47 protein-coding genes, 1 other RNA gene, 8 pseudogenes and 1 riboswitch (1 of these 57 running past the window's edge) are annotated in these 56,325 nt (G+C 70.3%); of the genes and pseudogenes, 33 read left to right on the plus strand and 23 right to left on the minus strand.

Annotation, left to right across the window (positions count from 1 at the left end; translation table 11 throughout):
- Positions 1-439 precede the first annotated feature (439 nt).
- From GAK38_RS04620 to GAK38_RS04635, 4 genes are all read left to right on the plus strand, one after another.
- The gene (locus tag GAK38_RS04620) at positions 440-2,440 is read left to right on the plus strand and encodes a TonB-dependent receptor (RefSeq protein ID WP_325341832.1); all 2,001 of its coding nucleotides are present in this window, start codon (positions 440-442) and stop codon (positions 2,438-2,440) included.
- Between the two features lie 50 nt (positions 2,441-2,490).
- Positions 2,491-2,958, plus strand: a complete 468-nt coding sequence (locus GAK38_RS04625; protein ID WP_325341834.1) for a TonB-dependent receptor domain-containing protein — start codon at positions 2,491-2,493, stop codon at positions 2,956-2,958.
- Positions 2,959-3,284: 326 nt separating this feature from the next.
- Entirely contained in the window at positions 3,285-4,259 is a 975-nt protein-coding gene (locus GAK38_RS04630) for an ABC transporter substrate-binding protein (RefSeq protein WP_325341835.1), read from the plus strand.
- Positions 4,256-4,765 carry an AAA family ATPase gene (locus GAK38_RS04635; protein WP_325341837.1) on the plus strand — a complete coding sequence of 170 codons (510 nt, stop codon included), beginning with the start codon at positions 4,256-4,258 and terminating at the stop codon, positions 4,763-4,765. The genes GAK38_RS04630 and GAK38_RS04635 overlap by 4 nt, the downstream gene beginning before the upstream one ends.
- Here GAK38_RS04635 and GAK38_RS04640 read toward each other — a convergent pair.
- From GAK38_RS04640 to GAK38_RS04655, 4 genes and pseudogenes are all read right to left on the minus strand, one after another.
- Complete coding sequence (locus GAK38_RS04640; protein WP_325341839.1) at positions 4,762-5,853, minus strand: sigma-54 interaction domain-containing protein; 1,092 nt, start codon at positions 5,851-5,853, stop codon at positions 4,762-4,764. The two genes, GAK38_RS04635 and GAK38_RS04640, sit on opposite strands and share 4 nt — an antisense overlap.
- Before the next feature lie 263 nt (positions 5,854-6,116).
- Positions 6,117-6,663, minus strand: a pseudogene (locus GAK38_RS04645) (c-type cytochrome).
- On the minus strand, positions 6,650-7,900 hold the full coding sequence (soxC, locus tag GAK38_RS04650) for a sulfite dehydrogenase (RefSeq protein WP_325341841.1): 1,251 nt from the start codon (positions 7,898-7,900) through the stop codon (positions 6,650-6,652). The pseudogene GAK38_RS04645 and the gene soxC overlap by 14 nt, the downstream one beginning before the upstream one ends.
- Positions 7,897-9,156, minus strand: a complete 1,260-nt coding sequence (locus tag GAK38_RS04655) for a sigma-54 interaction domain-containing protein (RefSeq protein WP_325341843.1) — start codon at positions 9,154-9,156, stop codon at positions 7,897-7,899. The genes soxC and GAK38_RS04655 overlap by 4 nt, the downstream gene beginning before the upstream one ends.
- Positions 9,157-9,534: 378 nt before the next feature.
- On the opposite strand from GAK38_RS04655, the gene GAK38_RS04660 reads away from it, so the two are divergent.
- From GAK38_RS04660 to GAK38_RS04680, 5 genes and pseudogenes are all read left to right on the plus strand, one after another.
- Positions 9,535-10,596 (plus strand): ABC transporter substrate-binding protein, encoded by a 1,062-nt coding sequence (locus GAK38_RS04660; protein WP_325341845.1) that lies wholly within the window; start codon positions 9,535-9,537, stop codon positions 10,594-10,596.
- Positions 10,597-10,604: 8 nt separating this feature from the next.
- Positions 10,605-11,435: an ABC transporter ATP-binding protein gene (locus GAK38_RS04665; protein WP_325341847.1), complete on the plus strand. Its 831-nt coding sequence runs from the start codon at positions 10,605-10,607 to the stop codon at positions 11,433-11,435.
- A gap of 10 nt (positions 11,436-11,445) precedes the next feature.
- Positions 11,446-12,306 carry an ABC transporter permease gene (locus tag GAK38_RS04670; RefSeq protein ID WP_325341849.1) on the plus strand — a complete coding sequence of 287 codons (861 nt, stop codon included), beginning with the start codon at positions 11,446-11,448 and terminating at the stop codon, positions 12,304-12,306.
- Positions 12,306-13,878: pseudogene (locus GAK38_RS04675) on the plus strand (FAD-dependent oxidoreductase). Before GAK38_RS04670 ends, GAK38_RS04675 begins: the two are co-directional and overlap by 1 nt.
- Entirely contained in the window at positions 13,875-14,198 is a 324-nt protein-coding gene (locus tag GAK38_RS04680) for a 4Fe-4S dicluster domain-containing protein (protein WP_325341851.1), read from the plus strand. The pseudogene GAK38_RS04675 and the gene GAK38_RS04680 overlap by 4 nt, the downstream one beginning before the upstream one ends.
- Positions 14,199-14,469: 271 nt before the next feature.
- Here GAK38_RS04680 and GAK38_RS04685 read toward each other — a convergent pair whose 3' ends face one another.
- From GAK38_RS04685 to GAK38_RS04720, 8 genes and pseudogenes are all read right to left on the minus strand, one after another.
- Complete coding sequence (locus GAK38_RS04685; RefSeq protein ID WP_325341853.1) at positions 14,470-15,549, minus strand: LLM class flavin-dependent oxidoreductase; 1,080 nt, start codon at positions 15,547-15,549, stop codon at positions 14,470-14,472.
- A complete protein-coding gene (locus tag GAK38_RS04690; protein WP_325341855.1) occupies positions 15,546-16,559 on the minus strand; it encodes an LLM class flavin-dependent oxidoreductase in 1,014 nt (337 codons plus the stop codon). The genes GAK38_RS04685 and GAK38_RS04690 overlap by 4 nt, the downstream gene beginning before the upstream one ends.
- A gap of 215 nt (positions 16,560-16,774) precedes the next feature.
- Positions 16,775-18,166: pseudogene (locus tag GAK38_RS04695) on the minus strand (LLM class flavin-dependent oxidoreductase).
- A gap of 110 nt (positions 18,167-18,276) precedes the next feature.
- Positions 18,277-21,096, minus strand: a complete 2,820-nt coding sequence (locus GAK38_RS04700) for a TonB-dependent receptor (RefSeq protein ID WP_325341857.1) — start codon at positions 21,094-21,096, stop codon at positions 18,277-18,279.
- Positions 21,097-21,164: 68 nt separating this feature from the next.
- The gene (locus GAK38_RS04705) at positions 21,165-22,160 is read right to left on the minus strand and encodes a TauD/TfdA dioxygenase family protein (RefSeq protein WP_325341858.1); all 996 of its coding nucleotides are present in this window, start codon (positions 22,158-22,160) and stop codon (positions 21,165-21,167) included.
- Positions 22,161-22,277: 117 nt separating this feature from the next.
- Positions 22,278-23,042, minus strand: a complete 765-nt coding sequence (locus GAK38_RS04710) for an ABC transporter ATP-binding protein (RefSeq protein WP_325341860.1) — start codon at positions 23,040-23,042, stop codon at positions 22,278-22,280.
- Between the two features lie 11 nt (positions 23,043-23,053).
- Complete coding sequence (locus GAK38_RS04715; protein ID WP_325341862.1) at positions 23,054-23,884, minus strand: ABC transporter permease; 831 nt, start codon at positions 23,882-23,884, stop codon at positions 23,054-23,056.
- 62 nt (positions 23,885-23,946) lie between these two features.
- On the minus strand, positions 23,947-25,077 hold the full coding sequence (locus tag GAK38_RS04720) for an ABC transporter substrate-binding protein (protein ID WP_325341864.1): 1,131 nt from the start codon (positions 25,075-25,077) through the stop codon (positions 23,947-23,949).
- Between the two features lie 586 nt (positions 25,078-25,663).
- Here GAK38_RS04720 and GAK38_RS04725 point away from each other — a divergent pair.
- From GAK38_RS04725 to GAK38_RS04745, 5 genes are all read left to right on the plus strand, one after another.
- Positions 25,664-26,641, plus strand: coding sequence for an aldo/keto reductase (locus GAK38_RS04725; protein ID WP_325341866.1), 978 nt, complete (start codon positions 25,664-25,666; stop codon positions 26,639-26,641).
- Positions 26,642-26,650: 9 nt separating this feature from the next.
- Complete coding sequence (locus GAK38_RS04730) at positions 26,651-27,226, plus strand: AAA family ATPase (RefSeq protein ID WP_325341868.1); 576 nt, start codon at positions 26,651-26,653, stop codon at positions 27,224-27,226.
- Positions 27,227-27,472: 246 nt separating this feature from the next.
- The gene (locus GAK38_RS04735; RefSeq protein ID WP_325341869.1) at positions 27,473-28,993 is read left to right on the plus strand and encodes an amidohydrolase family protein; all 1,521 of its coding nucleotides are present in this window, start codon (positions 27,473-27,475) and stop codon (positions 28,991-28,993) included.
- Positions 28,994-29,129: 136 nt separating this feature from the next.
- Positions 29,130-29,348: a BrnT family toxin gene (locus GAK38_RS04740; protein ID WP_325341871.1), complete on the plus strand. Its 219-nt coding sequence runs from the start codon at positions 29,130-29,132 to the stop codon at positions 29,346-29,348.
- 33 nt (positions 29,349-29,381) lie between these two features.
- A complete protein-coding gene (locus GAK38_RS04745) occupies positions 29,382-29,702 on the plus strand; it encodes a BrnA antitoxin family protein (RefSeq protein WP_325341872.1) in 321 nt (106 codons plus the stop codon).
- Between the two features lie 70 nt (positions 29,703-29,772).
- Here the strand turns inward: GAK38_RS04745 and GAK38_RS04750 are convergent, their stop codons facing one another.
- Positions 29,773-30,396, minus strand: a complete 624-nt coding sequence (locus GAK38_RS04750) for a hypothetical protein (protein WP_325341874.1) — start codon at positions 30,394-30,396, stop codon at positions 29,773-29,775.
- Positions 30,397-30,420: 24 nt separating this feature from the next.
- Positions 30,421-31,047 carry a dienelactone hydrolase family protein gene (locus GAK38_RS04755; RefSeq protein ID WP_325341876.1) on the minus strand — a complete coding sequence of 209 codons (627 nt, stop codon included), beginning with the start codon at positions 31,045-31,047 and terminating at the stop codon, positions 30,421-30,423.
- A 231-nt stretch (positions 31,048-31,278) separates the two neighbouring features.
- Between GAK38_RS04755 and GAK38_RS04760 the strand changes: the two genes are divergently transcribed.
- A complete protein-coding gene (locus tag GAK38_RS04760; protein ID WP_325341878.1) occupies positions 31,279-32,316 on the plus strand; it encodes a D-2-hydroxyacid dehydrogenase in 1,038 nt (345 codons plus the stop codon).
- Between the two features lie 15 nt (positions 32,317-32,331).
- Here GAK38_RS04760 and GAK38_RS04765 read toward each other — a convergent pair whose 3' ends face one another.
- From GAK38_RS04765 to GAK38_RS04785, 5 genes are all read right to left on the minus strand, one after another.
- Complete coding sequence (locus tag GAK38_RS04765) at positions 32,332-33,531, minus strand: MFS transporter (protein ID WP_325341879.1); 1,200 nt, start codon at positions 33,529-33,531, stop codon at positions 32,332-32,334.
- A 111-nt stretch (positions 33,532-33,642) separates the two neighbouring features.
- On the minus strand, positions 33,643-34,644 hold the full coding sequence (locus tag GAK38_RS04770) for a GNAT family N-acetyltransferase (RefSeq protein ID WP_325341880.1): 1,002 nt from the start codon (positions 34,642-34,644) through the stop codon (positions 33,643-33,645).
- Entirely contained in the window at positions 34,641-35,585 is a 945-nt protein-coding gene (locus tag GAK38_RS04775; protein ID WP_325341881.1) for a TauD/TfdA dioxygenase family protein, read from the minus strand. Before GAK38_RS04775 ends, GAK38_RS04770 begins: the two co-directional genes overlap by 4 nt.
- A gap of 139 nt (positions 35,586-35,724) precedes the next feature.
- Positions 35,725-35,952, minus strand: coding sequence for a hypothetical protein (locus tag GAK38_RS04780; protein ID WP_325341882.1), 228 nt, complete (start codon positions 35,950-35,952; stop codon positions 35,725-35,727).
- A gap of 203 nt (positions 35,953-36,155) precedes the next feature.
- On the minus strand, positions 36,156-36,605 hold the full coding sequence (locus tag GAK38_RS04785) for a universal stress protein (protein ID WP_325341884.1): 450 nt from the start codon (positions 36,603-36,605) through the stop codon (positions 36,156-36,158).
- 107 nt (positions 36,606-36,712) lie between these two features.
- Here GAK38_RS04785 and GAK38_RS04790 point away from each other — a divergent pair, with 107 nt between their 5' ends.
- The 9 genes and pseudogenes from GAK38_RS04790 to GAK38_RS04830 all read left to right on the plus strand — a co-directional run bounded on the left by GAK38_RS04790 (position 36,713) and on the right by GAK38_RS04830 (position 44,694).
- Positions 36,713-39,109, plus strand: a complete 2,397-nt coding sequence (locus GAK38_RS04790; protein WP_325341885.1) for a heavy metal translocating P-type ATPase — start codon at positions 36,713-36,715, stop codon at positions 39,107-39,109.
- Positions 39,110-39,123: 14 nt separating this feature from the next.
- Positions 39,124-39,264, plus strand: a complete 141-nt coding sequence (gene ccoS / locus GAK38_RS04795) for a cbb3-type cytochrome oxidase assembly protein CcoS (protein WP_325341887.1) — start codon at positions 39,124-39,126, stop codon at positions 39,262-39,264.
- 63 nt (positions 39,265-39,327) lie between these two features.
- Entirely contained in the window at positions 39,328-40,767 is a 1,440-nt protein-coding gene (gene ccoN, locus GAK38_RS04800; RefSeq protein ID WP_325341888.1) for a cytochrome-c oxidase, cbb3-type subunit I, read from the plus strand.
- Between the two features lie 22 nt (positions 40,768-40,789).
- Positions 40,790-41,428: a cytochrome-c oxidase, cbb3-type subunit II gene (gene ccoO / locus GAK38_RS04805; protein ID WP_325341890.1), complete on the plus strand. Its 639-nt coding sequence runs from the start codon at positions 40,790-40,792 to the stop codon at positions 41,426-41,428.
- A gap of 15 nt (positions 41,429-41,443) precedes the next feature.
- Complete coding sequence (locus GAK38_RS04810; RefSeq protein ID WP_325341892.1) at positions 41,444-41,584, plus strand: cbb3-type cytochrome oxidase subunit 3; 141 nt, start codon at positions 41,444-41,446, stop codon at positions 41,582-41,584.
- Positions 41,585-41,624: 40 nt separating this feature from the next.
- Positions 41,625-42,542 (plus strand): cytochrome-c oxidase, cbb3-type subunit III, encoded by a 918-nt coding sequence (gene ccoP / locus GAK38_RS04815; protein WP_325341894.1) that lies wholly within the window; start codon positions 41,625-41,627, stop codon positions 42,540-42,542.
- Between the two features lie 48 nt (positions 42,543-42,590).
- Positions 42,591-44,030 (plus strand): annotated as a pseudogene (gene ccoG / locus GAK38_RS04820) (cytochrome c oxidase accessory protein CcoG).
- A 93-nt stretch (positions 44,031-44,123) separates the two neighbouring features.
- Positions 44,124-44,339, plus strand: coding sequence for a FixH family protein (locus GAK38_RS04825; RefSeq protein WP_325341968.1), 216 nt, complete (start codon positions 44,124-44,126; stop codon positions 44,337-44,339).
- Positions 44,340-44,385: 46 nt separating this feature from the next.
- Complete coding sequence (locus GAK38_RS04830) at positions 44,386-44,694, plus strand: hypothetical protein (RefSeq protein WP_325341896.1); 309 nt, start codon at positions 44,386-44,388, stop codon at positions 44,692-44,694.
- Positions 44,695-44,764: 70 nt separating this feature from the next.
- Here GAK38_RS04830 and fnr read toward each other — a convergent pair.
- Positions 44,765-45,541, minus strand: a pseudogene (gene fnr, locus GAK38_RS04835) (fumarate/nitrate reduction transcriptional regulator Fnr); the annotation flags it as partial.
- Between the two features lie 132 nt (positions 45,542-45,673).
- On the opposite strand from fnr, the gene hemN reads away from it, so the two are divergent.
- The 6 genes and pseudogenes from hemN to GAK38_RS04865 all read left to right on the plus strand — a co-directional run.
- The gene (gene hemN / locus GAK38_RS04840) at positions 45,674-47,056 is read left to right on the plus strand and encodes an oxygen-independent coproporphyrinogen III oxidase (RefSeq protein ID WP_325341969.1); all 1,383 of its coding nucleotides are present in this window, start codon (positions 45,674-45,676) and stop codon (positions 47,054-47,056) included.
- Positions 47,057-47,066: 10 nt separating this feature from the next.
- Complete coding sequence (locus tag GAK38_RS04845) at positions 47,067-47,789, plus strand: sulfite exporter TauE/SafE family protein (RefSeq protein WP_325341898.1); 723 nt, start codon at positions 47,067-47,069, stop codon at positions 47,787-47,789.
- 256 nt (positions 47,790-48,045) lie between these two features.
- A pseudogene (locus GAK38_RS04850) lies at positions 48,046-48,327 on the plus strand (DUF3391 domain-containing protein); the annotation flags it as partial.
- 177 nt (positions 48,328-48,504) lie between these two features.
- Positions 48,505-48,882, plus strand: a pseudogene (locus GAK38_RS04855) (HD-GYP domain-containing protein); the annotation flags it as partial.
- A gap of 190 nt (positions 48,883-49,072) precedes the next feature.
- Positions 49,073-49,267 carry a hypothetical protein gene (locus GAK38_RS04860; protein ID WP_325341899.1) on the plus strand — a complete coding sequence of 65 codons (195 nt, stop codon included), beginning with the start codon at positions 49,073-49,075 and terminating at the stop codon, positions 49,265-49,267.
- Between the two features lie 65 nt (positions 49,268-49,332).
- Positions 49,333-51,738 (plus strand): annotated as a pseudogene (locus tag GAK38_RS04865) (EAL domain-containing protein); the annotation flags it as partial.
- Between the two features lie 42 nt (positions 51,739-51,780).
- Here GAK38_RS04865 and ssrS read toward each other — a convergent pair.
- The 3 genes from ssrS to GAK38_RS04880 form a co-directional block, all read right to left on the minus strand.
- Positions 51,781-51,959: non-coding RNA, 6S RNA (gene ssrS / locus GAK38_RS04870), on the minus strand.
- 62 nt (positions 51,960-52,021) lie between these two features.
- The gene (locus GAK38_RS04875) at positions 52,022-52,366 is read right to left on the minus strand and encodes a cell division protein ZapA (protein WP_325341901.1); all 345 of its coding nucleotides are present in this window, start codon (positions 52,364-52,366) and stop codon (positions 52,022-52,024) included.
- Entirely contained in the window at positions 52,363-52,611 is a 249-nt protein-coding gene (locus tag GAK38_RS04880) for a DUF904 domain-containing protein (protein ID WP_325341903.1), read from the minus strand. The genes GAK38_RS04875 and GAK38_RS04880 overlap by 4 nt, the downstream gene beginning before the upstream one ends.
- 72 nt (positions 52,612-52,683) lie before the next feature.
- Positions 52,684-52,925: riboswitch (cobalamin riboswitch) on the plus strand.
- Positions 52,926-53,013: 88 nt separating this feature from the next.
- On the opposite strand from GAK38_RS04880, the gene GAK38_RS04885 reads away from it, so the two are divergent.
- The 3 genes in view from GAK38_RS04885 to GAK38_RS04895 are tightly spaced (at most 13 nt apart) and all read left to right on the plus strand, a layout consistent with a single transcriptional unit that may run on beyond the window.
- Positions 53,014-54,894 carry a TonB-dependent receptor domain-containing protein gene (locus tag GAK38_RS04885; protein WP_325341905.1) on the plus strand — a complete coding sequence of 627 codons (1,881 nt, stop codon included), beginning with the start codon at positions 53,014-53,016 and terminating at the stop codon, positions 54,892-54,894.
- A gap of 13 nt (positions 54,895-54,907) precedes the next feature.
- Positions 54,908-56,215 carry a cobyrinate a,c-diamide synthase gene (locus GAK38_RS04890; protein WP_443089153.1) on the plus strand — a complete coding sequence of 436 codons (1,308 nt, stop codon included), beginning with the start codon at positions 54,908-54,910 and terminating at the stop codon, positions 56,213-56,215.
- Positions 56,212-56,325, plus strand: the 5' end (the start) of a protein-coding gene (locus GAK38_RS04895; RefSeq protein WP_325341909.1) for a bifunctional adenosylcobinamide kinase/adenosylcobinamide-phosphate guanylyltransferase. It continues 450 nt past the right edge of the window; 114 of the gene's 564 nt are visible here — the first part of the coding sequence; the start codon lies at positions 56,212-56,214; its stop codon lies beyond the right edge, outside the window. The genes GAK38_RS04890 and GAK38_RS04895 overlap by 4 nt, the downstream gene beginning before the upstream one ends.

Consider the following 56,325-nt stretch of genomic DNA (forward strand, 5'->3'; position numbering starts at 1 on the left):
GCTTGGAAGCAAGTCCGCAGGATTCATGCCAGAAAGAAGGACGGGCGTGGCACCGCCAAGCCTAGGACAAATGAATGCTTGCGGAAAAAACGTTGCCTGTTTGCCAGCAAGGCAGCTATGGTGTCTTGTTGTCCAGCCAGCAGTCATTGGCTGCGACAAGGCAACGCGTCATTGTGCAAAACCTGTCGAGCAGCGACGGATGAAAAGCCATACGCCCGTTGCCCGCGCACATTTGCCGTGACGGCCCGGGCGATGTCGCACGGCGTTTTACCGACGGCCATTATCGGCATGCTATTTGCTCCAGGTCAAAGCCATCTTTTAAAATCCTGGGAGCGACAGTCAAATGCATGCGAATCGTTCAGACGTCCTGTACGCCCTTCCACAATCTGCGCGCCGCCGCGGCCCACAGGCGCGTATGCTGCCTTCGGCCGCGGCTGCCATGTCGCTTCTTCTCTATGGCAGCGCCGTGTCCGCGCAGCAGCCGGAGAGCCCGGAAAAAGTCATTTCCGATCTGCGTGAGGAAAACCGTCGTCTGCGTGAGGAACTGAAGCGCAGCCATGCGGGCGCCACGCAAGAGCCAAGTCAGCCCGTGGCAACTGCGCAGTCGGCCGTTCCTGTCGCGCAGCAGGAATCGACCCCTCAAACCCTCGATACGGTGGTCATCCGCTCAAAGCCGCTGCTTGCCGAGACCAAGGATGTGCCGCAATCCATTTCTGTCGTTTCAGGCGCGGAACTGGACCAGCTTCAAGCCAACGACGTCACGACAATCGTGAAGCGTGTGGGCAACCTCTCCTGGAATCAAGGCAACCAGCAAACCAGCAGCCTTTCGATCCGTGGCCTTGCAAAGCAATCAAGCCAGGTAGGGGCGCAGGACCCAAGCGTTGGCTCGGTCGTCGACGGCGTGCCCTATGCGTTGAACAGCCTGATCAACAGTTATTACTTCGCCGATATTGCCTCGGTTGAGGTCGCGCGTGGGCCACAAGGAACAAAGGGCGGCAAGAATGCAGTCCTTGGCACGTTGAGCATCAATACAAACCGTCCTTCCTTCACACCGACCGCCGATTACTCACTGGTTCTGGGCCAGAGGGACCGGATTACCGGAACGGCGGTGCTGGGGGGCTCGGTGATCGATGATCTTCTTGCTTGGCGGGGCAGCTTTGTCGTTGACCACGGGGCCGGCTACTTTCACACGCCCTACTCCGACGTGACCTACTCGGATATCAATCGTATTGCGGGCAGGGCACAGTTTCTTTTGACGCCCACGGCCGATTTTGACGCCCGGCTATCTTTGAATTTCACTCCCAAGCTGGAGGAGCACACAAACTGGAGCGTTTACACCCCCACGCCGACGGTGTACTCCAACGGCACCGCCAATACGCTCGGCACCGACGCATCCACGCGTCTGGCTCGGCGCTGGTTCAAGCAAAACACGAGCTTTACTTACCAAGATGACTATCTCTATGGCGGGCGCGACGGGCATACTGTTTCTGCCGACCCCGCTCGCGGTTTGACCACGGAAACCAAGGGGGCTTCAGCCGAGTTGAACTGGAGGCGAGATGGGTACACGCTGACATCCATCACGGCTTGGCAAAACTACTATTTCAATGCGATCAATGACGAATATACGCCGTTCGACATCAACCCCAATTCTGGCGGTTCCTATGCGAGATACCACCAACTCAGCGAAGAAATTCGCCTGAGCGCAAAGTCGGGGTCTGTGGATTGGCAAACAGGTCTCTACCTGCTGAATGTGCGCAACGACTATCATCAGAGCCGGAAGACCTATGGCAGCGATGCCGGCGCATGGTATGCAAGTACCGCGCAGTATAACCGGCTTGACGCCACGGCCGAGGGGCAATCATTGATGCGAGCTTCCCTTGACGGATTGTCGGTGAGCAACAACAGGACGCTCATCAAGCACCATAGTTATGCTGTCTATGGTCAGGCCGACTGGCGTGCCACCGAGCAACTGACGGTGACTGCGGGGGCACGGCTGACATGGGAGAAGAGGACTGCTACCGGTAATACGTCGTATATTTCAAACAACGGCAGTGCCGGGGAACTTAACGCTGCTGCCGTTGGTGGATTTGATTCCGACTCGGCAGGCTTGCTGACAACGGCGAATACGCTTGCACAATTGCAGATCGCAGACTCTGTTGCCTCCCGGTTCTTCAACGTCTCGCCGACCAGCGTAGCCGGGCAGGCCTACAGTTCTCTTACCGCCGCACAGAAACAACAGGTCGCGGATGCAAAAACGATCCGTGCGTCGCAACTTGGGGTACTGTACTCCAACGTTGATGCCGAGCCATTCAAAAAGATTCAGCCTGGTTTTGTCCTGAGTCCGTCCTTCAAGGTCAATGATGATCTGACCACCTATGTTTCGTGGCAGTATGGTGAAAAGCAGGTATTTCAAAAGTCGTCAATGGTGTCTCAGACCTGACTAAGGCGGAAAAAACAAATGCGTTTGAACTGGGGCTGAAGTCTTCGTTGTTGGATAACACTCTCCTTTTCAATGCCGATATTTATCTTGTGAATATAAATAATTATATTCAGGCGGTGCAGGTGCACGATGCCTATACGACGAATTTGAATAACAATGGACAACTGTACTATACCTCCACCTATGGCAACGTCCCCAAGGTTCAATCCAAGGGGTTGGAAATCGATGGAATTTACCGTGGTCTTCCACGCACCACACTGAGGTTTGCTGGCGCCTACACGGACGCTAGGTACAAGTCTTTCCCCAATTCGGCGCAGCCGGCTGAAAATGGTTACACAGGTGCGTCGCCATACCGCGATCTGTCGGGAAGGACTTTGCCGGGCGCGTCCAAGTTCACGTTCAATATCGGCGGCGACTGGTTTACTCCCGTATGGGGTGATAAGGTATTTCACGTGAGCTTCAATACAGCTTACAACAGCAAATACAATTCGGATAATACACTCTCCGAGTATGGCTGAATCAAGGGCTCGAGCACCACCGACCTCTCGTTCGGCTTGGGCCGCGCGGACAAGAAATATGACGTGAGCCTGCTCATCAAAAACCTGTTCAACGATAAGACACCGCTGTCAAAGACCTGGAACAGTTACCTGCCCCCGGCTCCGCGCTGGGTCGGCATTCTGCTCACGGGCAAGCTGTGAGGGAGGCGGGCATGGCAACAACGAGCATTCAGCGCAGGAGTGTCGTGCTGGCCGGCTTGGATGCGGGGTTCGGTGTGCTGTCCGCGAGTCGGGCGCACGCGGCCCCCACGGAGGCTCCACCCCAGGCCATCCGGTTCGCGATCTCCTTGGCGGGCGTCGGCAACCCTCCGCGCGTCGGCTCGGGCACGCTCGACGTCGTGCAGGCGCATCGCTACATCGAGAAGGAGTTCGAGGCGCAAGGCACGAAGGTCGAATGGGTCTTCAGCAAGGGGGCCGGTCCGGCGACCAACGAGGCGCTGACGACCGGCCAGGTCGACTTCGGCACCCAGGGCGCGCTGCCAGCGTTGCTGGGCCGCGCGGGCGGGCTGGATACGCGCGCGCTCATCGTGTCGGAGGCGCGCACCAACAGCTACGTGGGCGTGCGGCCCGACTCGCCGATCCGGTCGGTGGCGGACCTGCGCGGCAGGCGCATCGCCGTGCACAAGGGTACGGCCGGCCACCTCTCTGGCCTGCGCATCCTGCGGGAATACGGCATCGGCGAGAAGGACGTCAGGCTGCTCAATCTCGACACCGGCTCGGCCGTGGCGGCCTTCCTCTCGGGCGACCTCGACGCGATCTTCGGCGGCGTCAACCTCCTGCGCCTGCGCAACAAGAAGCTGCTGCGGATCATTTTCGACACACGCAAAACGCCGGTAGCGACCGCGCCCGGCATCGTGCTCGTGCGCTCCGCCTTCGCCGCGCAGTACCCGCAAACGACGCGGCGGGTCGTGAAGGCTTACGTCAAGGCTGCCCGCTGGGCCAGCGACGATGCGAACCGCGAAGCCGTCTTCCGGCTCTGGGCCGAGTTCGGCAGCACGACGGTCGAGGACTACCGCGAGGAGTACGAGGGCGTGCCGCTGCGCGACCAGCTGAGCCCGGTAGCGGACCCGTTCGTGCTGGCCCGCCTGCGCGACTCGGCCGAAGACAGCTACCGGCTGCGGCTGGTCCGCCGCAAGGTGGACACCGACTCCTGGCCCGACAGGGAACTGCTGGCCTCAGTGCTCCAGGAACTGAAGCTGGCCGACTACTGGCCGACCTTCGACGCCGCCGGCAAGCTGCTGACCCCGGGGCGGGAGGCATGAGTGGCGGTGAGGTCATCGTTCTCAACGGCCCGGCCGGCGTGGGTACGACGACGGTCGCAAGCCGCATCGCCGTGCGCCGCCCGGGCACGGTGAACATCGCGGGGGACCTGCTCCGGGGCTTCCTGCCCGGGGATGCGCGGGGCCACCTCGGTGCCGGCCCCACCTACCGCGCGGGCGCGGCACTGGCGCAGGCGTACCTGGACATGGGCGCGCCGAGGGTGCTGTTCGACTACGTGTTCAACGATGCGGGCGCGATCGGCGTATTTCGCCGCGGGCTGCGGCCCGGCACGCCGGTGCACGTCTGTACCCTCTGGGCGCCGCTGGAGGTCGTGCAGCGGCGCGAGCGCACCCGCGAAGGCCGTGAGCCGCTCGGCGAGCGCGTGACGCACACCTGGGCGGCGCTGGACCGCAACCGCCACGCGCTGGGCACCGTCATTCACAACACCGGGGCGCCGGACGATGCTGCGGCCGAGATACTCCGCAGCATCGCAGCCGGCGGCCCCTAATCCGTCGGCACGATCAGCGGCTGCCCCAGCAGCCCGAAGTGCTTGAGCTGGGTGCGCAGCATGTTGCGCGAGATGCCGAGTTCGCGCGCCGTGCGCAGTTGGTTGCCGCCGCAGTAGGCGAAGGCGGTGCCGAAGATGACCTGCTCGATGGTCTCATAGAGTTCCGGCCGTCCTTCCTGCATCAGATCGGCGACGATTTGCCGCAGCAGTTCCAGGTTGTCCTGCTGGGGCGGCAGCGTCTCTTCCAGCGAATGCGGCAGCCGCAGGTCCTCGCGCTTGATGCGCTCGCCTTGCCGCACGATCAGCGCGTAGTGGATGATGGTCTCCAGCTCGCGGATGTTGCCGGGCCATTCGTAGGCCAGCAGCGCGCGCTCGGCCGAGGTGCTGAGCGCCGGCGCCGGTTGCGAGCGGCGTGCGCAGTAGCTCTGCACGAAGTGGCGCGCCAGCGGCAGGATGTCGCCCGGCCGCTCGCGCAGCGGCGGCAGGTGCAGCACGGCCACGTGCAGGCGGTAGAACAGGTCGGCGCGGAAGCGGCCGGCCTGCACCGCCTTGGTCAGGTCGACGTTGGTGGCGGCGATCAGCCGCACGTCCACGGGAATCGGCTGGCGCGCGCCCAGGCGCACCACCTGGCGCTCCTGCAGCACGCGCAGCAGCTTGACCTGCAGCGCCAGCGGCATGTCGCCGATCTCGTCGAGGAACAGCGTGCCGCCGTGGGCCGTCTCGAACCAGCCGGCGCGCGCATGGCTCGCGCCGGTGAAGGCGCCGCTCTCGTGGCCGAACAGCTCGGCGTCGATCAGGCTCTCGCTGAACGCGCCGCAGTTGACCGCGACGAACGGGCCGGTGCGCCCGCTGACCGCGTGGATGTGGCGTGCCACCAACTCCTTGCCGGTGCCGGTCTCGCCGATCAGCAGCGCCGTCGCGTCGCTCGCAGCGATGTGTTCTACATGTTCGAGCAGCCGCTCGGACTGGGGATCGTGGAAGACCAGCGCCTTCGCGCGGATCGAGGTGGCCAGGCCTTCGGGGTTGGGAAAGGTCAGCAGCCGCCCGGGCACGGCGGGCGGCGTGGTGGAAACGGGGTGATCGGTCATGCGGGATGCAGCGTGCCGTGTCGCAGAGCGGAGAAGATTCTGAGTATGTTGGTGAACGAACAAAAAGCAGTGTTCACGCCAGATTGTCGGTCTGGAAACACTTTGTCGCCCACCTCTGCCAACATGCCGCGTTCAGGCCGCATTCATACGGATCGGAGGGCCCGCTGCAGCGGTGCACGGTCTGCTGCGGTGTCGCGCAACGCACAGTCTGCCGTCCGCGGTGCTGGCTTCGGCACCGCGCATTGCTGGCTGCGCCACAGCGGTCAGTGCGCCGGTACGTCGGGCCGCGGGTCGCCGACGAAGCCGCCGCGGTTGGGCATGCGCAGCTCGCGCAGCACGGCCGCATCGACCGTGGCCGTCTCCGGCAGCAGACCGTTGAGATGGAGCACGTAGCCGCTGACGGCATAGATCTCGTCGGCCGAGAGCGACTGGGGCGCCGTCAGCGGCATGGCGCGGCGGATGTAGTCGAACAGCGTGGTGGCCATAGGGCCAGTAGCTGCCCACGGTGCGCACCGGCTTGCTCGTGGCCAGGGTGCCGAAGCCGCCGGCGAGCCGGTCGCCGGTGCCGCCTTCGCCGCGCGCGCCGTGGCAGGCCGCGCACTGCGCCTCGTACACCGCACGGCCGGCCGCCACGGTGCCGCTGCCCGCGGGGAGGTTGCGGCCGTCGGGTGCGACATCAATGTTCCAGGGGGCGATCTGCGCAGGCGAGGCCGGAGCGCCGAGGCCGAAGCGGCCCTGGGCATGGAGGCCGGCGGCCATGCAGCCGGCCGCGAGCGCCAGCAGGGCGGCGCGTGCGTCAGAGCCGCGCATGGCGCACCTCGCCGCTGGCCAGGATGCGCCACGGCGTGATCGCGTTGTTGTGGTAGCCCGACTGGCTGCCGCGCGCGGCGAGCAGGGCTTCGAGCGTGGGCTGCACGTAGCCGGTCTCGTCGGTCGCGCGGCTCGGAATGACGGTGCTTTCGCCGTCCCAGCGCCAGGGCAGGCGAAAGCGTGTGAGGGCGCGCGTGAGCACCGGCTCCTGCAGCGCAGCCTCCTGCCAGCTGTGGCCGTCGTCGACCGAGACCTCGACGCGGGCAACCTTGCCGCGGCCGCTCCAGGCGATGCCGGTGATCTCGTGGAAGCCGCGCTGCGCGAGCCGCTGGCCGCCCGAAGGTGCGGTGATGATGGACTTGGCCTCCATCACGAAGGTGAACTGCCGCGCCGTGCCGTCGGGCATCAGGTCGGTGTACTTCGACGTCTCCTCGCGCGACTGTGCGGGTTCGCGCACCACGTGCAGCCGGCGCAGCCACTTGATGCTCATGTTGCCCTCGTAGCCCGGCAGCAGCAGCCGCAGCGGATAGCCCTGCTCGGGCCGCAGCCGCTCGCCGTTCTGGCTGTAGACCAGCAGCGCGTCGTCGAGGCACGTGGCCAGCGGCACGCTGCGGTTCATCGCCGCGCCGTCGGCGCCTTCGGCCACGACCCAGGCCGCGCCGTCGCGCAGGCCGGCCGCCTGGAGCACGGTGGCCAGCGGCACGCCGGTCCATTCGGCGCAGCTCACGAGCCCGTTGGCGATCGCGGCGGTTTCGCCGTGGACGTTGAAGCCCGGGTTGCCCGAGCATTCGAGGAAGTGGATGCGCGAGACCGAGGGAAAGCGCCGCAGCTCGGCCAGGGTGAACAGCAGCGGGCGCTCCACGAGGCCGTGCACCAGCAGCCGGTGCTGCGCCGGGTCGATGGCCGGGATGCCGGCATGGTGGCGCTCGTAGAACAGGCCGTTGGGCGTGATGATGCCGTCGAGGTCCTGGATCGGCGTGCGGGTGGAGGCCGAGAAATATTGCTGCAGCCCGGGCCGGTTGTGGCGCACGACGCCAGCCTCGAACGGCGAAGGCTGGCCGTAGGGATGGGCGCCCGTGGGTGCGCCCGGCTCCCGGGTCCATGCAGGTACGGGTAGCGGGCTGTCGCTGGTTGCGGCAGGGGCGCCCTGTGCCGCAGCAGCACCGGCTGCCGCGCCCGCGCCCACGATGCCGCGCCGCAGGAAGTCGCACCGGCTGCCCGGCCGGGGCTGCGTCATGGCAACGGGGCCGCCGACTCCGCCGCATCGAGCTGGCTGGCGCGGCGCGAGTGGTCGATCACTTGAAAACGCAGCGGCGTGCGGCTCGGCGGCACCGCCGCGGCGGCCTCGTCCGTATCGCCCGGCAGGCCCAGCAGCCCGTAGCGCTTGAGCAGGGTGCGCAGCATGTTGCGGGTGATGTCGAGCGTGCGGGCGGTCTGCACCTGGTTCTCGCGGCAGCGCGCGTAGGCGGCGCGGACCAGCACCTCCTCGACCGACTGGAACAGCGCGTCGTCGCCGCGCGCCATGAGCCGCTCGAAGAAGGTCGACAGTTCGTCGTAGAGGTCGCCGTCGCCCGCGCCTGACTGCGGGGCCGGCGCGTCCGCCGCGGGCGGGGCCTGCACCTCCTCTGCGGCCGCCGCTTCCGCGGTCTCGCCGGCCACGGCCGAGGGAGCCGCGGCGGGCAGGGACGGCGCGAGCTGCAGGTGGACGTCGTCGATCGGGCCGCCCCGCGCCAGGATCAGCGCGAACTCGACGGCGTTCTCGAGTTCGCGCACGTTGCCGGGCCAGGGATGGGCGAGCAGCGCGGCCTGGGCCCGCGGCGTGAACCGTACCGGCTCGATGCTGCGGCGCCGCGCGATGTGCTCGACGAAGTGGCCGGCCAGCGGCAGCACGTCGCCGGGGCGCTCGCGCAGAGGCAGCAGGCGGATCGGCGCGACGTTGATGCGGTAGTAGAGGTCGTGCCGGAACCGCTGCCGGGCGACCGCGTCCTCCAGGTCCACGTTGGTCGCCGCGACGAGCCGCACGTCTACCGCGATCGGCCGGCGCGAGCCGATGCGCACCACCTGGCGCTCCTGCAGCACGCGCAGCAGCTTGACCTGGGTGGCCGGCGACAGCTCGCCGATCTCGTCGAGGAAGAGGGTGCCGCCGTGGGCCGCCTCGAACCAGCCGGCCCGCGCCGCGGCCGCACCGGTGAAGGCGCCGGCCTCGTGGCCGAACAGTTCGGCATCGACGATGGACTCGGCCAGCGCGCCGCAGTTCACGGCGACGAACGGGCCGCGCCGCCGGCTGGCCGCATGGATGCTGCGCGCGGCCACCTCCTTGCCCGTGCCCGTCTCGCCGGTGATGATGACGGTGGCGTCGCTCGGCGCGACCCGTTCGAGCAGGCGCAGCACGGGCAGCGACCGCGGATCCTCGGCCAGCAGCACGGGGCCGGCGGCCGCCGGTGACCCGGCGGCAGGGACGGCCCAGCCGAGCGGTGTGTGAGCGTGGTTCACGTGGGCGGAGCTTTCTTCGTGTGGAAGGGCGTGCAGGTTCGATCTTGCGCCATGGGGCCGCGCCCGTGAACAAAGGCTTCCACATAAGGACAGAAGCTTCCCCGGGGGACGCCGGGCGCGGCCGGCCGGCCGCTGTCCGGGTTCAACCAGCTGGTGCGGGCGGCTGTTGGTTTGCCGCATGCCCGCTGGCCCGCAGGCGCCAACTTGCGCAGCGGATAAGAAACGAAGCTTTCCGGATATGCGCCGTCTGCCGGGGCGCGACCGCGGAAGCGTGCGTGCGGGCGGGCGCCGGAGCGGGGCGGTGGCACATCGCTTGCTGCGGGCGCCTGGTCCGACCCACCCCGCGACCCACGCGATCCCGACAACATCAGCAGCAACATGAGCGAAGAAGGCAGAAGAAGAACCGGCGGCCCGTTGCGGCATCTCCTGAAATGGCTGGCAGTGCCGCTGGCGGCGGCGCTCGTGCTCGGTGCCTGCTCCAAGGCTCCCGGAGAGGATGCGGCGGCTGGGGCCGGCGCGAAGGACGGCCGCTTCGTCCTGCGCTACGAAGGCTCGGGCAGCTTCGTCTCGCTGCCCGAACTCGCGGCCGATCTGGGCTTCTTCGGGCGCGTGAAGCTCGAATGGCGCGGCGACAACTTCAGCGGTCCGTCGAGCATTCAGAACGTGGTGACCGGCGACACCGATTTCGGCGGTGCCTTCGACGGCGCCATCGTCAAGCTCATCGCCGCCGGGGCGCCGATCCGCTCCGTGGTCGTCTCCTACGGCATAGACGCGCAGCAGGAGGGCGGCTTCTACGTGCTCGAAGGCAGCAGCATCCGCACGGCGCGCGACCTCATCGGCAGGAAGGTCGCGGTCAACACCCTGGGCGCGCACAGCGAGTTCATTCTGCGCGAGTACCTGGACCGCGCCGGCCTCACGCCCGAGGAGGCGCGGCAGGTGACGCTGGTGGTCATCCCACCGGTCAACGGCGAGCAGGTGCTGCGCGAGGGCCAGGTCGAGGTGGCGACGCTCGGCGGCATCCTGCGCGACAAGGCGCTGGAGCGCGGCGGCATCCGCAAGCTGTTCTCCGACCACGACCTCTACGGCGCGTTCAACGCCGGCAGCTACGTGGTGCGCAGGGAACTCATCCGCGACCGGCCCGAGGTGGTGCGGGACTTCGTGCAGGGCGTGGCCCGGGCCGTCGAGTGGGAGCGCGACACTCCCGTGGAGCAGGTGCGCGAGCGGTTCGCCGACATCATCCGCCGCAGGGGCCGCAACGAGAACACCGACCTGGTGCGGTACTGGAAGACGGTCGGCATCCACACCCGCGGCGGACGCATCGAGGCCCGGGAGATCCAGGTCTGGATCGACTGGCTCGTGAAGGCGGGCGAGCTGTCGCCGGGCCAGGTGGCGGCCAGCGACGTCTTCACCAACGAGTTCAACCTGCCGGACCCCAACTGAAAAAAAGCATGACCGCAGCCACCAAGATCCGGATCGACGGCGTGTCGAAGGTGTTCTCCGCGCCGGGACGCGGCAGGAAGGACGGCGCGCCCGCCTTCCAGGCGCTCAAGGACGTGGACCTCGACGTGCGCGACGGCGAACTGCTCACCATCGTCGGCCCCAGCGGCTGCGGCAAGTCGACGCTGCTCGACCTGCTGGCGGGCCTGTCGCTGCCGAGCGCGGGCGGCATCTTCATCGACGGCGCGCCGGTCACCGGGCCGGGGCTCGACCGCGGGGTGGTGTTCCAGCAGTACGCCCTGTTCCCGTGGCGCACGGCGCTGCGCAACGTGGAGTTCGGCCTGGAGTCCAAGGGCCTGGGCGCGCGGCAGCGCCGGGAGCAGGCGCGAGAGTACCTCGCACTCGTGGGCCTCGCGGGCTTCGAGGGGCACTATCCGCACCAGCTCTCGGGCGGCATGAAGCAGCGCGTGGCGATCGCCCGCAGCCTCGCCTTCGACCCCGACGTGCTGCTGATGGACGAGCCGTTCGCCGCGCTCGACGCGCAGACGCGCGAGATCCTGCAGAACGAGCTGCTGCGCATCTGGCGCAAGACCGGCAAGACCATCGTCTTCATCACGCACGGCATCGACGAGGCCATCGTACTGGGCCAGCGCGTGGCCGTGATGGGCACGCGGCCGGGGCGCATCCGCACCATCGTCGAGGTGCCCGCGTCGCTGCACGGCGCGGACGACGACGTACGCGCACATGCGGGCTTCGCCGAGATCCGCCATGCGATCTGGGGGCTGATCCGGCAGGATGCGCTGGACAGCAGCAGCGTGGCGCGCGCGGGCGCTGTGGCTTAGGGAGGCAGTCATGTCTGTCGCAGAACCTTCGTTCGAGAACGCAGCAGCGCAACCGCAGCCAGCGGGGCGCACACGGCCCGCGCGCGCGGCCGCCGCCAGCGCCGCCGCCGCGTGGCTGGTGCTGTTCTGGAAGCGCTCGGCGGTCATCGCCGCGCTGCTCGTGCTGTGGGAGCTGGCGCCGCGCCTCGGCTTGGCGGAGCCGGCCTTCCTGCCGCCGCTGTCGGTGGTGCTCCAGGCCGGCTGGAAGCTGGTGCTCAACGGCCAGCTCCGGCAGCACGTGCAGGCCAGCCTCGGGCGCTCGCTGCTGGGGTTCGGCATCGCCGTGCTCTACGCTATCCCGCTGGGGCTGCTGATCGGGCGGCTGCGCGCGGCGGCCGACTACCTCGGCCCGGTCATCGAGCTGCTGCGCAACACCGCGGCGCTGGCGCTGCTGCCGGTCTTCATCCTGCTGCTGGGCATCGGCGAGCTGTCGAAGGTCGCCATCGTGCTCTATGCCTGCTCGTGGCCGATCCTGCTCAACACCATCACCGCCGTGCGGCAGGTGGACCCGCTGCTGGTCAAGTCGGCGCGGACCATGGGCGCGGGCCGCCTCGCGCTGTTCTGGAAGGTAATCCTGCCGGCCTCGGCACCCGGCATCTTCGCGGGGGTGCGGCTCGCGGGCGCGGTGTCGGTGCTCGTGCTGGTGGCCGCCGAGATGATCGGCGCCAAGGCCGGCCTGGGCTACCTGATCATCTATTCGCAATACAACTTCCAGATCCCGCAGATGTACGTCGGCATCCTGTCGATCACGGCGGTGGGACTGGTGTTCAACGCGGTGCTGGTGCGGCTGGAGCGCCATTTTTCCGCATGGTCAGGCCAAGGAGATTCCTGATGGCAAACGATACGGATTCCACCGTCGACACAACGGCCGACGTGCTGGTCATCGGCGGCGGGCCCGCCGGCACCTGGGCGGCCTGGAAGGCGGCGAGCCTGGGCGCGCGCGTGGTGCTGGCCGACAAGGGCTACGTGGGCACCTCGGGCGCGACCGCGCCCTCGGGCACCGGCGTCTGGTACGTGCCGCCCGAGCGCGAGGCGCGCGACGCCGCGCTGGCCGCGCGCGAGGCGTTCGGCGGCTTCCTGGCCGACCGGGCCTGGGGCGAGCGCGTGCTGGAGCAGACCTACCGGAGCCTGCATCTGCTGGAGGAGTGGGGCTACCCGTTCCCGGTGGACGCACAGGGGCAGGCGCGCCGCACCTCGCTGCAGGGGCCGGAGTACATGAAGCTCATGCGCCGCGTGGTGCGCCGGGCCGGTGTGGCGCTGCTCGACCACAGCCCGGCGCTGGAACTGCTCGTCGACGGGCCGGCCCTGGACCGTGCGCGCGGGCGCCACGGTGCTGGCGACCGGCGGCTGCGCCTTCCTCTCGCGCGCGCTGGGCTGCAACGTGCTGACCGGCGACGGCTGCCTGCTCGGCGCGGAGGCCGGCGCGCAGCTCTCGGGTATGGAGTTCTCGAACGCCTACGGGCTGTGCCCCGAGCATTCGTCGGTCACCAAGTCCGCCTTCTACCGCTGGGCGACGTTCCGCCACGAGGACGGCAGCATCATCGAGGGCGCGGGCTCGGCGCGCGGCCGCAGCGTGATCGCCCGCCACCTGCAGGCCGGGCAGAAGGTCTATGCGCTGCTGGACCTCGCCACCGCGGAGGACCGCCGCCTCGCGCGCTTCGCGCAACCCAACTTCTTCCTGTCGTTCGACCGCATCGGCATCGACCCGTTCACGCAGCAGTTCCCGGTGACGCTGCGGCTCGAAGGCACGGTGCGCGGCACCGGCGGGCTGCGCGTGGTGGACGCGGGCTGCGCCACCACGGTGGCGGGCCTCTACGCGGCCGGCGACGCGGCCACGCGCGAGCTGATCTGCGGCGGCTTCACCGGCGGCGGCAGCCACAACGCGGCCTGGGCGATCTCGTCGGGCAGCTGGGCGGGCGCGGCGGCGGCCGGCTTCGCACGGGCGCTCGGCACATCGGCGGCCGGCCGCGGCGTGCAGGGCCTCGGGCAGGCGGCCGTGCTGGGCCACCGCGCGGGGCCGCCAGCGCGCGAGGTGGTGCGCGCCGTGCAGCAGGAGGTCTTCCCGTTCGACCGCAACTACTTCCGCTCGGCCGACGGGCTCGTGGATTCGCTCGGCCGGCTCGACGGCTACTGGCGCGACCTGCGCGAAGCGGCCGCAGCGCCGGCGCCAGCCGAACGCATCGCATTGCGCGAGGCTGCGGCGCTCGTGGCCACGGCGCGCTTCATGTACCGCAGCGCGCTCGCGCGCACCGAGTCGCGCGGCATGCACAAGCGGCTGGACCATCCGCAGCAGTCGCCGGAGCAGCGCCACCACATCCTCAGCGAGGGGCTCGACGAGGTGCGCACGCAGGCCGGCCACGCAGCGGCAGCGGTGGTGGAAGAAGCGGAGGCTGTCGCCGCATGATCGAGTTCATCAGCAAGGAGCGCTGCACCGGTTGCGACCTCTGCGTGCAGGTCTGCCCCACATTCGTCTTCGACAAGGTGCCGGGCGGCATCCCGGTGATCGCGCGGCAGGAGGACTGCCAAACCTGCTTCATGTGCGAGGCGTACTGCCCGGTCGATGCGCTCTACGTCTCGCCGTTCGCCGATGCGGCGCAGCCGGTCGACGCGCAGGCGCTGGAGCAGTCCGACCTGCTCGGCAGCTACCGCCGCTCGATCGGCTGGGCGCCTGGCACGCGCGGGACGGTGCCGGACGCGACCTTCCAGCTGCTGCGCGGATTGTGACGATGCAAGGGTGGAGGGGTATGTGCTCAATGTGCTCGAGCATCAAGCACTGCAGGAGTATGAGGGCGGGGGTATAGATCCTCGACGCAGCGTCGGTCGGCTGGTGGCGCTTCGCAGGCCGATCGCGGCGGCCCGGTGCGGCGCGCGTCGTGAGACGTAGGATCCCGCAGCTACCTGGAAGAAGGAGGCATGGGCGGGCTGACCGGGCGTCTGCGGCAGCAGGCGTTCGAGCTACCGGCGCCGTGGCGCTAGCAAGAATGCTTCGGGGCGGCTATACCCCGCGCAGCCGCGGCAGCACGTGGCGGCCCACGACCGCGGCCTCCTCCAGGTTCGGATAGCCCGACAGCAGGAACACGCCCACGCCGAGGCCGCGGTACTCCTCGATGCGCTGGGCCACCTCGTCGTAGGAGCCGACGATGGCCGTGCCGGCGCCGCCGCGCACCAGGCCCACGCCCGACCAGATGTTGGGATAGACCTCCAGCGCGCGCACGTCGTCCACCGCGCGGCCCTGGTGCAGCGCGCGCATGCGGGCCTGGCCGACCGATTCGGAGCGTGCGAGCTGCTGCTGCGCGCTGGCGATGAGCTGGGGCGACAGGCCGCGCAGCAGGCGGGCGGCTTCCTCCCAGGCCGCGGCGGCGGTCGCGCGCGCGATCACGTGGATGCGCAGCGCGAAGCCCACGGGTGGCCGGCCGTGGGCGCGGGACTGCCCGGCCAGCCGCGCGATGCGCTCGGCCACCATCGGCGGCGTCTCGCCCCAGAGTGCGTGGAGGTCGGCCTCGGCCGACGATACCTGCTCGGCCAGGTCGGACGCGCCGGCCACGAAGACCGGCGGCGGCTCGGCCAGCCGCGCTGCCGCGAGCCCGGCGACATCGGCCGTGTAGAAGCGCCCGGCATGCAGCGCCGGCTCGCCGCGCCAGAGCGCACGCACCACGGCCACGAACTCCTGGGCGCGCAGGTAGCGCTGCTCGCGTTCGAGGAAGTCGCCGTAGGCGCGCTGGTCGTGGCTGGAACTGCCGACCACGATGTTGAGCTGCAGCCGCCCGAGCGACAGGCGCTGCAGCGTCGCGGCCTTCTGCGCGATGAGGGTCGGCAGCTCCAGCCCCGGCCGCGCCGAGACCAGGAAGCGCAGCCGCGTCGTCTCGGCCGCCATCGCCGCGGCGAGCAGCCAGCCGTCGAGGGCATAGGCGCCCAGCGGCAGCATCACGCCGTCGAAGCCGGCGCGCTCGGACGCGCGGGCCACCTGCACGAGATAGTCCGCACCCTGGCGCAGCCGGCGCTCGCCGGTCGGCGCCAGGTCCCGGCCGTCGCCGCCGCTCGAGATGAACCAGTGGTATTGCGTGGTGCTCGTCATTTCAGCAGCTGCGGCAGGACGTCCTCGCCGATCCAGTAGGCGTCCTCCAGGGCGTCGCCGCCCGAAAGCATGAAGCGGTCCACCCCGAGCCCCGCGAGGCCGCGCAGCGTGGCGACCACGGCCTCGCCGCTGCCGACGAGGGTGACGGTGCCGCGGGCCGTGCCGACGTCCGCGCCGTGGCGCCAGCGCAGCAGGTCCACGTCCGCGGGCAGCGGCAGGCCGCCGGCGCTCTCGGGCGCGGCAGTCCCGCCGTCGCGCCGCAGCGCCTCGGCCGCGGCAGCGCGCGCCTGGCCGGCCTGCGGCCGGGCGATGACCTGCAGCCGGTAGCCGATGCGCAGCGCGCGGCCCTGGGCCGCGGCCTGGGCGCGGATGCGCGCGATGCGCGGCTCCAGCGCGCCCGGTGCCTCCTCGTGCAGCACGAACAGATCGGCATGCTCGGCCGCGATGCGCTCGATCGACGGGCCGTCGCCAGCCACGCGCAGCGCAGGCGGCTGTGCCAGCGGCCGCAGCAGGCCGCCGTTCTCGACGCGGAAGTGGGCGCCGCGGTGGTTGAAGCCCAGCGGCCCCTGGCGGCCCTGCCAGCACTGGCGCAGCACGTGCAGGAACTCGGCGGCGCGGCGGAAGCGGTCGTCGTGGTTGACGGCATCGCCGTAGACGCGGGTGCTGGCGGGGGCGGCGCGCACGCGCAGGCTCAGCTCCACGCGGCCGCCGGCGATGTCGGCCAGCGCCTGGGCGCGCTGCGCCACCACGGCGGGCAGCGCGAGGCCCGGCTGCAGACCCACGGCGAAGCGCAGCCGCCGCGTCTGCCGGGCGAGGTGCGCGGCGACCAGCCAGGGCTCCTCGCGCAGCGGTCCGCCGGGCAGCAGCAGCGCCGCGAAGCCGAGGTGTCCCGCCGCGCGGGCCACGTCAAGCCAACGGGCCGGCGCGGCGTCGGCGCCAGCGGTCGAAAGGTGCCAGTCGACCTGGACGGGCGCGGTGGGGCCGTCGGCCGCACGGACGGCGGCAGTCACGCGCGAAGCCGCCGGCGCGGCGGGTGGGCGGGGGCGGATGGCAGGGCAGTCTCCTCGTTCGGCGGTGCGGGCGCCCCGGGGCCAGCAGTTTGCGTGCCAGCGTACGCCGCGCGTTCCGTCCTAGACGAGCGGCCGGCAGCCCGCGCTGGCGCTGCTGCACCGGCAGCACCGGCCCGACACCGCTGTGGCTTTCCGTACCGGGTGGTGTCGTGAAATCAGGCGGCGCGGGCCAGCGGCGCCGCGCCGGTCCGCTGGACGGGCCGGCGCAGCGGCGGCACGGCCAGCCCCAGGTTCTCGCGCAGCGTGCTGCCTTCGTACTCGGTGCGGAAGAGGCCGCGGCGGCGCAGCTCGGGCACCACCAGCTCGATGAAGTCCACCAAGCCGCCGGGGTAGGTCGGCGCAAGCAGGTTGAAGCCGTCGGCCGCCTCGTTGTCGAACCAGTCCTGCAGCTGATCGGCGATGCGCTCGGGCGTGCCATGGATCACCCGGTGGCCGCGCGCGCCGGCGACCCATTCGTAGAGCTGGCGGATCGTCAGGTTCTCGCGCGCGGCAAGTTCCAGCAGCAGGCGCTGGCGGCTCTTGTTGTTGTTGGTCTCGGGCAAATCCTGCGGCACCGGGCCGTCGAGGTCGTAGGCGCCGAGCACCTCCTGCCCGCCGAGGCTGCCGAGCAGCGACAGGCCGATGCGCGGGTCGATCAGCGCGCGCAGCTGCTCGATCTTGTCCAGCGCCTCCTGCTCGGTGCGGCCGATGACGGGGTAGACGCCGGGCAGGATCTTGATCTGGTCCGGGTCGCGGCCCAGGCGCGCCGCGCGCTGCTTCACGTCGCGGTAGAACGCCTGGGCGTCCGCCCGCTCCTGTCAGGCGGCGAAGATCGCCTCGGCCGTGCGCGCGGCCAGTTCGCGGCCCGGCTCGGAGGCGCCGGCCTGCACCAGCACCGGATGGCCCTGCGGCGAGCGCGGCACCGACAGCGGGCCGCGCACCTTGAAGAATTCGCCCGCGTGGTCGAGCGTGTGGATCTTCTCGGGCCGCACGTAGACGCCGCTTTCCTTGTCGCGCAGGTAGGCGTCGGGCTCGATGGTGCTCCACAGGCCGGTGACCACGTCGACGAACTCGCCCGCGCGGCGGTAGCGCTCGGCATGGTCGGGGTGGGTTTGGAGCCCGAAGTTGGCCGCGGCCTGGGCATGGCCCGAGGTGACGATGTTCCAGCCCGCGCGGCCGCCCGAGAGCAGGTCGAGCGAGGCGAACTTGCGCGCGATGTGCCAGGGCTCGTTGTAGGTGGTGGAGGCGGTGGCGACGAAGCCGATGTTCCTGGTGACGGCCGCGAGCGCCGAATAGAGCGTGAGCGGCTCGAAGCGCTCGCCGCGGCCGAGGCGCTTGGCGATCTCGGGGTCGCCCGTGGGCGACCAGGCGGCATCGCTGTCGGCGGTGAAGATCAGGTCGAACCTGGCGTCCTCGGCGAGCAGGGCGAGCTTCCTGAAGTGCTCGAAGTCGGTGCCGCCGGCGGGGTTCGTGTCCGGATGGCGCCAGGAGGCGGCATGGTGGCCGGTGGCGGAGCGAAAGGCGCCGAGCTTGATCTGGCGCTTCTTGGCGGAGGATGCGGCGGTCATGTGTTCCACTGGGGGTATATTTTCGTTGCGATTGATGCGCAAGTGGTAGAGGGATGAAATGGGGGGAGTATCGGCTCCCGTCTCCGCTGGCGGGAGAGGGAGCCCTCCGGTCAGAGCTTGCCGGTCAGCATGACGCCGACCCAGCGTGGAATGCCGGGCACGTAGCTGTTCCAGGTCTTGGACAGCGGCGTCCGGTCGTCGAACACGTTCTTGATCAGCAGGCTGACGTCGAACTTCTTGTCCGCGCGGCCCAGGCCGATCGAGAGGTCGGTGATGCTCGATCCCTTGATCCACGCGTAGGACGACAGCGAGTTGTCCGAGTTGTATTTGCTGTTGTAGGCCGTGTTCAGGCTCACGTGGAACACCTTGTCGCTGAACACCGGCTGGTGCCAGTCCACGCCGATGTTGAAGGTGTACTTGGAGGCGCCCGGCAGCGTCTGGCCCGAGACGTCGCGGTACGCCGATGCGCCCGTGTAACCGTTCTCGCTCGGCTGCGCCGCGTTGGGGAAGTACTTGTACTTGGCGTCGGTGTAGGCGCCGGCGAAGCGGATGGTGGTGCGCGGCAGGCCGCCGTAGACGCCGTCGATCTCGATGCCCTTGGACTGGACCTTGGGCACGTTGCCGGTGGCGGTGGTGTAGTAGTACGAGCCGTCGTTGTTGAGCAGCGTGGTGTGCTGGTCGACGACGCGCACCGACTGCTGGTAGTCGTGGATGTTGGTGAGGTAGGCCGCGGCATTGAAGACCAGGGTCTTGTCCAGCAGCGCAGACTTGAAGCCCACCTCGAACGAGTTGGTCTTCTCCGCCTTGACGAGGTTGGACACGCCGTTGGTCAATTGCGAGATGCCGGCCTTCTCGCCGTACTGCCACGAGAAGTAGGTCGTCAGGTCGTCGTTGACCTTGTAGGACGGGCTGAGCACGAAGGCCGGCTGCACCTTGTGGAAGCGTTCGGCCTGCGTCGTGCCGAAGAGCACCCCGGCCTGCGAGGCGCGGATGGACTTCGCGTCGGCCACCTGCTGTTTCTGCGCGGCCGTGAGCGCGCTGTAGGTGGAGACGCCGAAGTACTTGGACGCCAGCGCATTCGCCAGCGCGAGCTGCGTCGCCGAGTTGGCGGAGGTGAGTTCGCCGGTCGAGCTGGAGGCGAAGCCGCCCTGGTCCGCGCTGTTCAGTTCGGCCGCGTCGCCGTTGCTCTTGATGTAGGAGCTGCCGGTGTTGCTGCGGTTCTCCAGCGTGAGGCGCAAGCCGCCCGTCAAGGTGAGGTAGTCGGTTGCGTGCCAGTCGGCCTGGCCGAAGATGGCCGCGCTCCTGTTGTCGATGAGCTGCAGCCCCGTCGGGCTGCTGTAGGCCAGCGACAGGCCGTTGAGCGACGAGCGCATCAGCGCCTGGCCGGCGGCGGTGGCGTCGAGCCGGTTGTACTGGGCCGTACTCGCGTAATAGGCTCCGGCATCGGCGCCGAAGACCTTTTGGTATTCGGCGTTGTTCTTCACCTGCAGCAGGTAAAGCCCGGTCTGCCAGTCCACCGCGCCGCCCTTCTTGGAGCTCAGACGCAGCTCCTGGCTGAGCTGCGTGTACTTGTTGTAGAAGCCGCCGCTCTGGCGCGCGATGTCGAAGGGCGTGCCGTCGTCGTTGACGGCGTGGAAGTAGTAGTTGGTCCAGTTGCTGATCGAGGTCAGCGTGTTGTCGCCGAGGTTCCAGTTCAGCTCGGCCGTCGCGCCCCGGCTGCCCGTGGTCACGCCGCGTGCCAGGTCGTTGTTGACGTTCTTGCCGTCGCGCCCGCCGTAGAGGTAGTCGTCGGCGTAGGTGTAGCTCGTGTTCTGCGTGAACCAGCGCCGGCCGAGGCGCGTGGACGCGTCGGTGCTGAGCGTGTTGGTGCTTCCGTTGGAGTAGACGGTGGGCGTGGGGGTGTTGATGCTGCGGCCGTTCGTGTGTTCCTCCAGCCTCGGGGCGAAGTTCAGCGAGAAGCGGGCGTCGAAGTCGGGGGTGGGCGTGAGCAGGAACTGTGCGCGGCCGGCGATGCGGTTGATGTCGCCATAGGTGACGTTGACGTTGTAGGGGTCGTGCAGATCGCCGTCACCCTTGTCGAACACGAAGCTGCCGCGCCAGGCGAGCAGGTCGTCGATGACCGGGCCGCCGGCGGCCAGCGTGCCGGTGTAGCGGTTGTTCTGGCCGTAGAGCAGCGACCAGTCGGCGCTCGGCGTGAAGGAGGGCCGCTTGGTCGTGATGTTGATCGCGCCCAGGCTGCTGTTCTTGCCCAGCAGCGTGCCCTGCGGCCCGCGCGTCACCTCGACGGTGTCGATGTCGGTGAAGTAGTAGCTGGAGATCAGCGCGTTGTAGGCGTAGCTCACGCCGTCGACGATCACGCCGACGCTCGGATCCTGCGCCTCGGTCTGCGACTGTTTGGCCACGCCCCGGATCGACAGGCTGCTGGTGCGCTGGTTGCCGTAGTTCCAGGAGATGTTGCCTACGCGCTTGACGATGGACTGGACGTCGTTGGCCTGGAGCCGGTCGAGTTCGGCGCCGCTCACCACGGAGACGGACAGCGGCACGTCCTGCAGCTTCTCGATGCGGTTGCGTGAGCGCACGACCACGGTGTCGAGCGCCACCGGCGCGTCCGGGTCGGCCTGCGGCTGCGGCGCGGCTGCGGCGGACGGTTCGGCCGCCGGGGCCGCGGCAGGCGATTCCGCCGCGCGGGCTGCCGGGGCGCCGGGCTGCTGCTCCTGCTGCTGGCGTGCGAGCTGTTCCTTCAGGCGCGCGACCTCGGCCTGCAGGTCGGAGATCGTCCGGTCCTTGTCCTGCTGCTGTGCATGGACCGGCGCGGTCGCCAGCAGCGCGGAAGCGCACAGGGCGGCGACGGGCGCCAGGCGGAAGGGGACAGGGCCTGCGAGTGACGGGCGCGGTAAACGAATGGAGCCTGCCCTGGATATTGTGGTCATCGGAGTCGCCTCGTGAGTGGGGAAGTGGGGAATGGCCGCCGCGGCGGCCGGGAACGGAGCGGTCTGGATCAGTCCAGCGTGTAGAACGGCTCGCCGACCACCTGCCGGGAGACGAAGCCGTCCGGACCGGTGGCGTGGCTCGCACCCACGGTGGTGCGGTGCACGATGCGCTCGTCATGGAAGTTGCGGCCGTCCACCGGGCCCCAGTGCACGGTGGAGCGGTTGTCCCAGACCGCCAGCGAGTCCGGCGTCCAGCGGAAGCGCACGTGCAGGTCGAGCCGGCCCGCCAGTTCTTCCTTGAAGTAGGTGAGCAGCGTGTCGCTTTCACTCTCGGAGAGGCCGACGATGTACTTGGCGAAGCCGCCGACGAACAGGGCCTTGCGGCCGCTCTCGGGGTGCACGCGCACGAGCGGATGGATGGCGAGGAAGGGACCGCTGGTGCGGCCGTCCCAGCGCGGCGGCGGGGGGTGGCCGGCGGCGGCGTCGTAGCGCGCGTGGGCCACTTGCAGCGTGTCGGCAAAGCGCTGGAGTGCGGGCGAGAGGCTGTCGTACAGGGCCTCCAGGTCGGCCCAGGCCGTGTCGCCGCCCACCGGCGGGATCTTCACGCCGCGCAGCAAGCTGAAGTCCGCCGGGTTGGCGAGAAAGGTGATGTCGGTGTGCCAGCCGCGCGCCCGGTGCGGGCGGCTCTGTGCACGCCAGAGCTGCGCCTCGGCCTCGGTGAAGCTGCTGCCGCGCTTGACCTCGGGCTCGGACTTCACGTTGCGCTTGACCTCGGGTTGTTCCTCGGAAATGCCGTTGGTGACCGGGTGGGCCGGAGTGACGCCGCCGAAGTAGCGCGAGAAGCGCACCTGCTCGGCGTCGGTGATCGGTTGGTCGCGGAAGAACAGCACCTTGCGGTCGACCAGCGCCTGCCGCAGCGCGGCCACGGTGGAGGCGTCGAGTTCGTCGCGCAGGTCGATGCCCGAGACTTCGGAGCCGATCAGCGGAGTGAGCGGCGCGAAGCGTAGCGCGGTGGGTGCGGCGGCCGGCTGCTGGGCCGGGCGGTCGAGTACGTCGGTGGACATAGTGGAAGCTCCTGTCGTGAGGGGAAAAAAAGGCGCGGCCAGTACCAGGGGCGGCCGCGAGGCCCCATGCATCGGGGAGAAAAAAGATGGATCGGCGACGGGCGCGTGGCCCGCAGCTCAGCCGGGCACGGGGGCCACCTCGGCAGGGTCGGGTTGCTGTTCGGCCGTCTGCACGCCCAGATGCCGCAGCAGCGACTGGCGGATGCGCGCGGCCTCGGCCAGCCGGGCCGTGCCTTCGCGCGGCAGCCGTACCGGCACGTCGGCAGCGATGCGGCCGGCGTCGAGCACGACCACGCGGTCGGCCAGTTCGATGGCCTCGTCCACGTCGTGGGTGACCAGCAGCACGGCCGGGCGGTGGATGGCCGACAGACGCTTGAGCAGCGCGTGCATGCGCAGCCGCGTGAGCGCATCCAGCGCGCCGAACGGCTCGTCGGCCAGCAGCAGCTGCGGCTCGCCCACGAGCGCGCGGGCCAGCGCCACGCGCTGCTGCTCGCCGCCCGAGAGCTCGTAGGGCCAGGAGCGCTCGCGCCCGGCGAGTTCCACCTCGGCCAGCGCCTGCCTGCCGCGCGCGGCGGCGTCGACGCCCGGCAGGCCGAGGACCACGTTGTCGAGCACCTGCTTCCAGGGCAGCAGCCGGGCGTCCTGGAAGGCGACCGAAATGGCGGACGGCACGTCGAGCCGGCCGCTGCCGGCGGCCTCGTGGTCCAGCCCGGCGATGGCGCGCAGCAGCGTGCTCTTGCCCGAGCCGCTGCGCCCGATCAGCGCGACGAACTCGCCCCGGGCGATATCGAGGTCAATGCCCTGGAGCACGCCTTTCTGCGTGAAGCGGCGCTCCAGGCCGCGGATGTGCACGACGGGAGCAGCGGTGGTGGTGGCGGTCATGGCGGCGCTTCCTACCTGGCCAGGGTCCGGCGCCAGGCGAGCGTGCGGCGTTCGAGCCAGCGCACGCCATAGTCCGAGGCCAGCCCGAGCAGCGCGTAGAGCACCAGGCCCACGAGCATCACGTCGGTCTGCGCATAGTTGCGCGCGAGGTTGATCATGTAGCCGATGCCGCTGGTGGCGTTGAACTCCTCGACCACGACGAGGCCGAGCCACGAGCCGATCAGCGCGAAGCGCAGGCCCAGGAAGAAGCCCGGCAGCGCGCCCGGCAGCACCACGTGGCGGATGAACTGCGGATAGGACAGCCGCAGCGTCTCGGCCAGCTCCACATAGCGGATGTCGATGCCGCGCAGCGCGTTGTGGGTGTGGATGTAGATCGGCGTGAAGGCGCCGATCGCGATGACCATCACCTTCATGTATTCGCCGATGCCGAACCAGAGGATGAAGAACGGGATCAGCGCGAGCGAGGGCACGGCGCGCTTGACCTGCACGAGGCCGTCGAACAGGTAGCCGCCCGAGAGCGTGAGGCCCGAGATCAGCGCGACGACCACGCCCGCGAGGGTGCCGAGCGCCAGGCCCTGCGCCGCGCGCCATGCCGAGACGGCCAGGTTGGCCTGCAGGCGGCCCTGCGCGATGAGGTCGATGCTGGTGGTGACCGCGATCCAGGGTGCGGGCAGGATGCGCTTGTCGATCCATCCCGTGGCCGAGCCGATGGTCCAGACGACGAGCAGCAGCGCGGGCCCGATCCACCAGCCCCAGCGCCAGCCGCTCCCCAGGCCCAGGCGGCGCGTGCGCGGCCGGCTGTCGGCCCCTGCCGGTGCCGGGGATTCGGATACGAGGGCCACGCCGGCGCCGGAAGGGTCGGAGATTGCGCGCAGGGATGGGGAGGGGCGGGAGAGTATGGCGCTCATGGGGTCTTGTGTGACAGGCTGTCGTGGCTGGCCGCGGCGACGGTGGACGCGGCGTCTTCCTGGGGGACTTTCTCGAAGCGGCGGTCGAACAGCGTGGCGGCGTCGAAGCGCTCGCGGCCGATCTGGTCCGCCATGAAGTCGATAGTCTGCTGCTGGTACGCGATCACGTCGTCCCAGTCTTTCGGGGTCTCGCCGGCGCCGCCGCCGTGCTCGATGATCCAGCGCGCGTCTTCGAGCGAGACGTGCTGGTCCTGGAGGTAATAGATCCGGTTCCATTCCTCGCGGTGTTCGCGGGTCCAGTCGGCCGCGCGCGCGTGCAACTTCACGTATTCGCGGATCGCGGCGGCCTTGGCCGGGTCTTCGAGCGTCTCGGTACGCACGTAGAGGATGCCGGCGTCGTCGCGGAAGGGTCCGTGTTCGAGGAGGCGCGCACCTTCCTTGCCGTAGTCGGCGACGTAGCGCTTGGTGGTGAGCGCGGCCCGGCCCAGCGGAGCCGCGTCGACGAGGTTGCTGGCCAGCGCGTTGTCGTAGACGCCGGCGGTGGCGGGAAGATCCACCAGCTGCACATCCCTGGTCGTGAGGCCGGCCACCTTGAGCGTGTTGAGCACGACAGCTCCCTGCGCCTGGCCGGGGCTGAAGGCGATCTTCTTGCCTTTGAGGTCGGCGAGCGTCCGGATGCCGGACCCGGGCGAGGTGCCGATCACGTAGCCGGGATATTTGAGCGGCTCGCGCTTCTGGCGCCAGGCGATGATCTTGACCGGGATGCCGACCCAGATCGCGTGGATCGGCGGGATGTTGGCCGCCGAGCCGATATCGAGCGCCCGGGCCTGGAACGCCTCCGTGACGGCCGGTCCGCCGGAGATGTTGGCCCACTCGATCTCGAACGGCAGGTTCTTGTCCCAGCCCAGGTGGTGCGCGACACGCTGCGTCGTCGGGTCTCCGACGACGAGGCGGGTACCGGGAGGGATGACGGTGGGCAGCGGCGCGTCGAGCGGCAGCCGGGCCGTGGCGTGCGCACCCGGGTCCGTGCGCCGCCCGACGATGGCCCAGCCCGCGGTGGCGAGCACGGCCAGGGTGACCAGGACGGCGGCGGCGATGCGCCGTCGTCCGGCGCGCTCAGCGGTCATGGCGGGTGTCCCGTTGGGGCTGAGCGCCGGGGATCGTCGTCGAGTATTGCATCTGGTCACGGCCTTTCGGTTTCGGGAAAAGAACATGGCAAGGGAGGTCCGGGCGCCGCATGCAGCACCCTGCCGGTTCAGCCTGTCCTTTTGCAGAGATCGTGCCGGCCGTGCCAGCCGCCACCAGGCCGGATCTGCTGCCTGCCCGGCCGCGCGCGGCCGCGTCGGCCTGTTGTGCGGCGCCGGGCCAGCGCGGCTGCTGCTGCCGCAGCAGCGGCGCGGCGGGCTGTTGGCTGGCGGGCAATGCCGGCCGGCGCATCGGTGGCGATCGCATGTGCTCATGCGGAATTCCTGCAAGCGCCCGGCGGCGGGCGGCTTGCCGCGTTGGCTGCGATCGTGCAATGCTGCGCGGCGCAAGTGTGAGAAAACAGCAGCTTGCGGCGCCGCGGTGCTGCGAGCGGGCCAGTGCGGCGGCGTTGCCGCAGGCACGGGATTCGCGTGCAGGGGGTGCCGGTGCGCGCGCCGCGCGCGCATGCACCTGCCTTTTCCTTCCCTTCCTCCCTTCCTTTCCTTTTCCTTCGTTCTATTTCCGCTCATGCAATACCGACGACTTGGCCGCAGCGGCCTGCAGGTCAGCGCGCTTTCCCTCGGCTCCTGGGTGAACTTCGGCAACCAGACCGATGAGAAAGCCGCTATCGAAATCCTCGCCGCCGCGCGCGACGGCGGCATCAACTTCCTCGACAACGCCGAGGGCTATGCCAAGGGCGAGTCCGAGCGCATCATGGGCGCGGCGCTCAAGGCGCTCGGCTGGCAGCGCGACCGCTTCGTGGTGACCACCAAGTTCTTCGGCGGCCTGGGCACCGGCCCCAACGAGGGCCGCACGCTCAACCGCAAGTACCTGCTGGGCGCCATCGACGGCTCGCTCGCGCGGCTGCAGCTCGACCACGTGGACGTGGTCTACGCCCACCGGCCCGATCCCCACACGCCGATCGAGGAAACCGTCTGGGCCTTCCACGACATCATCCACCGCGGCAAGGCGCTGTACTGGGGCACGTCGGAATGGAGCGCCGACGAGATCCGCGCGGCCTGGGACGTGGCCGAGCGCCACCACCTGCACAAGCCGGTGACCGAGCAGCCGCAGTACAACCTGCTGCACCGCCGGCGCGTGGAGCAGGAGTACGCGCGGCTTTATGGAGACATCGGCCTGGGCCTGACGGTGTGGAGTCCGCTGGCCGGCGGCCTGCTGAGCGGCAAGTACCTCGACGGCGTGCCCGAGGGCAGCCGCGCGGCCGTTTCCAGCTTCGGCGGCGGGCATCTGAAGCAGCGCATCGCCGATGCGCGCCTGCACGAGGGCGTGCGCGCGCTGGCCGGCATCGCGGCCGAACTCGGCACCACGCTGCCGAAGCTGGCGCTCGCCTGGGTGCTGCGCAACCCGCGCGTGTCCACCGCGATCACCGGCGCCACGGCAGTGGCGCAGCTGCAGGAGAACCTCGGCGCGCTCGACGTGCTGGGCCGCATCGACGATGCGCTCGTGGCGCGCATCGACGCGGCGCTGGAGGGGCTGGTGGCTTGACGGGCCGCCATGGAAGGCACGGCGCTCCGCAGCGCGCCTCGGCTGCCCTGTCCGCGGCTGATCGTCCTGACCGGCCCGCCCGGCGCGGGCAAGTCCGCGCTGGCCCTGCACCTGTCGCAGCCGCTCGGGCTGCCGCTGATGGCGCGGGACCAGTTCAAGGCCGGGTGCGTTGCGACTGCCGGGCAAGGGCACGACGGCCTGCCGCCGGACACCAACCGGCAGGTCAATGCGGTCTTCTTCTCAGTCGTGCGGGCAATGGCGCGCGCAGGCATCAGCCTGCTGGCCGAGGCCGCTTTCCAGCACCCCTTGTGGCACGAGGGGCTGGGGCCGCTGGTCGGGCTGGCCGACATTCGCTTCATCGTTTGCGAACTGCCGGCGGCCGAGCGCGAACGCCGCCTCCTGCGCCGCGCGGCATCGGACCCCGGGCATGCGCGCCTGCACGGCCGCTCTCCGATGCAGGACGCCTACGAGCGGCCGCGGTTCGGGACCGCCTGCCTGGCCGTCGACACGTCGGCCGGATACGCGCCGCCGCTCGAAACGATTCTTGCCTTCGCGGCCGGTGTCCCGCCAGGTCTGGGAACGTAGACACGCTGCCGGGCTGAAGGCGCTCGGCGTCCGGCCGATGGCTGCCGCAGCCGCTGCGCGGCATGCTGCGCGCGCAGCAGCTGCTGCCGTTGCCGCTGTGGCTGCCCCAACATTCGCATCGGCCCGCTGCGGGCCGCGCAGCATGGCAGGCGGCAGGCGCGAGGCAAGGGCGGCTGGCACGGCACCTGCAACGAGCCGCGCGGCGCGTCCATGCCGGACGGCGCCCATCCACAGGAGTACGCATCCATGAACGATCGCCTGAGCCGTGTCCATGCCTCGCCGTCCGTCGCCGTCAAGCGAGGGCTGGACTACCCCGTCATCGACACCGACGTCCATACCAACGACTACGCGCCCGCCGTCGAGGACTACATTGCCACCCATGTCGGCCCGCAGGCCGTCGATGCGCTGCGCAAGGCCGGTGAGGAGCGCCTCTCCCGCGCCGGCGTCGGCAACGGCAAGAGCTGGTACGAGCAGACGCCTGCGGAGCGCCAGCACTACCGCACGATCCGCTCGCCCTGGTGGGCGCGCGTGACGAAGAACACGCTGGACGTCGCCACCTACCACCTGCCCGAACTGCTCTCCGAGCGCCAGGAGGAGCAGGGTTCGGACTATTCGGTGCTGTTCCCCAACAACGTGCTCGCGCCGCTCGGCGTGCGCGACGCGGGCCAGCGCGCGGCCCTGCAGAAGGCGCTCAACCACTACCACGCCGACCTCTACCGCAAGTACAGCGACCGCCTCACGCCGGTGGCCGGCATTTCCCTGCATACGCCCGAGGAGGGCATCGAGCAGCTCGAATTCGCGGTCAACACGCTCGGGCTCAAGGCCATCAACATCGCCGGCAGCGTGCGCCGGCCCATTCCCGCGCTGGCCGAGAAGTTTCCGCTCGACCAACATCCCGAGCTGCGCAAGTACATTTCCTACGAGGACTTCTACGGCATCGACAGCCCCTACGACTACGACCCGTTCTGGGCCAGGGTGGTCGAGCTCGGCGTGCCGGTGCTGACCCACTACGGCAGCCAGGGCTGGACCGGGCGCAGTTCGATCTCGAACTACATGTTCAACCACATCGGCCACTTCGCCGACGGCTCGGAGGCCTTTGCCAAGGCGCTGTTCTTCGGCGGCGTGACCCGGCGCTTCCCGCAGCTGCGCGTGGGCCTGCTCGAAGGCGGCGCCGACTGGGGGGCGCGCGTGTACATCCATCTCGTGGACCGCTGGGAGAAGCGCAGCCTGGAGGGGCTGGCACACTACGACCCGGCCGCCATCGACCGCGAACTGCTGACTTCGCTGTTCGCGCGCTACGGCGCAGACCTCACGAAAGGCCGCTCGATCGAGGGCGAGGACCTGATCCGCGACACGCTGGGGCGGGGCTACACGCGCGAGGCGCGCCAGCCGCGGCCGGAGGAGCTGGAGGATTTCGGCCGCGCCGGCATCCGCGGCGTGGAGGACATCAAGCGCCAGTGGGTCGACAGCTTCTACTTCGGCTCGGAGTCGGACGACCGCACGGTGGCCCATGCGTTCAACGATCGCGCCAATCCGCTCGGCGTGAAGATCAACGCGATCTACTCGTCCGACGTCGGCCACTGGGACGTGCCCGACCTGACCGATGCGCTGGCCCACGCGCGCGAACTCGTGGACCAGGGCGTGATCTCGGAGGCCGACTTCAAGGCGTATGTGTTCGAGAACCCGTACCGGCTCTATACCGAGGCCAATCCCCGGTTCTTCGAGGGCACGGCGGTCGAAGGCAAGGTGGCGGCGGCGCGCGATTGAAGGCGGGGGGTGGATACCCCCTGGGCAGGCATGCCGTGGCGCCCTGATGAATGGCGCTACGGGCGTATACCCCAGCCTCCTTCACGGTACATGCGTGGGCTGGGCGCTTGGATATATACGTATATACAATAATCCAATGCGCTACGAATGGGACGAAGCCAAGCGAGCGGCCAATCTGGAGAAGCACGGTCTGGATTTCATGCGTGCTTATCTGGTGCTGGAGAGTGAATACGTTCGGGTGGTGGACAGCCCGCGCAATGGCGAGTTGCGCAGGCAGGCATTCGCCTACGTGTTCGATAAACTGGCGGTCCTGTCGGTGGCGTTCGTCCGGGCGAGGAAGTCTGTCGCGTTGTGAGCTTTCGCCCGGCCAAGCGCAAGGAGGCCTACTATGCCTGGCTCGAAACTGACCGTGATGACCAGCGAGGAGATGCGTGCTGCCGTCGATCGCGGCGAAGACCGCAGCGACTGGGAGCGCGTGCGCCGCGAGGCGCAGCGCGATCCGGTGGGCGCGGAACTGGACCGCAGGATCGGCGAACGCATCGCCGCCATCGAAGCGCGCAAGCGCGGCCGCCCTGTGGAGGGCGAAGCCCGGCAGGCCATCTCGCTGCGCGTGCCCGTCTCGGTGCTGGAGCAGTGGAAGGCCACCGGGCCGGGCTGGCAGACCCGCATGACCGAGGCGCTGCGCGACGCGCTGCGCACGCCGGCCTGAAGCCTCGCTGCCTGCTTGGCGCTTGCGAGAACCGGAGGAACTGCGCGAAATGGGCCGGCCGGCTCGGGAATCAGCCGCCGCCGCTCGATAGGCGGACTCCAACGCCCAGGCTGCCTATCAGCGTCTGAAACCGTTCATGTATCAGGCCGGACTCCGAGATGTAGTGGCCCTGACCCGCCATGATGTGTTCTTCGGCCGTCCCACCGAGTTCCACCACTCGCCGCACGAAGGCCCCCATCTGCGGCCAGGGATCGAGTTCTCCGGAGACGGCCAGGAACCGGACGCCCGTTTGGCCGACCTGTGGCAGGTCGCGCGCTCTGCCAGCCAGCGTGACGTTCAGGTCGGCAGCCGGCCCTCCCTGGCAAAGAAGGTCGCACACCCCGAGGCCGCCAAGGCTAAAGCCGATCAGGACAATGTTCCGATGAGTCTCCCTGAGCGTCGAGACCAGCGACTGGACGCGCAGAGGCTGCCATTCGGCATGGGCTTCGAGCTGCGGACAGACCACGGTGGCATTCGTCGCCGCTCTTGCTGCGAGCAGCGCAGCCGGCAATCCATACTTGGCAACCAGCGAGATGTCGTTGCCACGCGCTCCCACGCCGTGCAGCCATAGGATGGCGGGGCGCGAGCGATCCGATGGGCCAAACTGCAGGCATTGAAAGCCCGCGAGATGACGAGTGTGCGGGGTGCCCGACATGGTGGCTGGCGAGTCCGCTTGCCTTCAGGACGTGCCGCGGCGCGCCAGCAGCCAATCCCGCAGCGCAGGCTCGCCATAGGCCTGGTCGGCGATGAAGTGGTCGCCTTCGGGATAGACGGTGTAGCCGACCTCGTTGCCCTGTGCGCGCAGCGCCGCGACGTGGGCCTCGACGGCGGCGACGGGCAGCTTGTCGTCCTGTGCGCCGTGGAACACCTGCACCGGCAGGCCGCGCAGCGCGGCCACGTCCAGGCCCTCGGGCACGCGGCCCGAGACGGCGACCAGCCCGGCGAAGCGGCCCGGATGGCCGGCCGCGATCTTCCAGGCGCCGGCGGTGCCGAGGCTGAAGCCCGCGATCACCACGCGGTCGCGCGGCACGGCGCCGGCGTCGGCCAGCGCATCGGCGAGGCCCAGCACCGCCTCCGCATGCTCGGGCCAAGTCGCGCCTTCGGGGATCTGCGGCGCGAGCAGGTGATAAGGCAGGGGTTCGGCGGCCTCGGCCGCCAGGCGCGGCGGCGCCCAGCGCAGCAGCAGGTCCAGGTCGGCGCCGCGGTCGCGCGCGCCGTGCAGGAACAGCAGCAGCGGTGCGGCGTCGGATGCGGCGGCGGCGAACAGGTGGGGCAGGGCGCCGTTGCGGCGTTCGAGGGTGCTCATGGTCGGACTTCCTTCTTTCTTGCATGCATGGCGGACGACGGCGGGCGGTGCCGCACTTGCAGCTTCCGGGCCACCGTGCCGGCGCAGGACGGGCGGGCGTCTGGCTGCTGTGGCCGCAGCAGCCGGCCGCGGCAGCCTGGTGCACAGCCAGCAGCCCTGCGCCGCGGCGGGCCAGCCAGCGCGGCGCGCGGCAGGCAAGGGCGCTGGCACGGAGGCTGCGAGAAGGCCGGCATGAACACGACCGTCCTTGCCGCTCCTGCGGCCGCCGCCGCAACCTCTTCCATCGACCTGCGCGGCCTGCGCCACGTCGGGCTGGCGCATCCGCTGGACGAGGCGGCCGTGCAGCGCCTGCGCACTGCCTTCCCCGCGCTGCGTTTCGAGCCGGTGCCGCGGGAGGGATGGCAGTCCGCCGTGGCGCAGGCCGATGCGCTGCTGCTGGGCCGGCAGGCCGTGCCGGTGGACGCGCTGCTGGAGCACGCGCTGCGCCTGCGCTGGATCCACGGCGTGGGCGCGGGCGTGGAGCGCCTGGTCACGCCGCGGCTGCGCGCCAGCGGCGTGGTGCTGACCAACAGCCGCGGCGTGCACGCCGTGCCGATCGCCGAGCACGTGCTCGCGCTGATGCTCGCGTTCGCCCGCCAGCTGCCGGCGCTGCTGCAGTCGCAGCAGGCCGCGCGGTGGATCGACAAGCCGCTGCGCGGCACCTTCGAGCTGCAGGGCCAGACGCTGGCCGTCGTGGGCCTGGGCGAGATCGGCGGCGCGCTGGCGCGCAAGGCCGCTGCGCTCGGGCTGCGCGTGCTGGCCGTGCGCCGCCGGCCGCAGCAGGGCGGTGGCGCGCTGCCGCCCGGCGTGGAGCGGGTGGCGGGCCTCGACGGCCTCGACGCGGTGCTGGCCGAGGCCGACCACGTGGCCGTCTGCCTGCCGCTGACCGACGCCACGCGCGGGCTGTTCGACGCGGCGCGGCTGGCCCGCCTGCGCGCGGGAGCCCATCTCTACAACATCGGCCGCGGCGCGCTGGTGGACAGCGCCGCGCTGCTGGCCGCGCTGGAATCGGGCCGGCTCGGCGGCGCCGGCCTCGACGTGACCGACCCCGAGCCGCTGCCGTCGGAGTCGCCGCTGTGGCGGCACCCGCGGGTCGTCATCACCGCGCATACCTCGGCCGCCTCGCCGCGCAACGGCGCGCGGATGCTCGACATCCTGGCCGACAACCTGGGCCGCGCGGCGCGCGGAGAGCCGCTGCGCAACCAGGTGGATCTGGCGCAGGGGTACTGACCGGCGGCGCGGCGGTCAGGCGTCCGCGCTGCGCGGCGCCCGCCACTGCCAGGCCGCGAGCACCACGAACACCGGCAGCAGCACGAAGAACACGTTCTGCAGCCCGATGCGCTGCCCCAGCAGCCCGCCGAGCGCGCTGCCCGCGAGCGAGCCGAGCGGCGTCACGAGCATGTTCACGCCCGCCACCTTGCCGGTGCCGAGCCGGGCGCCGAGCCGCGCGATGCGCGTGAGCGTGACGATCTGCAACAGCCCGAGGCCCAGGCCCTGCAGCAGCACGCCGGGCCAGAGTCCCGCCGCACTCGCGGCGCCGCCCTGCGCGAGCAGCGCGAGCGCCGACAGTCCGAAGCCCGCGAGGTAGCTCGCGCGCACGCCGATGCGGCGCACCAGCGCACCGCCGAAGAAGAGCGTGAGGATGAACGCGAACCCGGTGCCCGTCACGTAGGCCGAGGCATGGGCCGCGTCGAGCCGCAGCGACTGCAGCGCGATGGCGACGATGAAGGTGCTCTGGTACATCGTCGTGGCCGACGCGCAGAAGTCGACCAGGCAGGTCTGGCGCAACTGCGCGTCGCGCGCCACCAGCGCGAGCTCGGCGGCGACCATGCGCCAGCCGGGCCGCCGCGCCGCCTGAGCGCGCGACCGCGCATAGCGCGCGAAGACGCTCGGCGAGACCAGCACCGTGAGCGCGAAGCTCGCGGCCAGCGCGAACCAGGTGCCCGCGTAGCCGAGCGCGGCGATCAGCGAGACGGCCAGCGCCGGCCCGATGAGGAACATGCCGCTCATGTGCGTGCCGCGGTACCAGCCGGCCTTGCCTTCGCCGAGCGTGCGGATCTGCTCGAAGAACACCGTGTTGAGCGAGACGAAGCGCAGCGGCATGAAGAAGCTGATCGCCGTCACGCAGCCGAGCAGGAAGGCGGTGGAATGCACGGCCGGCACCAGCGCATAGGTGAGCCCCGCGAGCGTGCTGCCGAGCACGAACAGCCGCGCCGGTCCGTAGTGGTCCACGAGGAAGCCCACCGGCACGCTCATCGCGAGCGTGCCGATCATCTGGCCGCTGGCGATCAGCCCGAGCTGCCCGGCGCTGGCGCCGAGCTCGAGCGCGTAGAGCGACACGGTGATCTTGGCCACGCCCACGCTCGTGCCCATGATCGAGGCGAGCACGGCGAAGACGAGCAGGAAGCGGTTGTCGCGCAGCCAGGCGCGGGCGGATTCGGTCATGGAAAAGGCTTTACGTTGATGTCGATGCCGCAGTGGCCTCCGGCTGCGACGGCGACCGCGGACCGCCGGCGGGGAGCCGCGGTTCAGTTTCGGACGGAGCGGCAGGAATCGTCATGGCGAGGAGGGGGCTGCTGTCTCCAGCAACTGCTGCACCAGCGCATGCTTGCCGCGCGTATAGGCTTTGCGGTCGTCCGCATGGTCCGCGGCCAGCGCCTGCTTGAGTGTCTGGTAGCGCGCGCGTGCTGTGGCATCGGTTCGGAGGCGGTCGCGCAGCCGCAGGTAGTCCTGCCAGTGCGGGCTGCCCGTTTCGAGCAAATGGATGCAGTGCGTGCGGCCGGCGGCGCCGGTTCTTTCGAGAAAGTGGCCGATCTGCGCGGAGCGCCAGCCGAGGTCGCGGTAGCCCAGGCCGACCAGCGGCCCGATGGTTCCGGCCAGGGCGGCGGGGTTGCGGACCGCCACCGCGATGTCGATGACGGGTTTGGCCGCGAGGTGCGGCACGGCCGTGCTGCCGACGTGCTGGATGTCCAGCGCCGCGGTGCCGAGCGCTGCGGCGATGCGATCGCGTTCCCGCTGGAACAGCGCCGCCCATCCGGGATCGTGGGACTCCAGACGGGCCGAGCCGGCGGGCACACCCAGCGCGGCTGCCGGCCAGGCGAAGGCCATGCGCGGCCGCGCGCCTGGGACGGTGGCCGGTGCGTCCTGTGGGGCCTGCGCCGGCAGCGCCGCGCGCCAGAACGCGACGGCCGCAGGCTGGTCGCCGAAGGTTTCCACCTGCCAGCGCTGCGAATGGCGCTGCCGCAGCGCGACGACCGCGCGCCGGCCGACCCCGCCACGCCGGGCGGCCGGCGCGATGTAGAACTCGGCGACCTCCACCACCATGGCCGCCGCATCGAGCTCGCGCAGCAGCGCGAAGCCGGCCACGTGGCCGGATTCGTCTTCGATCAGGTAGGCGTGGCGGCCCGGTTCGCGGCCATAGTGGTCGAGCCACGGATAGGCCGGCGGGCTGCCGAGCTCGGCCAGGCAGTCCGCCAGCAGCGGCGCGATGGCGGCACGGCCGGCCGCATCGGCGGCCGGCCGCAGGCCCAGGGCAGCGCAGGCGCGGGAGCCGCTCACCCGATCACGTCGAAAAGCTCGCCCTCGAGCGGCTGCGAGCGGAAGCCGTCCGGCCCCTGGGGCAGCTCCCCGGCCACGGTAATGCGGCGCACCACGCGCGGCAGGTCGAAATGGGCATAGTCGATCGGGCCGGCATGGGCCACGGCCTGGTTGTCCCAGAGCACCAGCGCATGCGGCGTCCAGTGGAAGCGCACCTGGTACTCGGGCCGCGTGATCTCGTTGACCAGGATGTCGAGGATGCCCTGGCTCTCGGGCTGCTTCAGGCCGACGATGTGGCTCGTGGTGCCGGGGTTGACGAACAGGATCTTCTCGCCGGTCTCGGGATGCACGCGCACGAGCGGGTGCAGCGAGACGAAGGGCCCGGCCTTGCGGCCGTCGCGCCGGACCTTCCCGCCGCCCGCGCTGTCGTAGCCGCCGGTGCGGTGCACGGCCTTGAGCGGGTCGATCAGCTGCTTGATAGGTTCCGACAGGCCCTGGTAGGCCAGCGCCAGGTTCGAGAACAGCGTGTCGCCGCCATAGGCCGGTATGTCGACGCCGCGCAGGATCGAGTAGCGGTTGGGGTTGGCGACGAAGGTGATGTCGATGTGCCAGCCCTTGTAGTCGCGCGGCGGCTGGGCGCTCGGTATCCGGAGGTCGGGCCGGCGGGCCTTGTAGTCGGCGGCCTTGCGCTCCCAGATCTCGGGGTGGGCCTCGAGCCCTTCGGCGATCGGATGGGCTGGCGTGAGCGGGCCGAACGCGCGGCCGAAGGCCAGCTGCTGCTCGTCGGTGAGCGGCTGGTCCCGGAAGAACAGCACACGCCACTGGTGGACGGCGGTGGTGAGGGCAGCGACCTGCGCTGCGGACAGCGGCTGGCGCAGGTCGATGTTGCCGACCTCGGCGCCGATGACCGGCGTCAGGGGGCGGATGTGCAGGCTGGTGTCGTCGGCGACGGCAAGGGACATGGGGCATCTCGCGGTTCGTGATGGAGCCGCAGGATGCGCAACCTCCATGCCATCCGGCCGCCGCAGGAGGGCCGCGCCGGCAGTGGCCCGCAGCCACCACCGGGCCGCGCCGCGCTGCCCGCGCGGCAACAGCCGCGGCTCAGCGCTGCATGGCCGCCAGCAGTCCGCCGGCGCCGATGAGGAAGCCGCTCGCGCGGTTGAGGTTGCGCACCGGACGGGCGCTGCGGACCCGGCGGCGGATCTGCCGCCCGCCGGTGGCGTAGACGGCCGGCGACACGATTGCGCGGCCAGGTGGCGCCGCCGAGCACCACGAACCAGGCGATTCGCCGGCATCGACGCGCGGCGGGAACACTGCGGCGAACAGCATGACCGCCTTGGGATGGCCACGGCCGGCGGGAGAGGCGGGCTGCCATTGCAGGCAGGCGAAATGCGAGGGGTATGGGCTCGAAGTGGTCGGACCGCAGTCGCTCGGCGCCTTTTGGCGGGGGCGTATATCGTGGCCCGTGACTCACGGCGCTGCGCGGCACCCGCATCGCTTGAAACCGGTGCGGCCAACGGCGCCGCTTCATGTCAGCGCAGCACCAGCACCGGGATGTGCGAATGCGTCAGCACATGCTGCGTCTCGCTGCCCAGCAGCAGGCGCTTGACGCCCTTGCGCCCGTGCGAGGCCATGACGATCAGGTTGGCCTTGTGCTTCTTGGCCGCGGCGATCAGCGCGCCGGCGACGTCGTCGGACTTGACGACGACGGCCTTGGCGCGCAGGCCCTGGGCCTGGGCTGCCGTCTTGACCTTGTCGACCACGGCCTGGGCCGCCTCGGTCCACTCGCGCTCGACGCGAGCGAGTTCGTCGGGCGGCAGCACGATGGCGCCTTCGAAGTAGCTCTGCGGATAGCGCTGCACGACCTTGACGACGATCACCTCGCTGCCCGCGAGCGCGGCCAGGGCGATGCCGTGCTGCACGGCCGCCTTCGACAGCGCGGTGCCGTCGGTGGCGATGAGGATGCGTTCGTAGAGAGACATTGTCGGCTCCTGTGAATGGATGGGCAGGCCGGAGACTACGCCTGTACCGCCCGTCTGTCTTGACCTGGGTCAACGCGGCGCGCGCCGCATCGGCCTAGCCTTGCGGCATGCTCGATGCTCCTGCGCCCGCTGCGGCTTCTCCCTTCGCGACTCCGGGCGACCTGCCGCTGCACCTGCTGGACGATCCCCAGGAATGGCCGGCCTTCGGCCGCGCCAGCCCGGCGGACGGCGAAGGCGCCTGGGATTCGCAGGTGGTGCTCGGCGGCATGTACTGCGCGGCCTGCGCGCTCGCCATCGAGGAGGCGCTGCTGGCCGTGCCCGGCGTGCTGCGCGCCGAGGTCAGCGCGGCCACGCACCGCGCGCGCGTGGTCTGGCAGAGCGCGGCCGTGCGCCCCTCGCAGTGGATCGCGGCCGTGGACCGCGCCGGCTACCGCGCGCTGCCGGCCGCCGATGCCTTCGCCCGCGACCGGCGCCGGCGCGAAGGCCGCCGCGCGCTCTGGCGCTGGCTGGTGGCAGCTTTCTGCATGATGCAGGTGATGATGTACGCGTGGCCGGCCTACGTCGCCCGGCCGGGCGACCTCGCGCCCGATGCCGAGCAACTGCTGCGCTGGGCCGCGTGGGTGCTGTCGCTGCCGGTGATGTTCTTCTCGTGCGGGCCGTTCTTCGCGAGCGCGCTGCGCGACGTGGCCCGGCGGCGCGTGAGCATGGACCTGCCGGTGGTCATCGGCATCGCCATTACCTTCGTGGTCAGCATGGCCGGCACTTTCGATCCGGGCGGGCCGCTGGGCCGCGAGGTGTACTACGACTCGCCGACCATGTTCGTCTTCTTCCTGCTCACCGGCCGCTGGCTGGAGATGCGGCTGCGCGGCCGCACCGCCGGCGCGCTGGAGGCGCTGATGAACCGCCTGCCCGACAGCGTGGAGCGGCGCACGGCGGCCGGCGCATTCGAGCGCGTGGCCGTGCGGCGCATCGCGGCGGGCGACGTGGTGCGCGTGCGGCCGGGCGAGGCCTTCCCGGGCGACGGCACGGTGATCGAGGGCGACACCTTCGCCGACGAGGCGCTGCTCACCGGCGAGTCCGCGGCCGTGGCGCGGCCCGCGGGCAGCGGCGTGATCGCCGGCAGCTTCAACCTGCAGTCTCCCGTGCTGGTGCGGGTGGAACGCACGGGCGGGGGCACGCGCTTCGCGCAGATCGTCGCGCTGATGGAGAACGCCTCGCTGCAGAAGCCGCGGCTGGCCCGGCGGGCCGACCGGGCCGCGCGGCCCTTCCTGCTGGCGGTGCTGGCGGCCAGCGCGCTGGCGGCCCTGTGGTGGTGGCCGCAGGACCGCGGCCATGCGCTGATGGTGGCCGTGGCGGTGCTGATCGTGACCTGCCCGTGCGCGCTGTCGCTGGCGACCCCGGCGGCCATGCTGGCCGCCGCCGGCGCGCTGGCGCGCCGCGGCGTGCTGGTGCGCAACCTGCAGGCGCTGGAAGTCCTGGCCGCGGCCGATACCGTCGTCTTCGACAAGACCGGCACGCTCACGCGCGACGGCCTGGCGCTGGCCGGCGTGCGCACGGCCGCGGGCTGCACCGCTGACCAGGCGCGCGCGCTCGCGGCGACGCTCGCGCGCCATTCGCTGCATCCGGCGTCGCGGGCGCTGTGCGAGGGGTATGACTCTGAAACGATTGCTGCAAGCACGGTAGAAGAGGTCATGGTAGGGGGTATGAAAGGCGTCGTGGTGCAGGACGGCTGCACGCGCCGGCTTCGCATGGGTTCGGCCGCGTTCTGCGGCATCGATCCGACCCTGGCCGATGGCGCAGGCCCGCAGGTCCATCTGGTCGACGATGCCAAGGGCTGGCTCGCCGCCTTCATGCTGGCCGAGGACGTGCGCGAAGACGCGCGCGATGCCGTGGCCGCCCTGCATGCCGCGGGCCTGCAGGTGCAGTTGCTGTCGGGCGACCGGAGCGCGGGCGCAGCCCGCGTGGCGGCCCAGGTCGGCATCGGCCATGCGCGCGGGAACTGCACGCCGCAGGACAAGCTCGCTGCCCTGCGCGCGGCGCAGGCCGCCGGCAGGCACGTGGTCATGGTGGGCGACGGCCTGAACGACGGCCCGGTGCTGGCCGGCGCGCACGTGTCGTTCGCCTTCGGCCGCGCGGTGCCGCTGGCGCAGGCCCAGGCTGACTTCGTGGTGCTCTCGTCCGGCCTCGCGGTCGTGCCGCAGGCCGTGCTGCTGGCCCGGCGCACCATGGCCGTGGTGCGGCAGAACCTGGCCTGGGCCGCCGGCTACAACGCGCTGTGCGTGCCGCTGGCGATGGCCGGCTGGATGCCGGCCTGGCTCGCCGGCCTGGGCATGGCGGCAAGCTCGCTGCTGGTCATCGCCAATTCCGCACGGCTGGCGCGTGCGCTGCCTGCCTCGCCCCTTCCCCCGCTGGGGGAAGGTCGGCATGGGGGCACGTCCCCGCTTCCCGCATGCCCTCTCCCCAGCCCTCCCCCAGCGGGGAAGGGTGCCGCCTCGGCGGCGTAACGGAAGCGCGACCCATGGACATCCTCTTCCTGCTCATCCCGCTGTCGGTGGTGCTCGTGCTGCTGATCCTCGCCGGCCTCTGGTGGGCGATCGACCGCGGCCAGTTCGAAGGCGTGGAACACGAGGGCGAACGCATCCTTCTCGACGACGATTGACGTGCGTCAACGCGCCCGGATGAGCGGCGCAGGACACTGGCCGGGCAACTCGTAAGGTGCCCCATGGAATCAACCAACAACCCGCCCGCGCGCTACAACGACACCGTCGTGCGGCAGTTCTCCATCATGGCCGTGGTATGGGGGGTGGTCGGCATGCTGGTCGGCGTTTTCATCGCCGCCCAGCTTGCCTGGCCCGAACTCAACTTCGGCATCCCCTGGCTCAGCTACGGCCGACTGCGGCCCCTGCACACCAACGCGGTGATCTTCGCGTTCGGCGGCTGCGCGCTGTTCGCCACCAGCTACTACGTGGTGCAGCGCACCGGCCAGGTCAAGCTGTTCGCGCCCCGGCTCGCGTCGTTCACCTTCTGGGGCTGGCAGCTCGTGATCGTGGCCGCGGCGATCAGCCTGCCGCTGGGCTACACCACCGGCAAGGAATACGCCGAGCTGGAGTGGCCGATCGACATCCTCATCACGCTGGTGTGGGTCTCGTATGCCATCGTGTTCTTCGGCACGGTCGGCATCCGCAAGGTCCGCCACATCTACGTGGCCAACTGGTTCTTCGGCGCCTTCATCATTGCCGTGGCCCTGCTGCACGTGGTCAACAGCGCCGAGGTGCCCGCGGGCTGGATGAAGAGCTACTCGGCCTACGCCGGCGTGCAGGACGCGATGGTGCAGTGGTGGTACGGCCACAACGCCGTGGGCTTCTTCCTCACCGCGGGCTTCCTCGGGATGATGTACTACTTCATCCCCAAGCAGGCCGGCCGCCCGGTCTACAGCTACCGGCTGTCCATCGTCCACTTCTGGGCGCTGATCTTCACCTACATGTGGGCCGGCCCCCACCACCTGCACTACACGGCGCTGCCGGACTGGACGCAGTCGGTCGGCATGGTGTTCTCGCTGATCCTGCTGGCCCCGAGCTGGGGCGGGATGATCAACGGCGTGATGACGCTCTCGGGCGCCTGGCACAAGCTGCGCGACGACCCGGTGCTGCGCTTTTTGATCGTGTCGCTGTCGTTCTACGGCATGGCCACGTTCGAGGGTCCGATGATGTCCATCAAGACCGTCAACGCCCTGAGCCACTACACCGACTGGACCATCGGCCACGTGCACGCCGGCGCGCTCGGCTGGGTCGGCCTGATCTCGATGGGCTCGATCTACTTCCTGGTGCCGCGCCTGTTCGGCCGCGAAAAGATGTATTCGGTGCCGGCCATCGAGCTGCACTTCTGGACCGCCACCGTCGGCATCGTCCTCTACATCGCCGCGATGTGGATCGCCGGCGTGATGCAGGGCCTGATGTGGCGCGCGGTCAACCCCGACGGCACGCTCACCTACACCTTCGTCGAAGGCGTCAAGGCCACCTATCCGTTCTACGTGATCCGCGTGGTCGGCGGCCTGCTGTACCTGGGCGGCATGCTGGTCATGGCCTGGAACGTCTGGATGACCGCCATCTCGGGCCGCTCGGTCAACGCAGCGATCCCGTCACCCCAACCGGCGCACGCCTGATCGGACGAGGAGGCCCATCGCCATGTCTGCCAACAATACCCACGACCACGCCGTCCCGGCCTTCAGCCACGAGAAGGTCGAGACCAGCAACTTTTTGATGATCGTGCTGATCCTGCTCGTGGTCGCCTTCGGCGGCCTGGTGGAGATCGTGCCGCTGTTCTTCCAGAAGTCCACCACCGAGCCGGTGCAGGGCATCGAGCCCTACAACGCCCTGCAGCTGGCCGGCCGCGACGTGTACCTGCGCGAGGGCTGCTACAACTGCCATTCGCAGATGATCCGCCCGTTCCGCGCCGAGACACTGCGCTACGGCCACTACTCGGTGGCCGGCGAATTCGTCTACGACCACCCGTTCCAGTGGGGCAGCAAGCGCACCGGCCCCGACCTGCACCGCGTAGGCGGCAAATACAGCGACGAGTGGCACCGCATCCACCTGAACAATCCGCGCGACGTGGTGCCCGAGTCGAACATGCCGGCCTACACCTGGCTGGAGAAGACGCCGGTCGACGCCGCCGGACTCGCGCCGCGCATGAAGGCGCTGCGCACCGTGGGCGTGCCCTATACCGATGCGCAGATCGAGGCCGCGGCGGACGACGTGAAGGGCAAGAGCGAGATGGATGCCGTCGTCGCCTACCTGCAATCCCTGGGCCGCGCCCTGAAGTAGGCAAGGAGCCTTGTCATGGACATCACCACCGCCCGCATCGTCGCCACGCTGGTCTGCTTCGCCTTCTTCCTCGGCATCGTCGGCTGGACCTTCGCCCGCCGGAACAAGGCCCGCTTCGACGAGGCCGCGCGCCTGCCGTTCGAGCAGCAGGAATAGGCCCGAGCGGCCTCGACAAGAAGAACCCGGGAGCATCCCCATGAGCGACTTCACTCACCATTTCTGGTCGGTCTATGTGGCCGGCATCACCGTCGCCGGCATCCTGGCCTGCCTGCTGCTGCTGTGGATCACGGCGCGCAAGAAGGTCAACGCCGCGGTCGACAACACCACGGGCCACGTCTGGGACGAGGACCTGACCGAGCTGAACAACCCGCTGTCGCGCTGGTGGGCGGGGCTGTTCGTCATCACCCTCGTCTTCGGCGCGGGCTACCTGATCGCCTACCCCGGGCTCGGCGCCTTCAGCGGCAAGCTCGGCTGGACCGAGGTCGGCGAATACCAGAAGGAGGTCGAGGCGGCCAACCGCGAGCTGGAGCCGCTGTATGCGCGCTTCGCCAGCGCCAAGGTCGAGGACATCGCGGCCGACCCGCAGGCGCGGGCCATCGGCGAGCGCCTCTTCCTCAATAACTGCGCGCAGTGCCACGGCTCCGACGCGCGCGGCAGCAAGGGATTCCCGAACCTGGCCGACGGCGACTGGCTGCACGGCGGCGCGCCCGAGAACATCCTGGAGACCATCACCAAGGGCCGCATCGGCACCATGCCGCCGATGGCCGCGGCCGTGGGCTCGCCGGAGGACGTGAAGAACCTCGCGCACTACGTGCTGAGCCTCTCGGGCAGCCCGCACGACTCGCTGCGCGCCTCGCTCGGCAAGAGCCACTTCACCGCCTGCGCCGCCTGCCACGGCCCGGCGGGCAAGGGCAACCCGCTGGTCGGCGCGCCCAACCTGACCGACGACGTCTGGCTGCACGGCTGGGGCGGGGCCGCGATCGTCGCCATGATCAACAACGGCAAGACCAACCAGATGCCGGCGCAGGAGGGCAAGCTCTCGCCCGCGCAGATCAACGTGCTGGCCGCCTACGTCTGGGGCCTGTCGAACCAGCCCGCGGCCGCGGCGAAGTAAGCAGCAGTGCAAGGAGGAGGGCGCCGCACGGCGCCCTCCGGGAAAGCCATGAAGCCATCCCGCAGGACCATTCCGATCGCCGCCGCCCCGCAGGGCGCGGCCGACACGCAGGCCGAGATCGTCTCGCTCTACGAGGCGCAGAAGAAGATCCACCCCCGCTCCATCTCCGGGCGCTTCGCGCACTGGCGCTGGGCCATGGTCTGGATCACCCAGCTGGTCTTCTACGGCCTGCCGTGGCTGCAATGGGGGCAGCGCCAGATGGTGCTGTTCGACCTGGATGCGCGGCGCTTCTACCTGTTCGGCCTCGTCCTGTATCCGCAGGACTTCATCTACCTGACCGGCCTGCTCGTCATCTCGGCCCTGGCGCTGTTCCTCTTCACCGCCATGGCCGGGCGGCTGTGGTGCGGCTTCGCCTGCCCGCAGACGGTCTACACCGAGATCTTCCTCTGGGTCGAGCACCGCATCGAGGGCGACCGCTCGGCCCGCCTGCGGCTCGACGCCGCGCCGATGACGCTGGAGAAGTTCTGGAAGAAGGCGGCCAAGCACACCGTCTGGATCGCCGTGGCGCTGTGGACCGGCTTCACCTTCGTCGGCTACTTCGTGCCGATCCGCGAACTGGGCCTGGAGACGCTGCACGGCCAGGCCGGCGGCTGGTCGCTGTTCTGGGTGCTGTTCTATGCCTTCGCCACCTGGGGCAACGCCGGCTTCATGCGCGAGCAGGTCTGCAAGTACATGTGCCCGTATGCGCGCTTCCAGAGCGCGATGTTCGACCGCGACACGCTGGTCGTGAGCTACGACGAGGCCCGCGGCGAGCGGCGCGGCCCGCGCAGCAAGAAGATCGACCCGAAGGCTGCCGGCCTGGGCGACTGCATCGACTGCACGCTGTGCGTGCAGGTCTGCCCCACGGGCATCGACATCCGCAACGGCCTGCAGTACGAATGCATCGGCTGCGGCCTCTGCGTGGACGCCTGCAACAGCGTGATGGACAAGATGCAGTACCCGCGCGGGCTGATTCGCTATTCCACGCAGAACGGCGTGGCCAACGGCTGAAGCCAGTCGCAGATCCTGCGCCGCGTGCTGCGCCCGCGCGTGCTGATCTATGCCGCAGTGCTCGCCGCGCTCAGCATCGGCCTGCTGACGAGCATCGCGCTGCGCACGCCGCTGAAGGTGGACGTGGTACGCGACCGCGCCGCGCTCTCGCGCATCGTGGCCGGCGGCAGGCTGGAGAACGTCTACCGCCTCCAGATCATGAACGCCACCGAGCGGCCGCAGCACTACCGCATCCGCGCCCACGGGCTCGACGGGCTCGCGGTCGTCTCCGAGGACGGCTTCGAGGTCGGCCCGGCCGAGGCGCGCTGGGTGCCGGTGCGCCTGCAGATCCCCTACGGCTCGGCCGAACCGGGCTCGCACACCGTGTACTTCGACATCGAGGCGGCCGAATCCGCGGCGCGGGTTTCGGAGAAGTCCGCCTTCCTCGTCCCTCGCTGAAACTCATCTCCCAAGGAGCAACGCCATGTCTTCCCCCCCCCTGCCGCCAACCTTCCCGCTCCCGCCCCCTGGTGGCGCCACGGCCATGTCTGGCTGGTGATCGCCGGCCCGGCCGTCGTCGTCGTCGCCGGCTTCACCACGCTGTGGCTGGCCGTGCGCACGCCCGATCCGGTCATCGCCGAGGACTACTACCGCCGCGGCATCGAGATCAACCGCACGCTGTCGGCGCAGGAGCAGCGCGGCCTGGCGCCGGCGATGCAGGGCCGCAACCATGCGATGACGCCCGCGAAGGATCTGCCCGCACACTAGTGCACGGCAGGCGCCCCACGACACGACAACGACAGGAGACACGCCCATGTGGACCCAACGATGGATGTGGATCGCCTGGCCGGCGTTCCTGATGGCCGGCGTGCTGGAGATGCTGGTCTTCGCGCTGGTCGATCCGCACGAACTGCACTGGTCCGGCCGGCCGCTGGCGCTGTCGCGCGAGGGCATCTACACCGTGGCCTTCTTCGCCTTCTGGGCGATCGCGATGGTTTCGAGCGCGCTGACCACGCTGCTGTCGCTCTCGCCGTTCGAGGTCAACCGCTGTCCGGTGCCGCCCGGCGAGCGGCCCGACGACTGCCGGCGGAATGACTGCGGAAGGGGGAGTATAGGCCTGTAGCGTCCGGTGCAAGCATGCTATAGAGCATTGACTGGGGGAGTATGTGCGGCTGGAACGGCCGCCCGGGGCAGTGGCAGACCTGGGGGTTCACGATGCGCCTGAGCGCCGCCGTATCGACGATGCGCACATGCCGCTGCTTGACCTCGACGATGCCCTCGTCGACGAACTTGGAGAAGGTGCGGCTCACCGTCTCCAGCTTCAGGCCCAGGTAGCTGCCGATCTCCTCGCGCGTCATGCGCAGGATCAGCTCGGACTGCGAGAAGCCGCGCGCATGCAGCCGCTGCACCAGGTTGAGCAGGAAGGCGGCGAGGCGCTCCTCGGCGCGCATGCTGCCCAGCAGCAGCATCACGCCGTGCTCGCGCACGATCTCGCGGCTCATGATCTTGTGCATGTGGCGCTGCAGCGCGTTGACCTCGCGCGACAGTTCCTCGATGCGGTCGAAGGGCATGACGCAGACCTCGGCGTCTTCCAGCGCCACGGCGTCGCAGGTATGGTGGTCGCCCACGATGCCGTCCAGGCCGATGATCTCGCCGGCCATCTGGAAGCCGGTGACCTGGTCGCGGCCGTCTTCCGTCGCGATGCAGGGCTTGAAGAAGCCGGTACGGATGGCGTACAGCGCCGTGAACTTCTCGCCGTTGTGGAACAGCAAGCCGCCGCGCTTGACCTTGCGCCGGGTGGCGACCACCTCGTCGATGCGCTCCAGCTCGTCGTTGTTCAGCCCCAGGGGCATGCACAGCTCGCGCAGGTTGCAGTTGGAGCAGGCGACCTTGATCGCCGGGATCGAGACCCTGCGGCCGGCGGCTGCAGCTGCGGCATCGGCGGTGGGCTGGCTGGTCGAGTGGTCCATGACGTTGCTCAAGGTTGGCTGTGATATTGCTCAAATTGTCGCGCGGGCGGCATGCAGCGCACTTGACCTGGATCAAGAGGCGCCGGGGCGATGCGGCGCACAGTGCCAGCCATGCCCAATCCATCCCCCTCGATGAACGCGGTTTCGCCCGATCTGCTGCGCCGGTTCGACGTGTCGGGCCCGCGCTACACATCCTACCCAACGGCCGACCGTTTCGTCGAAGCCTTCGGCCCCGAGGAATACGCCCATGCGCTGGCCCAGCGGGGCTCGCGGGCGGCGGCCCATGCGCTGCCGCCGTCACTCTACGTGCACATCCCGTTCTGCGAGGCCCTCTGCTACTACTGCGCCTGCAACAAGATCATCACCAGGCACCCGGAGCGCGCCGACACCTACCTGCGGTATCTCAGCCGCGAGATCGACCTGCACACCGCCCGCTGCGGCACCGGCCAGCCGGCCAGCCAGCTGCACCTGGGGGGAGGAACGCCCACCTTCCTGAGCGACCAGGCCCTGGGCGAGCTCATGACCATGCTGCGTCGCAGCTTCACGCTGCAGCCGGACGGCGAATACTCGATCGAGGTCGATCCGCGCACCGTCGACGCCGAGCGCCTGGCCTTCCTGCGCGCGCTCGGCTTCAACCGCCTGTCCTTCGGCGTGCAGGACTTCGACCCGGCGGTGCAGAAGGCGGTGCACCGCGTGCAGCCGGCCGAGCAGGTCTTCGCGCTCGTGGCCAAGGCGCGCGAGCTGGGCTTCCAGTCGGTCAACGTCGACCTGATCTACGGCCTGCCGCGGCAGACGCCCGAGTCCTTCGCCCGCACCCTGGCCCAGGTGACCGAGCTGCGGCCCGACCGCATCGCGCTCTACGCCTATGCCCACCTGCCGGACCGCTTCAAGCCGCAGCGCCGCATCGTCGCGGCCGAGCTGCCGGCGGCCGCGGCCAAGGTGACGATGCTGTCGCAGTCGCTCTCGGCCTTCCTCGCGGCCGGCTACGTCTACGTCGGCATGGACCACTTCGCGCTGCCCGGCGATGCGCTGGCCATTGCCAAGCGCCAGGGCCGGCTGCACCGCAACTTCCAGGGCTACAGCACCCAGCCGGACTGCGACCTGATTGCGCTCGGCGTCTCGGCCATCGGCCGCGTGGGCCCGACCTACAGCCAGAACGCCAAGACGCTCGACGAGTACTACGACCTGATCGACCGCGGCCACCTGCCGGTGGTGCGCGGCCTGGCGCTGACGCGCGACGATCTGGTGCGCCGGGCGGTGATCATGGCCGTCATGTGCCAGGGCCGGGTGATCTTCGAGTCGATCGATCTGGCCTGGCTCATCGATTCGCGCAGCTACTTCGCCGTTGAGATCGAAACGCTGCGCGGACTCGCCGGCCAGGGCCTGGTCGAGGTGGACGACACCGGCATCGAGGTCACGCCGATGGGCTGGTTCTTCGTGCGCGCCGTGGCGATGGTGTTCGACCGCTACCTGCAGGCCGACCGCAACCGGGCGCGCTTCTCCAGGATCATCTAGGGCGGCCGGCATGTCCACCGCGCTGGCCACCACCGCGCTGCTGATGGGCCTGGTCGGCGGCGGACACTGCGTGGCCATGTGCGGGCCGCTGTGCGGCGCCCTGGCGGGAGGAGCCGCAGGCGGCGGGGGCGGCATGGCCGTGCTGCACGGGCCGGCCGGCCGCGCAGCGGCGCCCTGGCGGCGCATGGCGGCGCTCCAGGCCGGCCGGCTGGCCGGCTACATGGGCGCGGGCGCCGCCGCAGCCGGTGCGATGCAGTCGCTGGCCTGGCTGTCGGACCACGCGGCCGCGCTGCGCCCGGCCTGGACGCTGGTCCATTTCGCCGCGCTGTGCTGGGGCCTGCTGCTGTTGCTCCAGGCGCGCCAGCCGGCCTGGGTCGAGCGGCTCGGGCGCAGGCTCTGGCAGCGCGTCGGGCCGCTGGTGCGCTCGCTCGGCCGGCTCGGCTTGGCCGGGCTGGGCTGGGCGGCCATGCCCTGCGGCCTGCTGTATTCGGCCCTGCTGGCCGCCGCGCTGGCCGGCGGCCCGGCCGACGGCGCCCTGGCCATGCTCTGCTTCGGGCTGGGCACTGCCGTCTGGCTCGCGGGCGGCCCCTGGCTCTGGCTGCGCCTGCGCATCGGTGGGCCGCGCCGGTTCACGGCCGCCGCCGGCGTGCGCCTGGCGGGCGCGGCCCTCTGCGCCGTCTCGGCCTGGGCCGTCTGGGCCGACCTGCAGCACCGCATCGCCCTCTGGTGCTGACCGCGGGCGCCGGCGCCCGGCCGGCCGGCGGGCAACGGCCGTCGCCTGTTTTTGCAGAACGTGGATCAATCGTACGTTGTCGACGCATTTGGTGGGTCGGCTCTGCAACAATGCCGGGGTTGTCAAGAAATGAAGTGACAATGAATGCAATCCGTGTAAGGAAGTAATTCGATTCCCGATGGAAAACGGCCTCACTCGCCTGATCGACGCGAGCCAGCTGCGTAAAGGGTTGTTTGTCCAGCTCGACATGGGCTGGATGGAACATCCGTTTCCGGTCGGGAGCTTCAAGATCGTCTCCGACGAGCAGCTGCAGACGCTGCGCTCGCTGGGCATTGCCCAGTTCCGCATCGACCCGCTGCGCAGCGATCCGCTGATCTGGCGCGCCCTGCTGGCAGCCGGGGAAGCGGCGGCGGCGGTGGCCGACGCCGCCCGCGCGCCGGCCGCGGAGCCGGGCCTGCTCGCACGCGAGCGCCGCACGCGCCTGCTGGCCGAGCAGCGCAACGCCCTGCTGGCCTGCGAGCGCCGCTTCCTCGAATCGGCCCGCGCCTACCGGCGCACGACCGAGCTGGTGCAGGCCGATCCGGCCGCCGCCGCCGACGAGAGCCGGCGCGCGATCGACGCCTGCGTGGACGAGCTGGCCGCGCACGGCAAATCGGCCATCCGCCTGCTCTCCGAAGGCGTGGGCGAGCGCAGCTCGCAGCACCCGGTCAACGTGATGGTGATCAGCCTGCTGCTGGCCCGCGCGCTTGGCGTGCCCGGCGACGCGCTCGGCGGCATCGGCCTGGCCGCCCTGCTACACGACATCGGCAAGATCGAACTGCCCGAGCGCGTGCGCCACCTGGACGACCACTTCACCCCGGCCGAGGTGCGCGCCTACCAGGAGCACGTGGCCCAGTCGCTCGTGCTCGGCCGCCGGATGCAGCTGCCGGCCGACGTGCTGCTGGCCATCGCCCAGCACCACGAGATGGCTGACGGCAGCGGGTTTCCGCTGCGGCTCACCGGCGAGCGCATGGGGCAGGGCGGGCGTATCGTCGCGCTGGTCAACCGCTTCGACAGGCTTTGCAATCCGCCGCGGCTGGCGCTGGCCATGACGCCGCACGAGGCGCTGTCGCTGATGTTCGCGCAGATGAATTCGCGCTTCGACACCACGGTGCTCGGCGCCTTCATCCGCATGATGGGCGTCTACCCGCCGGGCTCGGTGGTGCAGCTGGTGGATGACCGCTTCGCGCTGGTCGTGTCGGTCAACTCGTCGCGCCCGCTGCGCCCGCGCGTGGTGCGTGGTGGTGCACGACCCGCGCGTGCCGATGGACGAGGCGCTGATCCTGGACCTGGAATCGCGCCCGGACCTCGGCATCCGCCGCAGCCTGCGGCCGGCGCAGCTGCCGCGCGCCGCGCGCGACTACCTGTCGCCGCGCCAGCGCCTGAGCTACTTCTTCGAACAGGCGTCCGACGCCGGCTCCGACGAGGACAACGCGTGAGCCTGGTCGCATATTGCGCACATACACCAGACAGTACACTGTCCCTTGTGGGTGATAGCAGTGGACTGCAAGGAGATACCCCTAGGTTTCTGGATGGTGTCCTGGACGCCGTCTGGATCGCCGACAGCGCCGGGCAGACCATCGTCTGGGCCAACGCCGCGGCCGTGCGGCTGCTGGGCGAGCCGGTCGCGGGGCAGCCGGTGGAGCGCCTGGCGGTCACTCCCGAGGACCTGGCCTTCTGGGGCGAGGCGCGCGCCGGCATCGCCAGCGTCCTGCATTCGCATGGCTGGCTGCGCCATGCCGATGGCCGCCTGGTGCCGGTGGAGCGCCGCGTCTCGCGCCAGCAGTGGCAGGGCGGCGGCGTCTTCCTCGTCGCCGCGACCGACCGCAGCGAGGCCCGGCGCGAGACCGAAGCGCTCGAAGGCCAGCTCGCCGGGTTGCGCGCCGCGCTGGATTCCACCGCCGACGGCATCCTGGTCTGCGGTGTGGACGGCGCCGTGCGCGCCTTCAACCAGCGCTTCGCCGCGATCTGGGACGTCGACTCCGCCCTGCTCCTGCGCCGCGACGACGCGCAGCTGCGGGCGCACATGGCCGCGGCCACGGCCGATGCCGGCGCCTACCGCGCGCGTCTGGCCGCGATCGAGGCCGATCTGCTGCTGGAGGCCAGCGACGTGCTGGTGCTGCGCGGCGGCCGGCTGGTGGAGCGCGTGTCGCTGCCGCAACTGAGCCACGGCAGCGCCATCGGCCGCGTCCACGTGTTCCGCGACATCACCGCGATGGCCGAGGCCCAGGCCGACGTGCAGCTGGCCGCGCGCGTCTTCGGCAGCAGCCTCGACGCCATCTTCATCGCCGACAGCGGCCACCGGGTGGTGCGGGCCAACCCGGTGGCCGAATCGCTCACCGGCCGCGCCGGCGCCGAACTGTACGGAAGGCCCCTGGCCGCGCTGTTCGACGGCATTGACGACGGCTTCTTCCCGGTGGTGCAGACCGCCTGGTCGCGCCAGGGCTTCTGGAGCGGCGAGGCCCGGCTGCGCCAGTCCGAAGGCCGCACGGCCCAGGTCCAGCTGTCGTGGGTGGTGGTGCGCAATGTCCAGGGCGAGGTGACGCAGAGCATCGGGTTCGTGCGCGACCTGACCCAGCAGCATGCCGCGCTGGAGCGCATCGACCAGCTGGCCTTCAGCGATGCGCTGACCGGCCTGCCCAACCTGCTGCAGCTGAGCCGGCGCGTGGAGTTCGCGCTCCAGCCGAGCCGCCGCGGCGCAGCCGCCGCGCCCGGCTTCGCCGTGCTGTTTGTCGATCTGGACCGCTTCAAGAACATCAACGACTCGCTCGGCCATCCGTTCGGCGACCGGGTGCTGGTGCAGGCCGCGCGGCGCCTGCACGACTGCCTCCAGCCGGCCGACACGCTCTGCCGCCTGGGCGGCGACGAGTTCGTGATCCATCTGCACGGCGCCGATGCGGCCGCGGCCGAGGCGTCGGCGCGCCGCCTGCTCGACGCCATGGCCGCGCCCTTCGTGCTCGACGGCATGGGCTTTTCGGTCGGGTGCAGCGTCGGCGTGGCGCTGTACCCGCAGGACGGCCAGACGCTCGACGACCTGATCCGCCAGGCCGACACGGCCATGCACCGCGTCAAGGAGCGCGCGCGCGGCAGCTTCGGCTTCTACCAGCCGCGCATGAACGAAGGGCTGCTCGCCCGCATGCGCATGGAGCATGCGCTGCGCCAGGCGCTGCCCGAAGGCCGGCTGCGGCTGCACTACCAGCCGCAGATCTGCCTGGCCTCAGGTTGCATGACCGGTGCCGAGGCGCTGCTGCGCTGGACCGATCCGGTGCTGGGCCCCGTGTCGCCGGGCGTGTTCATCCCGCTGGCGGAGGAGTCCGGCGCCATTGTCGGGATCGGCGCCTGGGTGATCGAGCAGGCCGTGGCCCAGGCCGCGCGCTGGTCGGCCGGCGGCACGCCGCTGGTGGTGTCGGTCAACGTGTCGGCCATGCAGTTCCGCCAGCCGGGCTTCGTCGCCCACGTGGCGCAGACGCTGGAGGCAGCCGTCCTGCCGCCCGCGCTGCTGGAACTGGAACTCACCGAATCCATCCTGGTGCAGGATGCCGGCGAGGTGCTGGAGCGGCTGGAGGCGCTGGCCGCGCTCGGCGTGGGGCTGGCGGTGGACGACTTCGGCACCGGCTATTCCAGCCTGGCCTACCTGAAGAAGTTCCCGATCCAGCGGCTCAAGATCGACCAGTCCTTCGTGCGCGGCCTGCCGGGCGACGAGGGGGATTCGGCCATCGTCAACGCCGTCATCAGCATCGGCCGTGCGCTGCGGCTGGAGGTGGTGGCCGAGGGCGTGGAAACGGCCGGGCAGCGTGCCGCGCTCGAAGGCATGGGCTGCGACCATTTCCAGGGATTCCTCTGCGCGCCGGGCATGCCGGTGGCGGAGTTCGACACGCTGGCCCGGGCCTGGAACGCGGCCGCCGACGCGCCGTGTGACCTGACGGCGGCATCGCCGCAGGCCGCGGGGAAGAAGGTGTCTGCGAATGCCGCCAAGCCGTCATCCTGAACCAGGGGTTCAGGTGGGAGAGGGCAGCCAGGCGTTGGGTTCGTCTGACGCGAGACGATCACGCTCACCGGGCGATGTACCAATCCCTTGCTCAGAGAGCATTGGTTCAAGGAAATATAAGCTTGGCAGCACCGCAGACGCCTTCATTCTACCGGCCGGCGCAACCGCCGCAACGCCGCGCCCGACGCCGGCGCAGGGGGATTCCTCAAAGGAGTTGACCGTCCTGGCCCAAGGCGTCATCGAGGCGGCGCAGCAGGGCCGACAGGCGTTCGTCGTCTTCCGCCGTTGCGGCGGCGGACGGCTCGGCAGGGGCCGCGGGCGCCTGCTGCGCCGCGGCTTCGCGGTCGGAGATCTCGAAGGCGAGGTTGAGCGCGGCCAGCACCGCGATGCGGTCGCGGGCGCGCACCTTGCCGGCGTCGCGGATGCGGGTCATGGCGGCGTCCACCCGGTCCACCGCGTCGAGCAGGCGCGCCTCGCGGCCTTCGGCGCAACCCAGCAGGTAGCTCTGCTGCATGATCTGGACTTCGATCTGCTTGAGCGGCGGCGTCATTGCGGTGGTTCCTGCACGGCCGGCGCCACGGTGGGCGCGCCGGTGGCCTGCCCGGGCAGGCGGTCGAGCAGGGCATCGACCCGGGCCCGCGCGGCGGCCAGGCGCGAGCGCAGCGAATCGCGCTCGGCGCAGAGCGTCGCGATCTCCTGCTTCAGCAGCGCGTTGGTGCGCTGCAGTTCGGCGTGGCGCAGCAGCAGCCGTTCCACACGTTCGGTGATCTGGTCGATGGAAGTAGGGGTCGGCATAGGCAGCCGCGCATTGTAGGCTGCCGCCCGTGGCCGGGGCGCCGTGCTTCCTGTGATTTTTGATGACAGACCGCTACAATGCGCGCCGTTGGTGCTCGCGGCCTGGTTCACAGGGCGCAGTTCAACGGGAAGCAGGACGGCCGATGCCCACGGCACGAAGCCCAGCCTGCGCTGCCCCCGCAACGGTCAGCGGACGGATCGTTTCCGATCCACCCTGCGCAACATGCCACTGGATGCCTTGAACAAGCACCTGGGAAGGCGCCGCATGGGCCCAAGCCGCCAGCCCGGATACCGGCCAACAAGGTGGCCGCGCCTTCTTTCCCGTCTGGAACGAATGCGCGGCCGTGATGCCCAGGACCGGCGGGGATGCCGGTCGCAGGCGCAGCTCCGTTGCCTTTCCTCATGAAAAACCGTTTCCACGCCGTGCGCATCGCCGCGCTCCCGCTGGCCCTGGCCGCCGCATTCCCCCTGTCCACCTTCGCCCAGGCCCTGTTCGCCCAGGCCGCCACCGACAGCGACCTGCGCGAGACGGTCGTGACCGCCACGCGCGTGGCCCAGCCGCTGTCCGATCTGGTGGCCGATGTCTCCATCGTCGATCGCAGCACCATCGAAGACAGCGGCGCCGTCGGCGTGGCCGACCTGCTGGCCCGCCTGCCGGGCGTGGAAATTTCCCGCAATGGCGGCCAGGGCAGCAGCACCAGCGTGTTCCTGCGCGGCGCCGAATCGCGCTTCACCGCGGTCTACATCGACGGCGTGCGCGTCGATTCGCAGTCCACCGGCGGCGCGGTCTGGGAGCAGATCCCGCTGTCGCGCATCGACCGCATCGAGGTGCTGCGCGGCCCGGCCGCCGCGGTCTACGGGTCGGATGCCGTCGGCGGTGTGATCCAGCTCTTCACCAGGAAGGGCGAGCCCGGCAGGCCGGTGCCCACCGTGGGCGTCGGCATCGGCAACCAGGGCACGCGCACGGCCGAGGCCGGCATCAGTGGCGCCTTCGGAGAGCGCGGCCAGGTCGATTACGCGCTGGGCATCTCGCACGAGCGCAGCGACGGCTTCAATTCCCGCCCGATCGCCACGTCCAACCCGGACAAGGACGGCTTCCGCCGCACCTCGGCCAACGCGCGCGTGGGCATCCAGATCGACCCGCGCCACCGCATCGACGGCACCTTCCTGGCGAGCGACCTGAATTCGCAGTACGACGGCTCCGCGGCCACGGCGTTGGTGGACGACGACCGCAACAAGCACCTGCTGCGCACCGGCGGCCTGACCTGGTCGGCGCAGTGGACCGAGGCGTACTCGACCAAGCTCCAGGTCGCCGATTCGTACAGCAAGTACAGCACCCAGCCGTCGTTCTACATCACCGAGACCCAACTGCGCAGCTACCTGTTCCAGAACGAGTACCGCCTGGGCGCCCACCTGTTCACCGCTGCGCTGGAGCGCCGCGAGGACCAGTTGACCAACCCCTCCGACGGCTACTCGGCCACGCTCGACCGCAAGCGTTCGCAGAACGCGCTGGCCCTGGGCTATGGCTTCAAGAGCGGCGTGCATGGGGTGCAGGCCAACCTGCGCCGCGACGACGACAGCGAGTTCGGCGGCAAGACCACCGGCAGCGCCGCCTATGGCCTGGAGATCACGCGCAACCTGCGCGCGACCGTCTCGGCCGGCACCTCGTTCCGCGCGCCCACGCTGTACCAGCGCTTCAGCGAATACGGCGTCGGCAGCCTCCAGCCCGAAGAGGGCCGCAACGTCGAGGCCGGCCTGCGCTGGAGCGAAGGCGCGACCAGCCTGGGCGCCGTGGTTTACCGCAACCGCGTGCGCAACCTGATCGTCTACGGCGCCGCGGGTGCCTGCGCGTCGCCGTACGGCTGCTACCAGAACGTCGGCCGGGCCGAATACGAGGGCGTGACGCTGTCGGCCGCGCACACGCTGGGCGGCGTCTCGCTGCGCGGCTCGGTGGACTTCCAGGACCCGCGCGACCTGGACAGCGGCAAGCTGCTGGCCCGCCGCACGCGCCGCCACGCCAGCCTGGGCGCGGACACCCGCATCGCCGGCTGGACGGTCGGCGCCGAGGCCCAGTTCTCCGGCTACCGCTGGGACAACGCGGCCAACACCAACCGTCTGGGCGGCTACGGTGTGCTGAACCTGCATGCCAGCACCGCGATCGCGCGCGACTTCACGCTGCTGGCGCGCATCGACAATGTGGCCGACAAGGACTACCAGCTCGCGCGCACCTATGCGACGCCCGGCCGCGTGTTCTACGTCGGCCTAAAGTGGCAGCCGCAATAAGGCCGCTGGCTGCGTGGCGGTGAACGCCTGCCCCGCCGTGCTCGTGGCCGCGCCGGCCTCGGGCCAGGGCAAGACCACGGTGGCTGTGGCGCTGGCGCGGCTGCACGCGCGCGCCGGCCGCCGGGTGCGCATGTTCAAGTGCGGACCGGATTTCCTCGACCCGTTTTGGCATGTGCTGGCCAGCGGCGCGCCGGCGCATCCGCTGGACCTGTGGATGAACGGCGCGGCCGATTGCGCCGCGCGCCTGCACGAGGCGGCGGGCTGTGCCGACCTGATCGTCGTCGAAGGCGCGATGGGCCTCTACGATGGCGCGCCGAACGCGGCCGACCTGGCGCGGCGCTTCGACCTGCCGGTGCTGGCGGTCGTCGACGCCGGCGCCATGGCCGCCACCTTCGGGGCCGTCGCGCACGGCCTGCGCACCTGGAAGCCCGGCCTGCGCTGGGCCGGCGTGCTGGCCAACCGCGTGGCCGGCGAGCGCCATGCGGCCATGCTGCACGACAAACTGGACGCGGAGGCCAACTGGCTCGGCGCGCTGCCGCGCGGCGAGGCGTTTACGCTGCCGTCGCGCCACCTGGGGCTGACGGCGGCGGCCGAGGTGGACGACGCCGCGGCGCGCCTCGATGCCGCGGCCGATGCGCTGGCCGCCGCGCCGCTGGGGCAGGCGGACCTCGCGCCATGGACCGTGGAATTCGCTCCGCCGCCCGCGGCCGGGCCCGTGGAGCCGCTGCTCCGGGGCCGCACCATCGCGGTTGCCCGCGATGCGGCTTTCTGCTTCATTTACCAGGCCAACCTCGACACGCTGGTTGCGCTTGGCGCCCGGCTGGCCTTCTTCTCGCCGCTTGCAGGCGATGACCTGCCTGCCTGCGATGCGGTCTGGCTGCCCGGCGGCTATCCGGAACTGCATGCCGCACGCCTGGCCGGCTGCACCCGGCTGCGCGACGCCCTGCGCGCCCACGCCGCGCGCGGCGCGCCCGTGTGGGCAGAATGCGGCGGCATGATGGTTCTGTTCGATACGCTAGCCGCCGCGGATGGCCGGCGGCACCCGCTGTGGGGACTGCTGCCCGGCCAGGCCGCGATGCATCCCCGCCTGGCCGCGCTCGGCCCCCGGCAGTGGCACGGTGCGGCGGGCACGCTGCGCGACCACACCTTCCATTATTCGACCTGCACGACGCCGCTGGCGCCCGCGGCACACGCCAGCCGGCCCGACGGCACGGCCGGCGAGGCCGCCTACCGCGTGGGCAGCGTGCGGGCGAGCTACTTCCATGCCTGGTTCGCCTCCAGCCCGCGCGCCGCGGCCGCGCTGTTCGGGGGCGCGGCATGACGCGGCGGTCCGAACTCATCCTCGGCGGCCAGAAGAACGGCAAGTCGCGCCGGGCCGAACTGCTCGCGCGTGACTGGCTGGCCAGCGCGCCGCGGCGCCGCTCCGTGCTC

The sequence above is a fragment of the Xylophilus sp. genome, assembly GCA_009914555.1.
In the GTDB taxonomy this organism is placed as follows: Bacteria; Pseudomonadota; Gammaproteobacteria; order Burkholderiales; family Burkholderiaceae_C; genus WNDY01.

Excerpts from the sequence above, each read along its gene's own strand:
- GAK38_RS04620 (WP_325341832.1), top strand. The coding sequence starts at position 440 with ATGTCGCTTCTTCTCTATGGCAGCGCCGTGTCCGCGCAGCAGCCGGAG.
- GAK38_RS04635 (WP_325341837.1), top strand. The coding sequence starts at position 4,256 with ATGAGTGGCGGTGAGGTCATCGTTCTCAACGGCCCGGCCGGCGTGGGT.
- GAK38_RS04640 (WP_325341839.1), bottom strand. The coding sequence starts at position 5,853 with ATGACCGATCACCCCGTTTCCACCACGCCGCCCGCCGTGCCCGGGCGG.
- soxC (WP_325341841.1), bottom strand. The coding sequence starts at position 7,900 with ATGACGCAGCCCCGGCCGGGCAGCCGGTGCGACTTCCTGCGGCGCGGC.
- GAK38_RS04660 (WP_325341845.1), top strand. The coding sequence starts at position 9,535 with ATGAGCGAAGAAGGCAGAAGAAGAACCGGCGGCCCGTTGCGGCATCTC.
- GAK38_RS04665 (WP_325341847.1), top strand. The coding sequence starts at position 10,605 with ATGACCGCAGCCACCAAGATCCGGATCGACGGCGTGTCGAAGGTGTTC.
- GAK38_RS04670 (WP_325341849.1), top strand. The coding sequence starts at position 11,446 with ATGTCTGTCGCAGAACCTTCGTTCGAGAACGCAGCAGCGCAACCGCAG.
- GAK38_RS04680 (WP_325341851.1), top strand. The coding sequence starts at position 13,875 with ATGATCGAGTTCATCAGCAAGGAGCGCTGCACCGGTTGCGACCTCTGC.
- GAK38_RS04685 (WP_325341853.1), bottom strand. The coding sequence starts at position 15,549 with ATGACGAGCACCACGCAATACCACTGGTTCATCTCGAGCGGCGGCGAC.
- GAK38_RS04700 (WP_325341857.1), bottom strand. The coding sequence starts at position 21,096 with ATGACCACAATATCCAGGGCAGGCTCCATTCGTTTACCGCGCCCGTCA.
- GAK38_RS04705 (WP_325341858.1), bottom strand. The coding sequence starts at position 22,160 with ATGTCCACCGACGTACTCGACCGCCCGGCCCAGCAGCCGGCCGCCGCA.
- GAK38_RS04710 (WP_325341860.1), bottom strand. The coding sequence starts at position 23,042 with ATGACCGCCACCACCACCGCTGCTCCCGTCGTGCACATCCGCGGCCTG.
- GAK38_RS04720 (WP_325341864.1), bottom strand. The coding sequence starts at position 25,077 with ATGACCGCTGAGCGCGCCGGACGACGGCGCATCGCCGCCGCCGTCCTG.
- GAK38_RS04725 (WP_325341866.1), top strand. The coding sequence starts at position 25,664 with ATGCAATACCGACGACTTGGCCGCAGCGGCCTGCAGGTCAGCGCGCTT.
- GAK38_RS04730 (WP_325341868.1), top strand. The coding sequence starts at position 26,651 with ATGGAAGGCACGGCGCTCCGCAGCGCGCCTCGGCTGCCCTGTCCGCGG.
- GAK38_RS04735 (WP_325341869.1), top strand. The coding sequence starts at position 27,473 with ATGAACGATCGCCTGAGCCGTGTCCATGCCTCGCCGTCCGTCGCCGTC.
- GAK38_RS04740 (WP_325341871.1), top strand. The coding sequence starts at position 29,130 with ATGCGCTACGAATGGGACGAAGCCAAGCGAGCGGCCAATCTGGAGAAG.
- GAK38_RS04745 (WP_325341872.1), top strand. The coding sequence starts at position 29,382 with ATGCCTGGCTCGAAACTGACCGTGATGACCAGCGAGGAGATGCGTGCT.
- GAK38_RS04750 (WP_325341874.1), bottom strand. The coding sequence starts at position 30,396 with ATGTCGGGCACCCCGCACACTCGTCATCTCGCGGGCTTTCAATGCCTG.
- GAK38_RS04755 (WP_325341876.1), bottom strand. The coding sequence starts at position 31,047 with ATGAGCACCCTCGAACGCCGCAACGGCGCCCTGCCCCACCTGTTCGCC.
- GAK38_RS04760 (WP_325341878.1), top strand. The coding sequence starts at position 31,279 with ATGAACACGACCGTCCTTGCCGCTCCTGCGGCCGCCGCCGCAACCTCT.
- GAK38_RS04765 (WP_325341879.1), bottom strand. The coding sequence starts at position 33,531 with ATGACCGAATCCGCCCGCGCCTGGCTGCGCGACAACCGCTTCCTGCTC.
- GAK38_RS04775 (WP_325341881.1), bottom strand. The coding sequence starts at position 35,585 with ATGTCCCTTGCCGTCGCCGACGACACCAGCCTGCACATCCGCCCCCTG.
- GAK38_RS04780 (WP_325341882.1), bottom strand. The coding sequence starts at position 35,952 with ATGCTGTTCGCCGCAGTGTTCCCGCCGCGCGTCGATGCCGGCGAATCG.
- GAK38_RS04785 (WP_325341884.1), bottom strand. The coding sequence starts at position 36,605 with ATGTCTCTCTACGAACGCATCCTCATCGCCACCGACGGCACCGCGCTG.
- GAK38_RS04790 (WP_325341885.1), top strand. The coding sequence starts at position 36,713 with ATGCTCGATGCTCCTGCGCCCGCTGCGGCTTCTCCCTTCGCGACTCCG.
- ccoS (WP_325341887.1), top strand. The coding sequence starts at position 39,124 with ATGGACATCCTCTTCCTGCTCATCCCGCTGTCGGTGGTGCTCGTGCTG.
- ccoN (WP_325341888.1), top strand. The coding sequence starts at position 39,328 with ATGGAATCAACCAACAACCCGCCCGCGCGCTACAACGACACCGTCGTG.
- ccoO (WP_325341890.1), top strand. The coding sequence starts at position 40,790 with ATGTCTGCCAACAATACCCACGACCACGCCGTCCCGGCCTTCAGCCAC.
- GAK38_RS04810 (WP_325341892.1), top strand. The coding sequence starts at position 41,444 with ATGGACATCACCACCGCCCGCATCGTCGCCACGCTGGTCTGCTTCGCC.
- ccoP (WP_325341894.1), top strand. The coding sequence starts at position 41,625 with ATGAGCGACTTCACTCACCATTTCTGGTCGGTCTATGTGGCCGGCATC.
- GAK38_RS04830 (WP_325341896.1), top strand. The coding sequence starts at position 44,386 with ATGTGGACCCAACGATGGATGTGGATCGCCTGGCCGGCGTTCCTGATG.
- hemN (WP_325341969.1), top strand. The coding sequence starts at position 45,674 with ATGAACGCGGTTTCGCCCGATCTGCTGCGCCGGTTCGACGTGTCGGGC.
- GAK38_RS04845 (WP_325341898.1), top strand. The coding sequence starts at position 47,067 with ATGTCCACCGCGCTGGCCACCACCGCGCTGCTGATGGGCCTGGTCGGC.
- GAK38_RS04875 (WP_325341901.1), bottom strand. The coding sequence starts at position 52,366 with ATGACGCCGCCGCTCAAGCAGATCGAAGTCCAGATCATGCAGCAGAGC.
- GAK38_RS04880 (WP_325341903.1), bottom strand. The coding sequence starts at position 52,611 with ATGCCGACCCCTACTTCCATCGACCAGATCACCGAACGTGTGGAACGG.
- GAK38_RS04885 (WP_325341905.1), top strand. The coding sequence starts at position 53,014 with ATGAAAAACCGTTTCCACGCCGTGCGCATCGCCGCGCTCCCGCTGGCC.